50 protein-coding genes and 7 tRNA genes (1 of these 57 only partly in view) are annotated in these 49,667 nt (G+C 60.4%); 21 read left to right on the forward strand and 36 right to left on the reverse strand.

All coding sequences use genetic code 11. The features are described 5' to 3' along the window. Positions 1 to 371, reverse strand: partial view of a TAXI family TRAP transporter solute-binding subunit gene (locus tag M2367_RS12990; RefSeq protein ID WP_259236909.1) — the start only. It extends 571 nt beyond the left edge of the window; 371 of the gene's 942 nt are visible here — the first part of the coding sequence; the start codon lies at positions 369 to 371; the stop codon falls past the left edge of the window. Beyond that, on the reverse strand, positions 368 to 1,669 hold the full coding sequence (locus tag M2367_RS12995) for a LapD/MoxY N-terminal periplasmic domain-containing protein (RefSeq protein ID WP_259236910.1): 1,302 nt from the start codon (positions 1,667 to 1,669) through the stop codon (positions 368 to 370). Before M2367_RS12995 ends, M2367_RS12990 begins: the two co-directional genes overlap by 4 nt. 259 nt (positions 1,670 to 1,928) lie before the next feature. On the opposite strand from M2367_RS12995, the gene mepM reads away from it, so the two are divergent. Then, positions 1,929 to 3,266, forward strand: a complete 1,338-nt coding sequence (mepM, locus tag M2367_RS13000; protein ID WP_042041653.1) for a murein DD-endopeptidase MepM — start codon at positions 1,929 to 1,931, stop codon at positions 3,264 to 3,266. Positions 3,267 to 3,360: 94 nt separating this feature from the next. Here the strand turns inward: mepM and M2367_RS13005 are convergent, their stop codons facing one another. Then, positions 3,361 to 4,305, reverse strand: coding sequence for a D-2-hydroxyacid dehydrogenase (locus tag M2367_RS13005; protein WP_259236911.1), 945 nt, complete (start codon positions 4,303 to 4,305; stop codon positions 3,361 to 3,363). Between the two features lie 161 nt (positions 4,306 to 4,466). On the opposite strand from M2367_RS13005, the gene M2367_RS13010 reads away from it, so the two are divergent. Continuing rightward, the gene (locus M2367_RS13010; RefSeq protein WP_042041651.1) at positions 4,467 to 5,048 is read left to right on the forward strand and encodes a YjaG family protein; all 582 of its coding nucleotides are present in this window, start codon (positions 4,467 to 4,469) and stop codon (positions 5,046 to 5,048) included. Between the two features lie 58 nt (positions 5,049 to 5,106). Here M2367_RS13010 and M2367_RS13015 read toward each other — a convergent pair whose 3' ends face one another. Next, positions 5,107 to 5,577, reverse strand: a complete 471-nt coding sequence (locus tag M2367_RS13015; protein ID WP_259236912.1) for a MarR family winged helix-turn-helix transcriptional regulator — start codon at positions 5,575 to 5,577, stop codon at positions 5,107 to 5,109. Between the two features lie 161 nt (positions 5,578 to 5,738). Between M2367_RS13015 and M2367_RS13020 the strand changes: the two genes are divergently transcribed. Together M2367_RS13020 and M2367_RS13025 are read left to right on the forward strand one after the other, a co-directional pair. Further along, positions 5,739 to 6,266 carry a hypothetical protein gene (locus tag M2367_RS13020; protein ID WP_042041649.1) on the forward strand — a complete coding sequence of 176 codons (528 nt, stop codon included), beginning with the start codon at positions 5,739 to 5,741 and terminating at the stop codon, positions 6,264 to 6,266. 9 nt (positions 6,267 to 6,275) lie between these two features. Beyond that, positions 6,276 to 7,877, forward strand: a complete 1,602-nt coding sequence (locus M2367_RS13025) for a BCCT family transporter (protein ID WP_224432010.1) — start codon at positions 6,276 to 6,278, stop codon at positions 7,875 to 7,877. A 102-nt stretch (positions 7,878 to 7,979) separates the two neighbouring features. Here M2367_RS13025 and mutS read toward each other — a convergent pair whose 3' ends face one another. Continuing rightward, positions 7,980 to 10,562, reverse strand: a complete 2,583-nt coding sequence (gene mutS, locus M2367_RS13030; RefSeq protein WP_259236913.1) for a DNA mismatch repair protein MutS — start codon at positions 10,560 to 10,562, stop codon at positions 7,980 to 7,982. A gap of 172 nt (positions 10,563 to 10,734) precedes the next feature. Between mutS and M2367_RS13035 the strand changes: the two genes are divergently transcribed. The 12 genes from M2367_RS13035 to M2367_RS13090 all read left to right on the forward strand — a co-directional run bounded on the left by M2367_RS13035 (position 10,735) and on the right by M2367_RS13090 (position 18,451). Then, positions 10,735 to 11,226: a CinA family protein gene (locus M2367_RS13035; protein WP_224432012.1), complete on the forward strand. Its 492-nt coding sequence runs from the start codon at positions 10,735 to 10,737 to the stop codon at positions 11,224 to 11,226. A 76-nt stretch (positions 11,227 to 11,302) separates the two neighbouring features. After that, positions 11,303 to 12,367 carry a recombinase RecA gene (recA, locus tag M2367_RS13040; protein ID WP_042041645.1) on the forward strand — a complete coding sequence of 355 codons (1,065 nt, stop codon included), beginning with the start codon at positions 11,303 to 11,305 and terminating at the stop codon, positions 12,365 to 12,367. Positions 12,368 to 12,416: 49 nt separating this feature from the next. Then, complete coding sequence (locus tag M2367_RS13045; RefSeq protein WP_396021378.1) at positions 12,417 to 12,914, forward strand: regulatory protein RecX; 498 nt, start codon at positions 12,417 to 12,419, stop codon at positions 12,912 to 12,914. A 487-nt stretch (positions 12,915 to 13,401) separates the two neighbouring features. After that, positions 13,402 to 16,026, forward strand: a complete 2,625-nt coding sequence (alaS, locus tag M2367_RS13050) for an alanine--tRNA ligase (protein ID WP_259236914.1) — start codon at positions 13,402 to 13,404, stop codon at positions 16,024 to 16,026. A gap of 17 nt (positions 16,027 to 16,043) precedes the next feature. Continuing rightward, the gene (locus M2367_RS13055) at positions 16,044 to 17,300 is read left to right on the forward strand and encodes an aspartate kinase (protein ID WP_042041641.1); all 1,257 of its coding nucleotides are present in this window, start codon (positions 16,044 to 16,046) and stop codon (positions 17,298 to 17,300) included. Positions 17,301 to 17,384: 84 nt separating this feature from the next. Next, positions 17,385 to 17,573: a carbon storage regulator CsrA gene (csrA, locus tag M2367_RS13060; protein WP_005315760.1), complete on the forward strand. Its 189-nt coding sequence runs from the start codon at positions 17,385 to 17,387 to the stop codon at positions 17,571 to 17,573. A 213-nt stretch (positions 17,574 to 17,786) separates the two neighbouring features. Beyond that, positions 17,787 to 17,879, forward strand: a tRNA-Ser gene (locus M2367_RS13065). A 3-nt stretch (positions 17,880 to 17,882) separates the two neighbouring features. Beyond that, positions 17,883 to 17,959: transfer RNA gene (locus M2367_RS13070), tRNA-Arg, on the forward strand. A 101-nt stretch (positions 17,960 to 18,060) separates the two neighbouring features. After that, positions 18,061 to 18,137 (forward strand) — tRNA-Arg (locus M2367_RS13075). Positions 18,138 to 18,163: 26 nt separating this feature from the next. Continuing rightward, positions 18,164 to 18,240: transfer RNA gene (locus M2367_RS13080), tRNA-Arg, on the forward strand. A gap of 28 nt (positions 18,241 to 18,268) precedes the next feature. After that, positions 18,269 to 18,345: transfer RNA gene (locus tag M2367_RS13085), tRNA-Arg, on the forward strand. A gap of 29 nt (positions 18,346 to 18,374) precedes the next feature. After that, positions 18,375 to 18,451: transfer RNA gene (locus tag M2367_RS13090), tRNA-Arg, on the forward strand. Between the two features lie 514 nt (positions 18,452 to 18,965). On the opposite strand, the gene pbpG is transcribed toward M2367_RS13090, so the two are convergent. The 6 genes from pbpG to pepA form a co-directional block, all read right to left on the reverse strand. Next, positions 18,966 to 19,781 (reverse strand): D-alanyl-D-alanine endopeptidase, encoded by an 816-nt coding sequence (pbpG, locus tag M2367_RS13095; RefSeq protein ID WP_404972876.1) that lies wholly within the window; start codon positions 19,779 to 19,781, stop codon positions 18,966 to 18,968. A gap of 143 nt (positions 19,782 to 19,924) precedes the next feature. After that, positions 19,925 to 20,596 (reverse strand): DedA family protein, encoded by a 672-nt coding sequence (locus tag M2367_RS13100; RefSeq protein ID WP_042041933.1) that lies wholly within the window; start codon positions 20,594 to 20,596, stop codon positions 19,925 to 19,927. A gap of 8 nt (positions 20,597 to 20,604) precedes the next feature. Next, positions 20,605 to 21,906, reverse strand: a complete 1,302-nt coding sequence (locus M2367_RS13105; RefSeq protein WP_042041638.1) for a hemolysin family protein — start codon at positions 21,904 to 21,906, stop codon at positions 20,605 to 20,607. A 151-nt stretch (positions 21,907 to 22,057) separates the two neighbouring features. Beyond that, positions 22,058 to 24,910: a valine--tRNA ligase gene (locus M2367_RS13110; RefSeq protein ID WP_259236916.1), complete on the reverse strand. Its 2,853-nt coding sequence runs from the start codon at positions 24,908 to 24,910 to the stop codon at positions 22,058 to 22,060. A 47-nt stretch (positions 24,911 to 24,957) separates the two neighbouring features. Then, complete coding sequence (locus M2367_RS13115) at positions 24,958 to 25,413, reverse strand: DNA polymerase III subunit chi (RefSeq protein ID WP_259236917.1); 456 nt, start codon at positions 25,411 to 25,413, stop codon at positions 24,958 to 24,960. A gap of 178 nt (positions 25,414 to 25,591) precedes the next feature. After that, positions 25,592 to 27,100, reverse strand: a complete 1,509-nt coding sequence (pepA, locus tag M2367_RS13120) for a leucyl aminopeptidase (protein WP_042041634.1) — start codon at positions 27,098 to 27,100, stop codon at positions 25,592 to 25,594. Positions 27,101 to 27,271: 171 nt separating this feature from the next. On the opposite strand from pepA, the gene lptF reads away from it, so the two are divergent. Together lptF and lptG are read left to right on the forward strand one after the other, a co-directional pair. Continuing rightward, complete coding sequence (lptF, locus tag M2367_RS13125; RefSeq protein WP_042041633.1) at positions 27,272 to 28,384, forward strand: LPS export ABC transporter permease LptF; 1,113 nt, start codon at positions 27,272 to 27,274, stop codon at positions 28,382 to 28,384. A gap of 138 nt (positions 28,385 to 28,522) precedes the next feature. Further along, complete coding sequence (gene lptG / locus M2367_RS13130) at positions 28,523 to 29,593, forward strand: LPS export ABC transporter permease LptG (RefSeq protein ID WP_042041632.1); 1,071 nt, start codon at positions 28,523 to 28,525, stop codon at positions 29,591 to 29,593. A gap of 69 nt (positions 29,594 to 29,662) precedes the next feature. On the opposite strand, the gene M2367_RS13135 is transcribed toward lptG, so the two are convergent. Continuing rightward, positions 29,663 to 30,184 (reverse strand): RDD family protein, encoded by a 522-nt coding sequence (locus tag M2367_RS13135; RefSeq protein WP_042041631.1) that lies wholly within the window; start codon positions 30,182 to 30,184, stop codon positions 29,663 to 29,665. A 144-nt stretch (positions 30,185 to 30,328) separates the two neighbouring features. On the opposite strand from M2367_RS13135, the gene M2367_RS13140 reads away from it, so the two are divergent. From M2367_RS13140 to M2367_RS13150, 3 genes are all read left to right on the forward strand, one after another. Further along, positions 30,329 to 30,413 (forward strand) — tRNA-Leu (locus M2367_RS13140). A gap of 676 nt (positions 30,414 to 31,089) precedes the next feature. After that, positions 31,090 to 32,193, forward strand: coding sequence for a DUF3289 family protein (locus M2367_RS13145; RefSeq protein WP_259236918.1), 1,104 nt, complete (start codon positions 31,090 to 31,092; stop codon positions 32,191 to 32,193). After that, entirely contained in the window at positions 32,190 to 32,681 is a 492-nt protein-coding gene (locus M2367_RS13150; protein WP_259236919.1) for a hypothetical protein, read from the forward strand. The genes M2367_RS13145 and M2367_RS13150 overlap by 4 nt, the downstream gene beginning before the upstream one ends. A gap of 173 nt (positions 32,682 to 32,854) precedes the next feature. Here M2367_RS13150 and M2367_RS13155 read toward each other — a convergent pair whose 3' ends face one another. The 24 genes from M2367_RS13155 to M2367_RS13270 form a co-directional block, all read right to left on the reverse strand. Continuing rightward, the gene (locus M2367_RS13155) at positions 32,855 to 34,468 is read right to left on the reverse strand and encodes a hypothetical protein (RefSeq protein ID WP_259236920.1); all 1,614 of its coding nucleotides are present in this window, start codon (positions 34,466 to 34,468) and stop codon (positions 32,855 to 32,857) included. Beyond that, positions 34,465 to 35,019, reverse strand: a complete 555-nt coding sequence (locus M2367_RS13160) for a hypothetical protein (RefSeq protein ID WP_259236249.1) — start codon at positions 35,017 to 35,019, stop codon at positions 34,465 to 34,467. The genes M2367_RS13155 and M2367_RS13160 overlap by 4 nt, the downstream gene beginning before the upstream one ends. Beyond that, entirely contained in the window at positions 35,016 to 35,897 is an 882-nt protein-coding gene (locus M2367_RS13165) for a hypothetical protein (protein ID WP_259236921.1), read from the reverse strand. Before M2367_RS13165 ends, M2367_RS13160 begins: the two co-directional genes overlap by 4 nt. Beyond that, a complete protein-coding gene (locus M2367_RS13170; protein ID WP_259236922.1) occupies positions 35,894 to 36,325 on the reverse strand; it encodes a tail fiber assembly protein in 432 nt (143 codons plus the stop codon). The genes M2367_RS13165 and M2367_RS13170 overlap by 4 nt, the downstream gene beginning before the upstream one ends. After that, positions 36,322 to 38,037 (reverse strand): phage tail protein, encoded by a 1,716-nt coding sequence (locus tag M2367_RS13175; RefSeq protein ID WP_259236923.1) that lies wholly within the window; start codon positions 38,035 to 38,037, stop codon positions 36,322 to 36,324. The genes M2367_RS13170 and M2367_RS13175 overlap by 4 nt, the downstream gene beginning before the upstream one ends. Further along, positions 38,034 to 38,636, reverse strand: coding sequence for a phage tail protein (locus tag M2367_RS13180; RefSeq protein ID WP_259236924.1), 603 nt, complete (start codon positions 38,634 to 38,636; stop codon positions 38,034 to 38,036). Before M2367_RS13180 ends, M2367_RS13175 begins: the two co-directional genes overlap by 4 nt. Beyond that, complete coding sequence (locus M2367_RS13185; protein WP_259236925.1) at positions 38,629 to 39,816, reverse strand: baseplate J/gp47 family protein; 1,188 nt, start codon at positions 39,814 to 39,816, stop codon at positions 38,629 to 38,631. The genes M2367_RS13180 and M2367_RS13185 overlap by 8 nt, the downstream gene beginning before the upstream one ends. Further along, positions 39,813 to 40,136 carry a DUF2590 family protein gene (locus M2367_RS13190; protein WP_259236926.1) on the reverse strand — a complete coding sequence of 108 codons (324 nt, stop codon included), beginning with the start codon at positions 40,134 to 40,136 and terminating at the stop codon, positions 39,813 to 39,815. The genes M2367_RS13185 and M2367_RS13190 overlap by 4 nt, the downstream gene beginning before the upstream one ends. After that, positions 40,133 to 41,947, reverse strand: a complete 1,815-nt coding sequence (locus M2367_RS13195) for a phage tail tape measure protein (protein ID WP_259236927.1) — start codon at positions 41,945 to 41,947, stop codon at positions 40,133 to 40,135. Before M2367_RS13195 ends, M2367_RS13190 begins: the two co-directional genes overlap by 4 nt. Before the next feature lie 8 nt (positions 41,948 to 41,955). Next, on the reverse strand, positions 41,956 to 42,099 hold the full coding sequence (locus M2367_RS13200; RefSeq protein ID WP_259236241.1) for a DUF6890 family protein: 144 nt from the start codon (positions 42,097 to 42,099) through the stop codon (positions 41,956 to 41,958). A 41-nt stretch (positions 42,100 to 42,140) separates the two neighbouring features. Then, on the reverse strand, positions 42,141 to 42,401 hold the full coding sequence (locus tag M2367_RS13205; protein ID WP_259236240.1) for a putative phage tail assembly chaperone: 261 nt from the start codon (positions 42,399 to 42,401) through the stop codon (positions 42,141 to 42,143). Next, complete coding sequence (gene lysC, locus M2367_RS13210; protein WP_259236928.1) at positions 42,398 to 42,640, reverse strand: Rz1-like lysis system protein LysC; 243 nt, start codon at positions 42,638 to 42,640, stop codon at positions 42,398 to 42,400. Before lysC ends, M2367_RS13205 begins: the two co-directional genes overlap by 4 nt. Next, on the reverse strand, positions 42,525 to 42,956 hold the full coding sequence (locus M2367_RS13215; protein WP_259236929.1) for a hypothetical protein: 432 nt from the start codon (positions 42,954 to 42,956) through the stop codon (positions 42,525 to 42,527). Before M2367_RS13215 ends, lysC begins: the two co-directional genes overlap by 116 nt. Continuing rightward, on the reverse strand, positions 42,953 to 43,414 hold the full coding sequence (locus tag M2367_RS13220) for a glycoside hydrolase family 104 protein (protein ID WP_259236930.1): 462 nt from the start codon (positions 43,412 to 43,414) through the stop codon (positions 42,953 to 42,955). Before M2367_RS13220 ends, M2367_RS13215 begins: the two co-directional genes overlap by 4 nt. Further along, complete coding sequence (locus tag M2367_RS13225; protein ID WP_259236931.1) at positions 43,402 to 44,487, reverse strand: site-specific DNA-methyltransferase; 1,086 nt, start codon at positions 44,485 to 44,487, stop codon at positions 43,402 to 43,404. Before M2367_RS13225 ends, M2367_RS13220 begins: the two co-directional genes overlap by 13 nt. A gap of 9 nt (positions 44,488 to 44,496) precedes the next feature. Beyond that, positions 44,497 to 44,814, reverse strand: coding sequence for a phage holin, lambda family (locus M2367_RS13230; protein ID WP_259236932.1), 318 nt, complete (start codon positions 44,812 to 44,814; stop codon positions 44,497 to 44,499). Positions 44,815 to 44,828: 14 nt separating this feature from the next. Then, positions 44,829 to 45,038 (reverse strand): TraR/DksA family transcriptional regulator, encoded by a 210-nt coding sequence (locus tag M2367_RS13235; protein WP_042042808.1) that lies wholly within the window; start codon positions 45,036 to 45,038, stop codon positions 44,829 to 44,831. Positions 45,039 to 45,043: 5 nt separating this feature from the next. Continuing rightward, the gene (locus M2367_RS13240; RefSeq protein WP_259236933.1) at positions 45,044 to 45,499 is read right to left on the reverse strand and encodes a DUF2597 family protein; all 456 of its coding nucleotides are present in this window, start codon (positions 45,497 to 45,499) and stop codon (positions 45,044 to 45,046) included. 3 nt (positions 45,500 to 45,502) lie between these two features. Then, positions 45,503 to 46,624, reverse strand: a complete 1,122-nt coding sequence (locus tag M2367_RS13245) for a DUF2586 domain-containing protein (protein ID WP_259236934.1) — start codon at positions 46,622 to 46,624, stop codon at positions 45,503 to 45,505. A 4-nt stretch (positions 46,625 to 46,628) separates the two neighbouring features. Next, positions 46,629 to 47,315: a phage virion morphogenesis protein gene (locus M2367_RS13250; RefSeq protein ID WP_259236935.1), complete on the reverse strand. Its 687-nt coding sequence runs from the start codon at positions 47,313 to 47,315 to the stop codon at positions 46,629 to 46,631. 2 nt (positions 47,316 to 47,317) lie between these two features. Then, positions 47,318 to 47,824, reverse strand: coding sequence for a phage tail protein (locus M2367_RS13255; protein ID WP_259236946.1), 507 nt, complete (start codon positions 47,822 to 47,824; stop codon positions 47,318 to 47,320). Between the two features lie 20 nt (positions 47,825 to 47,844). Next, entirely contained in the window at positions 47,845 to 48,318 is a 474-nt protein-coding gene (locus tag M2367_RS13260; RefSeq protein WP_259236936.1) for a head completion/stabilization protein, read from the reverse strand. 125 nt (positions 48,319 to 48,443) lie between these two features. Next, positions 48,444 to 49,169 (reverse strand): terminase endonuclease subunit, encoded by a 726-nt coding sequence (locus M2367_RS13265; protein WP_259236937.1) that lies wholly within the window; start codon positions 49,167 to 49,169, stop codon positions 48,444 to 48,446. A 3-nt stretch (positions 49,170 to 49,172) separates the two neighbouring features. Beyond that, on the reverse strand, positions 49,173 to 49,667 hold a 495-nt coding region (locus M2367_RS13270; protein WP_259236938.1), incomplete at its 5' end, for a P2 family phage major capsid protein.

Here is a 49,667-nt window from a genome sequence, read left to right on the forward strand (position 1 = left end):
AGTCGAGTGATGTCGCCATCGGCCCGAACCACCAGGGTGAAGGGCTCGGCGTGAGTGGCGAACAGGGTTCGCAAGTGAGCTTGAGGAGCCCCTTCAAAGGCGCCGACTCCTTTGCTGGCCTGAAATAGCCAGTCTGACTGGACTATGGCGTAGTCACTCTCTCCTTCTTTCAACTGCTTCAGGTTTTCCAGGGATCCCGCTGTTGCCTTGGGTCGGCAGCTGAGGCTCTCATCCTGCTCATGGGCCAGGCGGCAGAACTCCTTGGCCATCTGGTAATAGATGCCTTGTTCGGATCCTGTTCCTATCTCGATGTGGGTGGCTGCCTGCAGGGATGGCACCAGTAGCAGGGGGAGCAGGGGCAGGATTTTCATGATGATGCTCCCGTGGCGTAGCCATCGATACCCCAGGCCCGCAATATGCTGATGTCAGTGATGGAGCTGGCCTCTGCCAGCAAGGTATAGCCGGATCCATGGAGGCTCTGGCTGACCAGATTCCAGTAGAGGGGAGAGTTGGTGACAGCAAGGCTGATGAACGCGGGATAGACAGGGTCGAGCTGGTTCAGCACCTCGTTGTTGATGGGAATGCCGCTAAAGGCCAACTCCAGTCCCGTGCCTTCCAGTGCCATGAAGGTGGTTAGGGCACTGGCTGGCAGGGTGGTTATATCCCAACGCCAGTCGATGAATCTCCCCTTGGGCGCCTTGATGAGTTCGTTCTGCAATTGGGGCCATTGAGGATGGCTGAGCAGACTGAGCGGCAGGGAGAGCCCTTCACATTCCTGACCTAGCCAGTAAGTGATGGCTTGCTGCAACTTGATGAGAGGCGTCTCGCCAGAGAATGGCTGGCGGGGCGACAAGCGCCGATAGAGCAGTATGTCCCCTTGGGTGGAGTAAAAATGCTGTTGTTGCCACTCCTCATCCACAGGGTGAAGGTTGAGCAGGGGAAGATGACTGCTTGCCTCCTGCTGCTTGCCTAGCTGGGTGATCTTGAGCCGCTGTTGCAGCATGTCCCGTTTGCGCTCCGAGACGAGCTGGTTGACCGAGCTGGCCACATCCTTGAGCTCCTTGAGCCAAGGGATGGGCAACTCAGCGCCATATTGACGCTTGCGGATCAGGCTCAGCTGCTGATTGATCTCGGTGAGTGGGCGCAACAGACGCTTGCAGATCCAGGGAATGAGCAGGCTGAAGACGATCAGGCCGCCCAGCAGCGCCAGGCCAGTGCGGCTGACGGCATTCCACAGGTGTTGGTAGGCGTAGCCACTGTGTCCCTCCAGCGTCAGTGTCCCCAGCATGCGCCAGCCGTCGGTCAACTCCTGTTCGACCTTGACCGGCGGCATGGCGATGAGACTGGGCAACCAGGCCGGGATATTCTGCTGGGTACTGGTAAAGACCTTGTGGAACAGCATCTGGCCATCCGGGTCGACTAGGGTGATGGCACTGACGAAGCCACCGTCAAACATGGCATTGACGATGGTTTCAGCCAATACCTTGTCTTCATTGAGCAAGGTACCCTGCAACACCAGACCGAGAGCTGTGATGGCCGTTTCAAGATTGGCCGACATCTGGTCGAGGATGGATTGGCGGACCGTGGTGATTTCGAGCATGAACAGTAGAGCGGCGCCAATCAGAAACAGGACGAGGATGATCCTGTTTAACAATTTCGCTAACGACATATCCACTCCCTGGAAAAAGTTGCGCAACATGGCCCTTGGCGGGTCGATCAGGATCTGATCTGGTTCTTAAAAGTAGGAAAAAATGGGAGAAAAGTGATGATATTTTCTGCCAAAAACCACAGGTTATGAATAAAATGTGTTTTTGGTGCGTCTTGCAGTGAACTTTTCACGAAATCATGGGTCGAATGTGCAGCTTTATGCGAATTTATAACAACGACACGACCCAATAACACTCTCAGAACTAATGACAGGATAGCGGATGAAACGTCTTCGTCCCTTGGTAGCCAGTGCTGCCAACTGGGAACCACCGGTTCCCCGCAAACATTTTTATGCCATGTTGCTGCTGACGGGATTGACCCTGTCGGCAGTGGCCATACTGCCTGCGCCAGGGGATATTCTGGAGCGCCCACTGCGCCTGGAACTGCCCATTTCGGCTCATGGCACCGCCACCAATGAAGACAACACCGAATTTAACGCCATCCCGGATCATGAGCTGATCGATCCCGTGGCTCCCGAGGATGATATTCCCGCCGATACTGGCCCCGAGTGGCAAGACTACCGGGTACGCAATGGTGAGAACCTCACCACCATCTTCAACACCCTTGGCCTGTCGACCACCACTCTGTACAAGGTGCTGGATGCAGACAGCAAGAACAATCTGGCCCGCCTCAAGCCAGGGCAGACCATAGAGCTGCTGATCGATCAGGACAACATACTGCAAGAGATGAAGATCCGGCTCAATATCAAGCAGTCTCTTGAGCTCAAGCGGGTCGATGACAACTACAGTGCCAACATGGTCACCGAGGCCGTGGAGTGGCAGAAGCAGAACTTCAATGGCGTCATCAATGGCAGTTTCTACGTCAGCGCCCGTAATGCCGGCGTCCCGGCCAGCCACATCAAGAAGATTGCCAACTTGTTTCAGTGGCGCCTCAATTTTGCCAGCGATCTGAAGAAGGGTGACAAGTTCAAGGTGTTGATGCAGCAGGAGACGGTGCAGGGCAAGAATACCGGCAACAGCCAGCTGCTCGGGGTCGAAGTACTCAGCAATGGCAAGAGTTTCTCGGCTTGGCTGGCGGAAGATGGCAACTATTACGATGCCCAGGGACAGAGCCTGGAGCGCGGTTTCCGCCGCTATCCAACCCACAGCCGCTATCGCATCAGCTCTACCTTCAACCCGGCCCGCCGCCATCCCATCACTGGCATGGTGCGGCCTCATGAAGGTACGGATTTTGCCGTACCGGTCGGCACGGCCGTGTTGGCAACCGGGGATGGCGTGGTCGTCAAGGCGACCCGTCACCCCTTGGCTGGCACCTATGTGGTGATCAAGCATGGTCGCACCCTGAGCACCCGTTACCTGCACCTGAGCAAGCTGTTGGTCAAACCGGGTCAGCGGGTGAAGATGGGGGACAGGATAGCCCTGTCCGGCAACACAGGGCGATCCACGGGGGCGCATCTGCACTATGAGGTACGACTCAACAACCGCCCCGTTAACCCCATGACGGTCAAGTTGCCCATGTCCGAAGCCCTGAGCGGCAAGGCCAAGCGCCAGTTCCTGGCCAAGGTTCAGTCTTACAAGAAAGAGCTCTTGGTGAGCTGAGTTCCCGTGACGGCCAAGAACCCTCTGATTGCCATAAAAAAGAGCCCCTCGGGCTCTTTTTTATTGGCGGCTGTCCCGCCTTGGACTTGGGTGCTCAGTAGCCCTTGTCGAAGTCGATGCGACCATCCAGAGGCTGGCCATCGATGAAGCGGATATAGTTGCGCACGAAAATCTGGGCCACGTCTTTGGGAAAGCTGTAGGCGCTGTTATGGGGGGTGATGATGAGGTTGGGGGTCGACCAGAGCGTGCTGTCGGCGGGCAAGGGTTCTTGCTCGAAGACATCCAGTACTGCCTGGGCAAGCTGGCCGCTCGCCAGGGCAGCGAGCAGATCCTGAGTGTGAATAGCGCTGCCACGACCGACATTGAACAGTATGGCGCCGGGCTTGCAGTGTTCGAAGCGCTCCCGGGTGAACAGATGGTGCGTCTCGCGGGTCGCTGGCAACACGCTCACTATCACATCGCTCTGGCCCAGTACTCGATTGAGGGCGGCCAGCTGGTACACCTCATCAAAGCCCGCCCGTTCATGACCACTGCGACTGACACCTAGCACCCGCATGCCGAAATGCTTGCCGGTCTGTGCGATATGCTGGCCTATGCTGCCGGTACCAAGCACCAGCAGTGTCCTGCCCTTGAGTCCCTGATAGGGGTGGCTCTGCCAATGCTGCTGCGCCTGTTGCTCTTGGTAGCAGGGCAGATGACGAGTCAGGCTGAGCAGGTGGCCGAACACATATTCACTCATCAGGGGGCCGAAGATGCCGCGCACGTTGGTGAGCTGATAATCGTGACGGCAATCGTTGCCCAGCAGTACATCAACGCCTGCGTAGCTCGATTGTACCCAGCTCAGCTTGTGTGCCAGGGCCAGCAAGGGTTTGGCACGAGCAGGCTCGGCGAGCAGGATGTGAGCCTCGCCGATGAGGGGCTCTGCCTCACTTGGGCTGTCGGCTCGCAGGATGCGAAGATGCGGCAGGCGAGCGGCCTGCAACAGGCGCTGGTAGTGGGCATTGTCCTGACTGAGCAGCAGCAGGGTACGTTGGCTCATTGGCGAATTCCTCATAAGACGCGCGGCGAGGGAGGGGAGGCCGCTCTCTTCATCTTACCCGACTTGCCAGGGCAACAACGTCGACCAGCTCGCTTTTTCGTTTTCGCCGCGTCCCCCCGTGGGCTACAATCTGCCCCACATTTTATGAAGGATCTCCTGCCGTGTTTGGTGACAAGTTTTATAAGCGACTGGCCGAGTTACAACCTTGGCAGCAAACCGTCTATACCCTGGCCCTGGCCGAGCGTATGTATCCGAACTATGCCCTGTTCGCCCAGGCCTCGGGCTTTGGTGATGCCAAGGCCTATCGCCATGCCCTGGATCAGATGTGGAGCTACCTCACGGTCAAGAGCTCCCGGGTCAACTTGGGGGCTATTCTGGAGGCGTTTGAGGTCTATATCCCCGAGCCAGGCAAATTCGAATCCTACGGCGCCTATCCGGCACTGGATGCCTGCGTGGCCTTGGGCTGTGCCTATAACTCGGTGATCTGCCGGGTGGGCGAAGAGGCCATGGATGCCAGTCACGCCTCGGTCGGGACGGTAGCCGGTTTCATCGAGCTGCTGGAAGAGCGGGATCTCACCGAAGAAGAGCTCTACGAGCATGAATACATGGAGGCGGAACTGGAGTTCCAGGTCGAGTTGCTCAAGCGAGTCGCTCACGAGCGTGACAGTGACCGGATCCTCGCCATCAAAGCCTTTGCGGCCCAGGACGGCGTCTCCAATATCGGTATCTCGCTGGAAGAGTAAGACGATAGTGTGATGAGATTGAAAAAAGCCCCATCGGGGCTTTTTTCATATGCGCCGTTCAGTCGGTGAGGGAATTCACGCTCAGCACGGGGGCGGCATCTATGCCGCTGGCATTCATCATGTGGGAGATGCGTTGCAGGGAAGAGAGCAACAGGGTCTGCTCCCACACTTCCAGCGCCTGAAAGCGCTGAATAAAGTGGACTTGCAGGGGGGTCGGAGCCTGAGCCAGCAGCAGTTGACCCTGTTCGGTCAGGGTGGCATGTACCTTGCGCTTATCGGTCTGACTGCGAATTCTCTGCACCAGACCGCGGCTTTCCAGCCTGTCCATGATGGTGGTGGCGGTCGCCTGACTCATATTGGTGTGGTTGGCCAGCTGGCGCATCGAGATCTGCCCCAACTCATTTATTCCTTTGAGCAGCAATAATTGTGGTGCCGTTAGACCCGCCTCCTTGATCAACCGCTTCGAGTGCATATCGATGGCTCGAATGATTTGGCGCAGCGCGACCAAGACTTCATCATGTTTTTCCATGGTATCAGACCACTAAAGAGGCGTTGTTGGGAGCGGATTCTCGAACTAATCAATGCTTGGGTCAAGTGGCCTATGAATGACTTAGTTTCAGCTCAAAGCATTTTTATGGTATTTTATGCGGCCTTTACCAAATTTAAACCCGATATTTGAGGAACAAGATGATGACAAACGATCTGGACATCAAGTCTCTGGTTAGCGAGTTAACCGTGGTGCGTGTGCGCTATGAGTTGCCCGACACCTCTGCGTTCATTCGCTATCAACCCCGTTACGATGAGGATCCTAACACCCTCAAAGTACACCACTATGATGGTGAGCTCCCTCTCTCCTGTACCAACACCGGCCGCTTCACCCTCAAGGAGCTGGTCAACGAGATGCGGTATGCCTATGTGCTGGTGCATCTGTTCCCCAATGAGAGCGCCATGAACTTCTACCTCTCCGGTCTGGACAACGGTCTGGCCCAGCTCGAGTTCATTGGCGGTAGCTATGACTTCAACCGCCTCTGGATCAGTAGCGGTATCTCCAACATCGGTATCCCCATGGCGATCTTCCTTGGCAAACGCCATGCGGTAAATGGTCAGCCTTCGGTCAGTCTGGTCGATCATCGTGACGACAGTGCCGGCAAGCTGGTCTATCGGGCCATCGGCGGCGCCGGTGACCATGTCGGTGAAGATTTTTACAATCAGGACTAAGGAGGGTCAATGAGAGCGACCAAAGGGATATTCAAAGGCCTTAATTCAACCATGGCGACCACGGCCCTGACCGTGATCACCCTCTTCCTGCTATTCGGGGTCTTCGATCCGGACACGGCGGCATCCTGGTTCAGTGGCGCCAAAGACACCATCATCGCCAGCTTCAAGTGGTATTACATCCTGGTGGTGGCGCTCTTCCTGTTCTTTGCCATCTATCTGATGTTCAGCCGCTTTGGCAGCATCCGCCTGGGGGATGATGATCAGGAGCCCGAGTATGGCTACTTCGCCTGGTTCTCCATGCTGTTCAGTGCCGGCATGGGGATAGGGCTGGTGTTCTGGAGCATCGCCGAGCCGATGTTCCACCTGCAGGCCAACCCTTTCATCGAAAAGGGCATGACCCCCGAGGCGGCGCAGATTGCCATGCGGGTTACTTTCTATCATTGGGGTCTGCACCCCTGGGCCATCTACGCGATCGTCGGTCTCTCCCTGGCGTTTTTCAGCTACAGACGCAAGCTGCCCCTGGCCATTCGTTCCGTGCTCTACCCGATCCTGGGTGACAGGATATATGGCTTCTGGGGTCATGCCGCCGATGTGCTGGCGGTGTTCGGCACAGTGTTCGGGGTCGCGACCTCCCTCGGTCTGGGGGTTGCCCAGATGAACACGGGTCTCAATCAGCTCGTTGGGATGGACGTCTCCCAGACCAATCAGCTGTGGCTCATTGCGGGTATCACCCTCATCGCTACCCTGTCGGCAGTCTCGGGGGTGGGGCGTGGGGTCAAGATACTGTCTGAGCTCAACGTCTGGCTCAGCATCCTGATCTTGCTGGTGTTTGTCGTGATGGGGCCGACCACCTACATCCTCAACTCCTATGTGCAGAACATCGGTGACTATCTGCAAAACCTCATCAAGTTGAGTTTCTGGACCAATACCGAGGCGAACGGCACCTCTGCCTGGCAATCCTCCTGGACCGCCTTCTACTGGGGCTGGTGGATAGCCTGGGCCCCCTTTGTTGGCATGTTTATCGCCCGCATCTCCAAGGGGCGTACCATACGTGAGTTCATCCTGGGCGTGCTGCTGGTGCCCTCCCTGCTAGGCATGTTCTGGCTGACGGTGTTTGGCGGTACCGCCATTCATCTGGAGTTGTTCGGTGCGGGCGGTGTGGCCGAGGCCGTCAACCAGGATGTGACCCAGGCCCTCTACAAGACGGTAGACATGCTGGATTGGGGCACTGTGGGCCTGATTGCCAAGGGGATCCTGACCCTGCTGATCTGTACCTACTTCATCACCTCCTGTGACTCGGGCACCCTGGTGATCACGACCTTGCTCTCCATTGGTGAGAGCGAGCCGCCGATACGTCACCGCGCCGTCTGGGGCATAGGTCAGGGGCTGGTCGCGGCCATCTTGCTGATGTCGGGAGGATTGGCTGCCTTGCAGGCCGCCAGCATCATCGCCGCCTTGCCCTTCTCGGTGATCATGCTGGCCATGTGCTACTCGCTGATCCTCGGTCTCAAGCAAGAGAGCCAGCGGCAGGTCGAGTACCGCCAGAACCTGAAGCGACACGATGGCTCTAGCTATATGAGCCTGAAAGAGCGTATAGGCCCGGGCACCTGATGAAGCCCTGATGCCTGTGAATGCAGGCATCTCATCCAAAAAAGGGGAACCCGACGGGTTCCCCTTTTGTTTGCGCATGCGCCGCCCGGCGCAACGCGGCTGTCAGAGCAGTTGCTTGAGGCGATAGATCAGCTCCAGGGCCTGGCGGGGGGAGAGGTCATCCGGGCGTATCTGTGCCAGTTCCTCCACGGCCGGGTGAGGCTGTGGCAAGGGCTGTGGTGGAGGGAGGCTGCCCGCTTCGCCCGTCACCAGCGGAGTGCCACGTTCCAGCTCGGCCAGCTTGTGGCGCGCCTGATGGATCACCGACTTGGGCACCCCGGCCAGGGCTGCGACTTGCAGGCCGTAAGAGCGACTGGCTGCGCCCTCTTGCACCGCATGCATGAAGGCGATGGTGTCGCCGTGCTCCACCGCATCCAGATGGACGTTGGCAAGGTTTGGCAGCAGCTCGGGCAGCTTGGTCAGCTCGAAGTAGTGGGTGGCAAACAGGGTGTAGGCCCCTATCTTGCTGGCCAGCTGTTCGGCACAAGCCCAGGCCAGGGAGAGACCATCATAGGTGCTGGTACCGCGACCTATCTCGTCCATCAGCACCAGACTCTGGGCCGTGGCGTTGTTGAGGATATTGGCGGTCTCGGTCATCTCCACCATGAAGGTGGAGCGACCCGAGGCAAGATCGTCCGAGGCGCCGATGCGGGTGAAGATGCGATCGATGGGACCGATGCGGGCGCTGTCGGCCGGCACATAAGCGCCAATGTGCGCCAGCAGCACGATGAGGGCGGTCTGGCGCATATAGGTAGACTTACCCCCCATGTTGGGGCCCGTGATGATCAACATCTGTCGGCCCTGTTTCAGGCTGACCGGATTGGCGATGAAGGGATCCTTCATGACCTGCTCCACCACGGGGTGGCGGCCGCCCTCGATCAGGATCTGATCCTCGTCGGTCAGGGTCGGACACTGATAATTGAGGGTCTCGGCTCGCTCCGCCAGGTTGGCCAGTACGTCCAGCTCGGCCAGGGCGGCGGCAGACTCTTGCAGCTCGGCGAGATGGGGCAGCAGGGTGTCGAGCAGCTCTTCATAGAGCCGTTTTTCCAGGGCCAGAGCGCGACTCTGGGCGGTCAGGATCTGATCTTCGTATTTTTTGAGCTCATCGATGATGTATCGCTCATTGTTTTTCAGAGTCTGACGGCGGATGTAGTGGGCGGGCACCAGGTGGCTGTTGGCCCGGCTCACCTCGATGAAGAAGCCATGCACCCTGTTGTAGCCCACCTTGAGGGTGTTGATGCCCGTCTCCTGCTTCTCCCGCTCCTCGATGCGCCCCAGTACGGCGGTGGCCCCATCGGCCAGATCGCGGATCTCGTCGAGCTCGCTGTTGAAGCCCTCGCGGATGACGCCGCCATCGCGGATCAGCACAGGCGGGGTCTCCATGATGGCCCGCTCCAGCAGATCCAGCAGCTCCGGGAAGCAGGCGGCGCGATCCCGCAGTCGCTGCACCGCTTCGTGCTGGCTGCCTGCCAGCAAGGCTTGCAGGTGTGGCAGCTGGGTGAACGCCTGGCGCAGACGGGTCAGATCCCGAGGGCGTGCGGAGCGCAGGGCGAGGCGGGCCAATACCCGCTCCATGTCGCCAACCTGGCGCAGCAGGGCACCCAGCTCGTCATAGAGGTTTGCTTCTATCAGCTCGGATATGGTGCTCTGGCGGCCGCGCAGCAGCACCCGATCGCGGATCGGCTGATGCAACCAGCGCTTGAGCAAACGGCTGCCCATGGGGGTCTGGGCGCGATCCAGCACTTCGCTCAGGGTATTTTCGTAGCCGCCGGCCAGATTCTGGGTCAACTCCAGGTTGCGGCGGGTCGCGGCATCCATGATGACGGCGTGATCCGGTTGCTCAAGCCTGACTCCGCGAATATGAGGCAGGGCGGTGCGCTGGGTGTCTTTCACGTACTGCATCAGGCAGCCGGCGGCGCACAGGGCGACCTCACTCTTGTCGACCCCAAAGCCCACCAGATCCTGGGTGCCAAATTGCTGGCACAGCAATTTGCGGGCCGTGCCCAGTTCAAACTCCCACTCGGGGCGACGGCGCAGGCCGCGGCGTCCCGCTATGTGGTGCATGAACGCGAAAGATTCCGGATGGAGCAACTCGGCCGGGTTGGTGCGTTGCAACTCGGCCAGCAGGGTCTCTTCCTTGTCGAACTGATTGATGAAGAAGCGGCCCGAGCTGATATCCAGGGTGCCAAAACCGAACTGACGACCATCGTGATAGAGGGCGGCGATCAGGTTGTCCTGGCGCTCGTTGAGCAGCGCCTCGTCGGAGACGGTGCCCGGGGTAACGATGCGGATCACCTTGCGCTCGACCGGCCCCTTGCTGGTGGCCGGATCCCCCACCTGTTCGCAGATGGCCGCCGACTCGCCGAGTTGCACCAGCTTGGCCAGATAGCCTTCGATGGCGTGATAGGGCACCCCTGCCATGGGAATGGGAGTACCGGCGGATTGACCACGCTTGGTCAGGGAGATGTCGAGCAACTGCGCAGCCCGGCGGGCATCGTCATAGAAGAGCTCATAGAAGTCGCCCATCCGGTAGAACAGCAGTATCTCAGGGTTCTCGGCCTTGAGGCCCAGGTACTGCTGCATCATGGGCGTATGTTGGCTAAGGGCTGCGTTGGGAGCCCCTGTTTGGGCGGATAATGCGTTCATGTTCGATCCCGGATGGTGGCCGAGTGGCCTGTGCAGATACGGCTATTATGGGGGGCCATTCTACACAGAAGGCGGGGATGGGGGGAACCCAACCTGATGGTGCCCAAGGCTGACTCTGTTGCGATAGCCCGGGCCGGGATAGCATAATGCAGGCTCGATAACGGGAGGTGCCATGACCCTTGATAGAGAGATTGTTTGCCTTGCCGAGGAGCTGGGCCCGGCCCTCATCGGCCGTGGCTGGCTGGCTGCCACCGCAGAATCGTGCACCGGGGGCGGGGTTGCCTATGCCATCACCGAGATAGCGGGCAGCTCGGCCTGGTTCGATCGCAGCTTCGTCACCTACACCAATGAGGCCAAACAGCAGATGCTGGGGGTCAGTGTCGACAGCCTGGTGCGTCACGGCGCCGTCAGTGAGGCCGTGGTACTGGAAATGGCCAGGGGCGCCCTGGCGCGATCCGACGCCCGCATCAGCGTCGCCATCAGCGGCATCGCGGGGCCGGGCGGGGGGTCTGAGGATAAACCGGTCGGCACCGTCTGGTTTGCCTGGGCCGAGCAGGGAGGGCGTCAGCGCTCGCTGCTTGCCCGTTTCGAAGGGGATCGCCATCAGGTGCGACAACAGGCGATCAGACAAGCCCTGTCCGGTCTCTTGGCCCTGCTCAAGTAAAAGGGGTTGATACTGTATGAATAGACAGTATACTTAGCCCAACTTCACCTTATCACGATTTCCAGCGGAGATTGGCATGGATCAGAACAAGCAGAAGGCACTGGCGGCAGCGCTGGGTCAGATTGAGAAACAGTTTGGTAAAGGCTCCATCATGCGTCTGGGCGACAGCAAGACCATGGACATTGAAGCCATCTCTACCGGCTCCCTCTCCCTGGACGTGGCGCTCGGCATCGGCGGTCTGCCCTGCGGTCGTGTGGTCGAGATTTATGGCCCGGAATCATCGGGCAAGACGACCCTGACGCTGCAAGTCATTGCCGAGGCCCAGAAGAAGGGCAAGACCTGTGCCTTCGTCGATGCCGAGCATGCGTTGGATCCCATCTATGCCGCCAAGCTGGGCGTCAACGTCGATGACCTGCTGATCTCCCAGCCGGATACCGGCGAACAGGCGCTGGAAATCTGTGACATGCTGGTGCGTTCCAACGCGGTCGACGTCATCATCGTCGACTCCGTTGCCGCCTTGACGCCCAAGGCTGAAATCGAAGGCGAGATGGGGGATTCCCACGTCGGCCTGCAGGCTCGCTTGATGTCCCAGGCGCTGCGCAAGCTGACTGCCAACATCAAGAATGCCAACTGCCTGTGTATCTTCATCAACCAGATCCGCATGAAGATCGGCGTCATGTTCGGCAGCCCCGAGACCACCACTGGTGGTAACGCCCTCAAATTCTACGCCTCAGTACGCCTGGATATCCGCCGGATCGGCGCCATCAAGGAAGGGGACGAGGTGGTCGGTAACGAGACCCGCGTCAAGGTCGTCAAGAACAAGGTGGCCCCGCCCTTCAAACAGGCCGAGTTCCAGATCTTCTACGGCGTGGGCATCTCGAAAGAGGGCGAGCTGGTGGACTTGGGCGTCAAGCACAAGCTGATCGACAAGGCCGGTGCCTGGTATAGCTACAATGGCGAGAAGATAGGCCAGGGCAAGGCCAACGTCATGAAGCTGTTTGCCGAGAACAAGACGATGGCTGCCGAAATCGAAGCCAGACTGCGTGAGCTGCTGCTGGCCAAGGACGGGGGGCCAAACGAGAAGGCTCCAGTGGCCGCTCTCGACGAGCTTGAGCCCGAAGACGAACAAGAATTTGAGTAACAGACAGGCCGGGCTAACCCCCGGCCTTGTTTTTATGGGCGAGGGAGCCATGACGGAACAGCCTGAGTTGTCATTTGAAGAAACATTCGCCGCCGCCCGCGCCTACGCCATGCGCAGTCTGGGCAGGCGGGAGAGTGCCGAGTCCGAGCTGCTGATGCGTCTGCGCAAGCGGGGCTATGACGAGACGGTGAGTCAGGCCGTGCTCGATTATTGCCGCGATCACCAGTGGGTATCCGATGAGCGTTATGGCGCCATGGCGGTGCGGGCCGGAGCGGCCAAGGGGCATGGTCCCACCAAGATCCGCTTCGATCTGCGCCGCAAGGGGCTCAGTGATACCGAGTTGGAGCTGGCGTTTGATCAACCCGAACTGGACTGGTTCGAGCTGGCCCTTGCCCTGTTGCAGCGCCGCACCGATGCTGCTGTTCTCAAGGAGTTCAAGGTGCGGATGAAGTGGCTCAAGTACCTGCTGGGACGAGGTTTCAATCAGGATCAGGCCCGTTATGCGCTGGATACTCTGCTGGCCGAGAGCGAGGCGGACGACGACTGAATGGCAATCGTGATGGCTTGCTCAGGCCGGGAGTTGCGCTTTCCCTCGTCATGTTAAGTCAATCCCTTCTTGGTGTGAGGCTCATGCCTCTTGTTCCCATGCCGCCATGCGCCCTTCCCTGATCTGCCGCCGGCCACCCCTGCTGCTCTCTCTTTGGCGTTTTGTCTTTGACGTTTTGGCCGTGACATCTTGGTTACGGCTTCCTGGCCAACCTTCTAGGCTATGGCGTCGTGACGCTGTCCGCTGGTGATCGTCATGGGCCTGTCTTGCCGCTTTTGGGGAGTCTGCGCTGCATGTTCGGGTTTCTCGTCAGCCTGGATCTGAGCCCAGCCAGCCGCTTTTTTAGGGCGTTATGCCTTGCATGTCGCCTGGGGTCTCTTTTCACCGGCTTTTTCGGGGCCGAGGGGCCTGTGGGTTTTACTTTGCCCCGTAGAAAACTTACATTAAGGCGATTAAAAGTCCGTATCTGAATCAAGCAGGATTTTCCATGTATATGTCCACATCAGAGATCCGCAACGCGTTTCTCGAGTACTTCCGCTCCCAGGGGCACCAGGTGGTGTCGTCCAGCTCACTGGTTCCGCACAACGATCCAACCTTGCTGTTCACCAATGCAGGGATGAATCAGTTCAAGGATGTCTTCCTCGGTGCCGACAAGCGCGCCTACAACCGGGCGACCAGCTCCCAGCGCTGTGTACGTGCGGGCGGCAAGCACAATGATCTGGAAAACGTGGGTTATACCGCGCGTCACCACACCTTCTTCGAGATGCTGGGTAACTTCAGTTTCGGCGATTACTTCAAGCAGGATGCTATCCGCTTCGCCTGGGAGTTCCTGACTGGCACCCTGAAGCTGCCCAAAGAGCGCCTGCTGGTCACCGTCTATGAGACCGATGACGAAGCTTTCGACATCTGGGCCAAGGAGATTGGCGTGCCGACCGATCGCATCGTGCGCATCGGTGACAACAAGGGCGCAGCCTTTGCCTCCGATAACTTCTGGCAGATGGGTGATACGGGCCCTTGCGGTCCCTGCACCGAGATCTTCTACGACCATGGCGATCATATCTGGGGCGGCCCTCCCGGCTCACCGGAAGAAGATGGCGATCGCTTCATCGAGATCTGGAACGTGGTCTTCATGCAGTTCAACCGCCAGGTCGATGGCACCATGGAACCGCTGCCGCGTCCCTCCGTGGACACCGGCATGGGGCTGGAGCGTATCGCTGCCATCATGCAGGGCGTGCACTCCAACTATGAGATCGACATCTTCCAGGCACTGATCAAGAAGGCGGCCGAGATAGTGGGCACCGAGGATCTGAGCAATCAGTCCCTGCGCGTCATCGCCGACCACATCCGCTCCTGCGCCTTCCTGATTGGCGACGGTATCATGCCCTCCAACGAGGGGCGTGGCTATGTACTGCGCCGCATCATCCGTCGCGCCGTGCGCCATGGCCGCAAGCTGGGTGCCACCGATGTCTTCTTCTACAAGCTGGCCGCCGAGCTGGCCGTGCAGATGAAAGACGTGGCCACCGAGTTGAGCGCTCAGCTCTCCCTGGTCGAGCGGGTACTGCGCATCGAAGAGGAGCAGTTTGTCCGCACCCTGGACAGGGGCTTGTTGCTGCTCGAAGATGTGCTGGCCAACCTGGGGGATGCCAAAGTGATCCCGGGTGACGTGGTGTTCAAGCTGTATGACACCTATGGCTTCCCGGCGGATTTGACCGCCGATGTGGTGCGTGAGCGCGAGATCGGTATCGATGAAGAGGGTTTCCACACCGAGATGGCGAAGCAGCGTGCTCGCGCCAAAGAGGCCTCCAGCTTCGGTGTCAATTACAACGATGTGCTCAAGCTCGACTTCGAGACCCCCTTCACCGGTTACCAGGCCCTGACCGAGCAGACCAAGGTGCTGGCCATCTACAAAGATGGCGTCCAGGTGAGTGGCCTCATCGCGGGTGAAGAGGCGGTTGTGGTACTCGAGAAGACACCCTTCTACGCCGAGTCCGGCGGTCAGGTGGGCGATACCGGCATCATCAAGGTGGATGACGGTATCTTCGCGGTGACAGACACTCGCAAGGCGGGTAAAGCCATTATCCATACCGGCTATCTGGAGCTGGGTACCCTGGAAGAGGGTGCCGCCGTGGTGGCAGAAGTCGATGAAGAACGCCGTCAGGCCGTGGCGCTGAACCACTCGGTGACCCACTTGCTCCATGCGGCCCTGCGTCAGGCATTGGGGGATCATGTGACCCAGAAGGGATCCCTGGTCGGTGCCGAGCGGATGCGTTTTGACTTCTCCCACTTCGAAGGCTTGACCATGGCGACCATTCGTCGCATCGAGGAGCTGGTCAACGCCCAGATCCGCGCCAACCATGACATCGCTACCCAGGTGATGGATCTGGAGGCGGCCAAAGCCGCTGGTGCCATGGCACTGTTTGGCGAGAAATACGAAGATGACGTGCGGGTAGTGCGCATGGGCGATTACTCCACCGAGCTGTGTGGTGGTACCCATGCCAGGCGTACCGGCGACATCGGTTTCTTCAAGATCATCGCCGAGAGCGGCATAGCGGCGGGTATCCGCCGTATCGAAGCCGTGACCGGCAAGAGTGCCATCGATTTCATGCACCAGTTGGCCGAGCAGATTGAAGAAGCGGCTGCGCTGATCAAAGGCGATCAGTTCTCCCTGGGTAGCAAGGTGCGTCAACTGCTGGACAAGTCCAAGATGATGGAGCGCGAGCTGGAGCAGCTCAAGGCCAAGCTGGCAGCCCAGGCGGGCAGTGACCTGCTGAGCCAGGTCATCGAGATCAAGGGTCAGAAGGTGCTGGTAGCCGCACTGGATGACGTGGATCCCAAGTCCCTGCGCGGCATGCTGGACGAGCTGAAGAATCGGATGAAGTCCGGCGTCGTGCTGCTGGCCACCAGTGATGAAGGCAAGGTCAACCTGATCGCTGGCGTTACGTCGGATCTGACTGGCAAGGTCAAGGCGGGTGAGCTGGTCAATCTGGTTGCCCAGCAAGTCGGCGGCAAGGGGGGCGGTCGTCCTGACATGGCGCAGGCGGGCGGCACTCAACCGGAGGCCGTGCCGGCGGCACTGCAATCCGTTCACTCCTGGCTGGAAGAGCGCCTCTAATTAGGGCGAGGTGATCTGTGGCACTCTATGTACAGAAGTTCGGTGGCACCTCGGTTGGCACCCTGGAGCGGATCGAAGCGGTCGCTGAGCGGGTCGCTCATACCAGACTGCAGGGGCATGATGTGGTGGTGGTGGTCTCCGCCATGTCGGGGGAGACCAACCGTTTGCTGGGCATGGCCCAGCAGCTGGATCCTGACGCCAATCGGCGCGAGATGGATGTGCTGGTCTCCACCGGCGAGCAGGTCACCATTGCCCTGCTTGCCATCGCGCTGAACCGCCGTGGCTGCCAGACCGTCTCCATGACCGGGGATCAGGTGCGCATCCACACCGATTCGGCCTATGGCAAGGCCAGGATCACCCACATAGATACCGCATCGCTGCAAGGCGAGCTGGCCAGTGGCAAGGTGGTGGTGGTGGCAGGCTTCCAGGGACGTGATGAGCACAATGCCATCACGACCCTGGGCCGGGGTGGTTCCGACACCACAGCGGTGGCGATTGCGGCGGCCCTCAAGGCCGATGAGTGTCATATCTTCACCGATGTGGACGGTGTCTATACCACGGATCCGCGCATCGAACCCAAGGCACGGCGCCTCTCGACCATCACCTTCGAGGAGATGCTGGAGATGGCGAGCCTGGGGGCCAAGGTGCTGCAGATCCGTTCGGTGGAGTTTGCAGGAAAGTACCGGGTACCATTACGGGTGCTGTCGAGCTTTATCGATGGCGAGGGAACCTTAATCACATATGGAGGTGAGAGGATGGAAGCTCCCCTGGTATCGGGCATTGCGTTCAACCGCAATGAGGCCAGTCTGACCATTTTGGGGGTGCCGGACAGGCCCACCGTTGCGGCTCAGATCCTCGGCCCCATCAGCGATGCCAATATCGACGTGGACATGATTGTTCAGAATACGTTGGGGGATGGCACTGCAGACTTTACCTTCACGGTGAATCGCGATGACTATCGCCGTGCCCGTGCTCTGCTTGAGCTGACGGCCAGCGAGCTTGGTGCCGCCTGTGTTCAGGGCAATGGTGAGATAGCCAAGGTCTCTATTGTCGGGGTGGGGATGTGGAATCATCCCGGCGTGGCCCGCACCATGTTCAAGGTATTGGGTGAGGAGGGGATCAACATGCAGTTGATTTCAACCTCAGAGATCAAGATTTCCGTGGTGATTGACGAGAAGTATCTGGAGCTGGCAGTACGCTCCCTGCATGGGGCCTTCGGGCTGGATCAGGAGCCGAGTGAACAGCCTCTGGGTAACAATCCCGGATTGATTTAGTTTCAACCATTTACCATATCGGTATCTTTGTAAGATAATGTCGATTATCGATACAAATACAAAACAGAATACAGGAGCAAGCGAATGCTTATTTTGACTCGTCGTGTAGGGGAAACCCTGATGATAGGTGATGAAGTGACAGTGACCGTACTGGGCGTGAAAGGCAACCAGGTCCGTATCGGCGTCAACGCACCGAAAGAAGTCTCTGTACACCGCGAAGAGATCTACATGCGGATACAGGCCGAGAAAGTACCGGGCCAACCCAACTTCTAAGCCGCTTTTCATAGCAGCATCAAGGCGACACCTCAGTGTCGCCTTTTGTTTTTCTGGGGGGCTCAACCTGCCCGTCAGGGGCGTAAACAGTGGGATAAGTATCGATTTTGTTTGAATATTCCGCTCTTTGACCAAATGCTGAGCGAACAGGCTTTTTTCTCCAAAAAAGTGTTTGACTAAAAATCCCTGTGAAGTATTATCAGCCCCGCAAACGGAGAGGTGGCCGAGAGGCTGAAGGCGCTCCCCTGCTAAGGGAGTATGCGGCTTATACCCGCATCGGGGGTTCGAATCCCCCCTTCTCCGCCATTTGCGCCCGTAGCTCAGCTGGATAGAGTACCTGGCTACGAACCAGGTGGTCGGAGGTTCGAATCCTCCCGGGCGCACCATATTAAGACTCAAGCAAGAGTCATGTGTTGACCATCAGCAAGTCGACACTTTAGAAAAGGCTTACTGATAAGTAAGCTTTTTTTATCGCTTTAAAAACAGGGCGCCCGTAGCTCAGCTGGATAGAGTACCTGGCTACGAACCAGGTGGTCGGAGGTTCGAATCCTCCCGGGCGCACCATTTAAAGCAACACCAAAAGTTTATGAGCGCCCGTAGCTCAGCTGGATAGAGTACCTGGCTACGAACCAGGTGGTCGGAGGTTCGAATCCTCCCGGGCGCACCATATTGAAAGCAGTACAAAAAGTTTGTGAGCGCCCGTAGCTCAGCTGGATAGAGTACCTGGCTACGAACCAGGTGGTCGGAGGTTCGAATCCTCCCGGGCGCACCATATTAAGAAGCAATGTCAAAAGTTGATGAGCGCCCGTAGCTCAGCTGGATAGAGTACCTGGCTACGAACCAGGTGGTCGGAGGTTCGAATCCTCCCGGGCGCACCATACAGACAGCCTCGACTCAGGTCGAGGCTGTTTTTTTATGGATCCTTTCCGGCCCGCTCCAATCCCTGCCACTCCCTTGGCCCTCGCTTGTCGCATACCGGGAAGAGAGGCTGACAACCCTGCTGCCCGCCAGCCCATCCTTCATCGCAACCCCCATCAGCGAGCCTTGTGGCTGTGGCGCTATCCAAGGGAGTGCTCCCCTTCCCAGAGCCCACGCAAGGCCATGGGCGGCGTTCTGCTGGCCCTGCCCCACTCTCCAGGCGTTCCCCCTTCATCTTGTTTGCAGGCATGGCTCAGCGACCCATTGCGCCTTGAGCCGGCCGGGAATAGTGCCCAGGCCTGCGCTCCCGGGGCTCTCTTCAGGCAAGGTGTGTGGCGGCAAGGGGAGGGGGGAGATCCGTGGCGGGTGGACCAGGGCAAGCATTGTGCTGACGCGGGAGCCGGCCAGGGCGGATAAGCAAAGAGGGATGCCGTGGCATCCCTCTTTGGGCGTGACTGAGGATGCGTCAGGTACTCAGGTTTTGAGCCACTTGCGGATGCGGTTGGCATCTCCTATGGGGGTGCGTTTGCCAAAGGAGTTGAGCAGGACAATGGCCAGCTCCTTGTTGTCCGGTTTGGCACGCATCAGCAGGCAGCGGCCCGCTTCATTGGTAAAGCCGGTCTTGGAGAGACGCACATCCCAATCCTGGTTCTTGACCAGGGGGTTGGTGTTGTTGAAGTGCAGGCTGTATCCGGGCACCGCGAAGCGCATCTCTTCATCGCTATCCTGGGTGAACTGGCGGATCAGCGGCTGGCGATAGGCGGCAGCGATCAGCTTGGCGAGATCCTGGGCGGTGGAGACATTGGCACTGGAGAGGCCGGTGGCATCATGGAAGCGGCTGTTGCGCATCCCCAACTGTTTGGCTTTGGTGTTCATGGCCCGCACGAAGGCGGCGCGCCCTCCCGGGTAATGGCGAGACAGCGCCGAGGCCATGCGGTTTTCCGAAGACATCAGTGCCAGATGCAAGGCATCGCGACGACTGATCTTGGTGCCCATGCGCACCCGGGAATAGGTGTGCTTGATGGCATCGCGATCGTTGCTGTTGACGGTGAGGGTCTGGTTGAGATCCTGCCTGGCATCGAGTACCACCAGCGCCGTCATCAGTTTGGTGAGGGAGGCGATGGGGCGGCGACTGGTCGCGTTCTTCTGATAGAGCGTCTTGCCGCTGCCAACCTCCATCACCAGGGCGCTGCTCGACTGCAATTGCAGTTTGGCAGGATTGGGCGCGGCCATGACCAGGGCGGGCAGCAAGAGGCTGGCCAATGTACTCAACAACGTCAAGGTGCGCATCTGACCCCTCATACGACTACTCCATCCAACTCCAGAAAAAGGCGGTAGATTCACGCATTTTTGCTGCGGCTTTACAAGGTCGCTGGTGGCTATTTTATTAATAATCGTGATTAAAAAAGGCCATGTTGCCATGGCCTCTTGCTTCAGGGTTTATTTTGCTCCGGCGTGGCCTTGCGCCGCACCAACCAGCGCCAGATCAGCGCCACCAGACCGGCAGCGAGCAGCACCAGCGGCAGGTAGAGAATGATGCTGAGGAACTGAGTCTCATACTGGGCTGCCAGCTTGGTATGACTCAGGTAGTAGCCCAGACTCACCAGCGGGCTGACCCAGAGGATGGAACTGACCAGATTGACGACCAGGAAGCGTCCCTGGGGGATCTCGGTCGCACCGACTATGTAGGGATAGACGGTGCGCACGAAGGCGATATAGCGCGCGGTGATCAGGGTCAGGATGCCGTACTTGTTGAGCAGGTAGAACACCTTCTCCTTGTGCTTGTCGTCCATGTGGGACATCAAACGGTGATAGGTCTGGGTGTGCCCGAGGAAGCGGCCCTGCATGTAGCCGAGCCAGGTACCGACGAAGGTCGCGACGATCAACAGGGGCACCACCCAGGGGGAGATCACCTCCTGATAGATGAGTACCCCGGTCAGGATGAGCAAGCTGTCACCGGGCAGAAAGGCGGTAGGAATGAAGCCGTTCTCCAGCACCAGGAAAGTCAGCAGCACGCAGCACACCATGAAGGCCATCCTGGGATCTGACAGGGTGGCGAGATCCTGGGTCATGAAGGCGTGCGCCAACTGGGAAAACTGCTCCATCATAATACCTACTCCACGGCCTCGGCCGACTGCTTGGTTGAGGTTGCCAACACTTTATCGATACGCAGACCATCCATGTCGACAATCTCCAGTTGCCACTGATCCAGGGAGACCAGATCTCCGGTCTGAGGCACTCGTCCCAGCAGCAGCATGATGAGGCCGCCCAGGGTGTGATAGTGGTGATCCTCTTCTTCCGGCAGGCGGTTGATCCCCAGGCAATCCTTGAGCTCTGGCAGAGGAATGAGGCCGTCGAGCAGCAGGCTGCCGTCGGCGCGCTGAAAAATCCAGTTGTCCTGCGCTTCACCCTGCTGGAAGTCCCCCGCCAGCGCCTCGAGCAGATCCTGCTGGGTCACCAGCCCCTGCAACTCACCATATTCGTCCACCACCAGCACCATGTGCTCGGCGTGACCACGGAAATGGTTGAGCAGCTCCAGGCCATTGAGGGTCTCAGGCAACAGGCTGCCATCCTGGGTGAGGGCCGCCAGATCGATGGTCTCGCCGCGCACATAGGCATGGAGCACCTTGTTGACGTTGAGGATGCCAACCAGGTTGGAGAGGCTGCCGTCACACACAGGGAAGAAGCTGTGGCCATACTCCACCATTCGCATCAGGTTGACCTCGGTGGGCAGGGCCAGATCCAGATAGCGGATGTCGCTGCGGGGCACCATGATGGACTCGAGACGGCGCTCATCAAGGCGAAACACATTGCGTAGCATGGTGCGCTCATGGGCCTCGATGACCCCGGTCTCGGAGCCCTCCTCCAACATGGCGTGGATCTCTTCCTGAGTGAGGTGACTGTTGTTCTCCTGGCTGACCCGCAGCAGTCGCAGACTGGCATGGGTCGAGGCGGAGAGCAGCCAGACGAAGGGGCGAGTCAGGGTCGCCAGCCACAGCATGGGGCGCGCCATCAGGCAGGCGATGCGCTCCGGGCTTATCTGGCCGAGTCGTTTGGGCACCAGCTCACCGATGACGATGGAGAGATAGGTGACGATGACCACCACCAGCACGGTGGCGAGCAGGCTGCTGCTGCTGGGGGTCAGGCCCCAGCCCTGCAGCCAGATGGCGAAGGGTTTGGCCAGCACGGATTCACCATAGATGCCGTTGAGCAGACCTATGCTGGTGATGCCAATCTGCACCGCAGAGAGGAAATGGGTAGGATCATCGGCCAGGCGCAGGGCGATGGCGGCAGAGTGGCTCCCCTCGGCGGCGAGCTTGGTGAGTCGCGCCTTGCGGGCCGTGACGATGGCGATTTCAGACATGGCGAAGAGGCCATTGAGCACAATCAATCCAATCAGGATCAACATTTCCATACGGTAAGCTAACTCCACATAATGAACACTGCGGCAGTGTAATGAATTTGGCGGGGATCCGCTTGTAAAAACGATGGCTGTGAGGCGCCCACAAAAAAGCCCCCTGCTGGCAGGGGGCTCAATATGGCGGTGCGAATGGTGAGGGCGCCGCTTACAGGGCGGCGATTTCCACCTGCTGGGCTTCCAGCTTGGTGAGCTGGAGACGGTAATCTTCCAGCTTCTCGCGCTCCTTGGCGATGACCGCATCCGGCGCCTTGGCCACGAAGGCCTCGTTGCCGAGCTTGCCTTCGATACGGCCGCACTCACCGACCAGACGGGCCACCTCTTTGGCCAGACGGGCCAGCTCGGCCTCCTTGTCGATGAGACCGGCCATGGGGATCATCAGCTCGGTGTTGCCAATCAGCTTCTTCACCGACAGCGGGGCGACATCATCCTCGCTCATCACGCGGATGGACTCCAGGCGGGCCAGGGACTTGAGGAAGGCCTCGTTGTCGGTGGCGCGCTGGCCATCCTTGCCATCGCACTTGAGCAGCACGTTCAAGGCAACGCTCGGCGCAACGTTCATCTCGGCGCGGATGTTGCGGATGCCGACGATGAACTCCTTCACCCACTCACTATCCGCCATGGCGGTTTCGTCTACCTTGGCGGCATCGAACTCCGGGAAGGCCTGCAGCATGATGGTGTCGGCGTGGACACCGGTCAGCGGCGCCACCGACTTCCAGATGGTCTCGGTGATGAACGGAATGATGGGGTGCGCCAGGCGCAGCAGGGTTTCCAGGACGTTGACGAGGGTGTGACGGGTGGCACGCTGCTCGGCCTCGGAACCCTTGCCCAGCACCGGCTTGGTCAGCTCCAGATACCAGTCGCAGAACTGGTTCCAGATAAACTCGTACAGGATGCCGGCGGCCATGTCGAAGCGGTAGGTATCCAGTGCGGTACGGAAGTCGCGGATGGCGACCTGCAGCTGGGACTGGATCCAGCGATCCGCCAGGCTGTACTGCATCTCGCCGCCAGCCAGACCGCAATCCTGCTGTTCGGTGTTCATCAGCACGTAGCGGGAGGCGTTCCACAGCTTGTTGCAGAAGTTGTTGTAGCCATCCAGGCGCTTCATGTCCCAGTTGATGTCACGACCGGTGGAGGCCAGCGCCGCCAGGGTGAAGCGCAGGGCGTCGGTGCCGTGGGCCTCGATCCCTTCCGGGAACTGCTTGGCGGTCCGCTTGCCGATCTTCTCGGCCATCTGCGGCTGCATCATGTTGCCGGTGCGCTTCTCCAGCAGATCCGGCAGCGAGATGCCGTCGATCATGTCGAGGGGATCGAGCACGTTGCCCTTGGACTTGGACATCTTCTGGCCCTCTTCATCCCGAATGAGGCCGGTGATGTAGACGGTTTTGAAGGGAACCTGCGGGGTGCCGTCCTCGTTCTTGATGAAGTGCATGGTCATCATGATCATCCGGGCTATCCAGAAGAAGATGATGTCGAAACCGCTCATCAGCACGTCGGTCGGGTGGAAGGTCTTGAGCGCCTCGGTGTTGTTCGGCCAGCCCAGGGTGGAGAAGGTCCACAGGGCGGAGCTGAACCAGGTGTCGAGCACGTCTTCGTCCTGACGCAGCACGGTCACGGACGGAATGTTGTGCTTGGCACGTACTTCCGCCTCGTCACGACCGACATAGACCTTGCCGGCCTCGTCATACCAGGCCGGGATGCGGTGACCCCACCACAGCTGACGGGAGACGCACCAGTCCTGAATGTCGCGCATCCAGGAGAAGTACATGTTCTCGTACTGCTTGGGCACGAACTGGATGCGGCCATCTTCCACCGCAGCGATGGCGTCTTTGGCCAACGGCGCGGTGCGCACATACCACTGGTCGGTCAGCATGGGCTCGATGGGTACGCCGCCGCGATCGCCATAGGGCTGTTGCAGCACGTGATCCTTGATCTCGCTCAGCAGACCCAGCTCGTCCAGCTTGGCCACAATCGCCTTGCGGGCGGCGAAACGCTCAAGGCCGGCGAATTCGCTCGGCAGAGCGGCGTCATAGGCGGTGCTGGGGTTGCCGTTGCAATCGACCACTTCGGCCTCGGCGCGCACAAAGGCGTCCAGGGTGAAGATGTTGATCATCGGCAGGTTGTGGCGCTTGCCCACTTCGTTGTCGTTGAAGTCGTGGGCCGGGGTGATCTTCACGCAGCCGGTGCCCTTCTCCATGTCGGCGTGTTCATCGGCGACGATGGGGATCAGACGGTTCACCAGCGGCAGCAGGATGTGTTGGCCGATCAGCGCTTTGTAGCGCTGGTCTTCCGGGTTCACGGCGACGGCGGTATCACCCAGCATGGTTTCCGGGCGAGTGGTGGCGACGATCAGGTGATCCTGGCCCTCGGCGGTTTTTGCACCGTTCGCCAGCGGGTAACGCAGGTGCCACATGTGGCCCTTGATCTCGCGGTTTTCCACTTCCAGATCGGAGATGGCGGTGTTGAGCTTGGGATCCCAGTTCACCAGGCGCTTGCCACGGTACATCAGACCATCTTCGTAGAGGCGCACGAACACTTCTTGTACGGCTTCGGAGAGACCCTCATCCATGGTGAAGCGCTCGCGCTCCCAATCCACGGAGTCGCCCAGGCGACGCATCTGGCGGGAGATGGTGCCGCCGGACTCTTCCTTCCACTGCCAGATCTTGTCGATGAAGGCTTCACGGCCGTAATCGTGGCGGGTCTTGCCCTCCTCGGCGGCGATCTTGCGCTCCACCACCATCTGGGTGGCGATGCCGGCGTGGTCACAACCCGCCTGCCACAGGGTGTTCTTGCCCTGCATGCGGTTGTAGCGGATCAGGGTGTCCATCAGGGTCTGCTGGAAGGCGTGGCCCATGTGCAGGCTGCCGGTGACGTTCGGCGGCGGGATCATGATACAGAAGGAGTCTTGGCTGGTGTCACCGTGGGGCTTGAAGTAACCCTGGGATTCCCAGTGCTGATAGAGCGCCTGTTCGATGGCATTGTGGTTAAAAGTCTTTTCCATGGTCTCGCCGTATGCTGATAGGTTCTGATGGATAAAAAAGGGGGCAGTCAGGGCTGCGCCGGATTGTGCGCTGCAAGTGCGGGCTGATCTCTCATCTCGAGTTGATGACCGGCCTGGCGGTACTCTTTGTAGCGCTCGCGGGCTTGCTGCTTCTGCGTGTCGTCAGTGGGGACAAAATCTACCACCTGAGGGAAGTTCCCTGCAAACAAAGGTGCCTCCCAGGCCAGATTGATGAGCCGGGCATAGCGTCGTTTGGGGGGCTGATGGCCTATTTCCACCGGGGCCTGACCCGCTTCACCTTGCAGCTGGTGGGGCACGAAGCGATCCGGCGGTAGTTGCCAGAGCAGCTCGTCGAGTCGTTCGGCCTGGGCCTGGCTCGCACAGTGCAGATAGAGGTGACCGCTGCTCCAGCCCTCGGCTGCCAGCTCGCAGGCGAGCCGTTCGCAGGCGCTGACGCCAGCTTCATCCGGTTCGCTCATCAGGTAGAAGGTCACTTGGCTCATCAGGTTGGGTCCCGTGTGGCGGTGACTGCGCTTGGCGCAAGCCAGGCTGCGCGCCGCAGATCTCTTGGCGGGTGCACATCGGCTGCGCATCCTGCCTGTTTTGTAATGAAACAAGGAAGAGGCGGGCCTCTTCCTTGTGAGTCAAGGGTAACAGGGGCCAACACGTGGCCGCCAGGGGTTACTCTTTTTCTTCGATGTCCACCCCGGCCCGGTTGAGCAGGAACTGGGTGAGCAGGGGCACCGGACGACCGGTGGCGCCCTTGTCCTTACCGCTCTTCCAGGCGGTACCAGCTATATCCAGGTGAGCCCAGTTGTACTTCTTGGTGAAACGCGACAAGAAGGCGGCAGCGGTGATGGTACCGGCCGGACGGCCGCCGATGTTGGCCATGTCGGCGAACGGGCTCTCCAGCTGTTCCTGGTACTCGTCGAACATCGGCAGGCGCCAGGCGCGATCGCCGGCCTGCTCCGAGGCGCCGAGCAGTTCATGGGCCAGCGGGTTGTGATTGGCCAGCAGACCCGAGGTGTGATGCCCCAGGGCGATGATGCAGGCACCGGTCAGGGTGGCGACATCGATCACAGTGTCTGGATCGAATCTGTCCACATAGGTCAGCGCATCGCACAATACCAGACGGCCCTCGGCATCGGTGTTGAGCACTTCGATGGTCTGGCCGGACATGGAGGTGAGGATGTCACCCGGGCGATAGGCATTGCCACCGGGCATGTTCTCGCAACCGGCGAGGACGCCGATGACGTTGATGGGCAGTTGCAACTCGGCCAGGGCATGCATGGTGCCGAGCACGGAGGCGGCGCCGCCCATGTCGTACTTCATCTCGTCCATGCCATCGGCCGGCTTGATGGAGATGCCGCCGGAGTCGAAGGTCAGCCCCTTGCCCACCAGCACTATGGGCTTGGCATCGGCGTTGCCCTTGTACTCGATGATGGCCATCATGGCTTCGTTTTCGGAGCCACGGGCCACCGCCAGGTAGGAGTTCATGCCAAGTTCGGCCATCTCCTGCTCGCCCACGACTTTGGTGGTGATGTTGTCATAGGCATCGGCGAGGCGACGGGCCTGGGAGGCGAGGTAGGCCGGATTGCAGACGTTGGGCGGCATGTTGGCCACATCGCGGCAGACCCGCACCCCTTTCGAGACGGCCAGACCGTGGGAGATAGCTTTCTCGCCTATGGTCAGTTCCCGACGCGTCGGCACGTTGAACACCAGCTTGCGCAGCGGGCGACGTGGCTCGGCTTTATTGGTCTTGAACTGATCGAAGCTGTAGAGGCCGGCCTTGGTGCTTTCCACCGCCTGGCGGACTTTCCAATAGGTGTCACGACCCTTGACGTGCAGCTCGGTCAGGAAGCAGACGGCTTCCATGGATCCGGTTTCGTTGAGGGTGGTGATGGTCTTGTTGATGATCTGTTTGTACTGGCGTTCATCGAGCTCCCGCTCCTTGCCACAGCCCACCAGCAGGACGCGCTCGCTCAGCACGCCCGGTACTTGATGCAGCAGCAGCATCTGGCCTGGTTTCCCTTCCAGGTCACCACGGCGCAGCAGCGAGCTCAGGTAGCCATCGCTGATCTTGTCCAGTTGTTCGGCCACCGGAGAGAGGCGGCGGGGTTCAAATACACCCACCACGACGCAGGCGCTGCGTTGCTTCTCAGGACTGCCACTCTTTACACTGAACTCCATGGAATCTCCTACATCCTAAAGACAAAAGGCACCTTTTATTGAATAATGCAGTGCTTGTTGGGTATCAGAGGCGGAGCGAACAGCCACAGGCTCCGCAGTTCAAACTGGTAAAAATCCAATATAGGGCCCTATTTTTCAGGCATTCGACTAAAAACACAAGTTTACTTGGGAATGACTGTGATCGTTTTCCGATATTTGTTCAGGGAAACCCTGAAAACCCAGCTGGCAGTATTGTTCGTGCTGCTGCTTATCTTTGTCAGCCAGCAATTTATCAAGATCATTGGCGATGCCGCCGATGGCGAGGTACCGACGCGCCTCATATCGACGTTGATGCTGCTCAACCTCCCCAATATGGCGCTGTTGATGCTGCCAATCAGTCTGTTTTTGGCCATCTTGTTTGCTCACGGCCGTCTCTATGCCGAAAGTGAGATGACGGTGATGCATGCGGTGGGGGTCAGCCCGCGCCGCGTCATGGTGACCACCATGATATTGGCTCTGCTGACCGCCCTGGTGGCGGGCTTCAACACCGGCTGGGTCGCGCCTCTCGCCAAGGAGCGCGAGTATCAGGTCATCGATGAATTCAAGGCCGATCCCGGTATCTCCTTCCTGCAGGCGGGCCGCTTCATGGAGCTCGATGGCGGCAAGTTGGTGGCCTATATCCAGGATCTCAATGACAAGGGCTCCGTGTTGCATAATATCTTCGTGTTGCAGCGGGCCCAGGGCACGACCCCCCCTTCGATAGTGATAGCGACGGAAGGGCAGGTGACGGTGGATGAGAACGGCCTGCAATGGCTGACCCTGAAGGATGGTTCCCGCTACGAGGGCAACTTCAATGGCAAACAGTTCCAGAACTCAGATTTTCGCGAGTACAGCCTGGTCATCCGTCAGCAGGAGGCCGAGCACTCCAACCGTAAATCGGCAGCCAAGCCAACCATGGAACTGTTCGGCACCCAGGATAACCAGCTGATGGCCGAGTTGCAGTGGCGTATTTCGCTGCCGCTATCCATCCCTGTGCTGACCTTCCTGGTGGTGCCCCTGGCCCGGGTCAATCCGCGCCAGGGTCGCTACGCCAAGTTGCTGCCAGCCATCTTGCTCTATCTATCCTACTTCCTGTTGCTGTCGGCGGCCCGCTCGGCCATCGACAGTGGTCGTCTCCCCCACTGGCCCGGCATGTTCTGGGTACCGATAGCCTATTTGCTGTTGATCGGGGTGCCGCTCAACTTGCAGGGCACCGCCTGGTGGAATGGGGTCAAAGGGCGACTCTTCAGCAGGGGGTCGGCGTGATGCGGTTACATAGGGATTTCCACTGATGTTTGGCGCGCTCGTTAGGCATGCCCATGGGGTCGCTTTTATGTCGAACCTCTTCTGTGCTCGATATTCCAGGCGAAAAAGCATGATGCTGCAATATAGGAACCTCTGCTGATGTTTGGCATTCTCGATAGATATATCGGTCGGGTCATTTTCATGTCGATCCTGCTGTGTGAGGTGACCCTGGTCGGCCTCTCTGCGCTCATCAAGTATGTGGAGCAGCTCAAGTCGGTCGGCGACGGCAACTATGACATGGTCAATGCCTTCTACTTCGTGATGCTCTCCATGCCCAAGGAGGCGGTACTCTTCTTCCCGCTGGCGGCGCTGCTGGGGGGCTTGATTGGTCTGGGTCAGCTGGCGAGCAGCTCCGAGTTGGTGGTGATGCAGGCCGCCGGTCGCTCCAAGCTCAGCATAGTGATTGCGGCGCTCAAGACGGCGATCCCACTGATGCTGGTGTTCAGTCTGGTGGGTGAATATGTGGCTCCCATCGCCAAGCGCACCGCCGATGACATCAAGGCCGGTGCCATGTCCGAGGGGCGGCTGACCGTATCAGCCTCTGGGGTCTGGGCGCGGGATGGCAATAACTTCGTCAGTATCAACGGAGTGCGCAACGATGGTGCCCTGACCGGCATCACCCTCTATCGCTTTACCCCGGATCGCAAGTTGATCGATGTGGTGCAGGCGCAGGAGGGGATGTTCGAGCAGCATCACTGGCTGCTGAAGTCTGTCCATGCGACCCGCTTCGACGATCCGACCCGGATCATCAGTGAGGTGCACCCCCAGATGACCTGGACGTCAGATCTGACCCCCAAGCAGCTCGGTGTGGTCAGCATCGATCCAGAGAACCTCTCCATCTCCGGTTTGCGGGACTATGTCGGTTATCTGGATGCCAACAAGCAGGATGCGGGGCGCTACAAGCTGGAGCTGTGGCGCAAGCTGCTGGCCCCCCTGTCAGTGGTCTCCATGATACTGCTCGCCTCCTCCTTCATCTTTGGGCCCTTGCGCTCGGTGAGCATGGGGGCGCGGATGTTGATGGGGATCATGACCGGCTTCGTGGTCTATGTGAGCGATCGGGTGTTTGGCCCGATCAGCCTGGTCTATGCGGTGCCGCCCATCATAGCGGCAGTGGCGCCCAGTCTGCTGTTTGGCGGCATCTCCCTCTATATACTGAGCCGCAGGCGCTAAGCGTCATCAGGCAAGCACCGCTGGAAACAAGAAAGGGCACCTGGGTGCCCTTTCTTCATCTGACCATTCCTATTTATTAAGCATGTTCAGGTTCTCTTGCTTGCTCAGTACTATCACTTCACACTCTGCCCAGATGTCTTGGAATGCCTTGGGGCGATGGCGGTCAAACAGACACATCAGATTGCCCAGGCCAAAGGCGGCGGTGGCCAGCCGAATGATGGCCTGGGTGATGCGGATATTGCTGCCGTCCACATTCTGGATGCGCAACCGCCAGGCGCGCATGCCGATGGTCTGACCGGCCCGGGTCCAGAACCAGACATAGAAGCCACAGATCACCAGCGCCAGCCAGGCACTGTAGAGGGGGCTGGTGAGCAGCCAGCTGGCATCCTTGCCTTCGGGAAGGGTCGCCAGACCGGTCGCGAGCAGCAGTTGGGCGACCCCCATGCCGAGAAAGCCGGCGATCACCAGCAGCGAGATGACCACCAGGTAGTCATAGAGCAGGGCACCGAGGCGGCGCAACAACCCGGCGGAAGGGTGCGTATGCACAGGGGGCGTTGCCTGGGGGGGTTGGACTGTCTTGCGCTTGGCCATGGGGGACGTTTCCATTAAAAAGTTGAGGGCATTCTAAGTAACTGGGCGATCAACGGCAAGGCGTTGAATAAATGAGCAAACGAGAAGGGGGATACGAAAAACCCCTTGCATGCCGAAGCGCCATTCGTATAATCCCTCGCAGTTGCCCGGGTGGCGAAATCGGTAGACGCAGCGGATTCAAAATCCGCCGTTGCAAGACGTGTCGGTTCGAGTCCGACCCCGGGCACCATTAACTAATTCAATGACTTAAGGCCATCCAAGCGGATGGCCTTAAGTTTTTCTGAGCCCTCAACATGGCGATGTGTCCACATCGTGTCCACCTAGGTTTAGGTGATCGGGTGGTTGTCGTGTCCACTTCCACTAGGTCAGGACCAAGCGTGACCGGACACAGTTCACAGAAAACCTATTTTCCGTGGGGCAGTCCAGCCAGCGCACCCAGGCTGCAGCGCCCTTTCAACATTTCAGTTATCAAATCGGCCCTTATTGGACCTAACCGGCTGAAACAAAACGCCTTCTAGCCGTTCCCTCGCGGCAAACCGGATCCTTCCCAATCATTCAAACCCTCACGGAAAGTACGACCATCCCAATACATTCAACGAGTTACGTTTTCACCTTCGTTATCCAGAGCCCTTTCAAACAGTAAAACTCTGCAATTTCTTTCGATCCTTTCAGATCCTCACTAAGCCACAGATCCTTTATCTGGCGCGGCCTTGGCCTATGGTTTTGCGGTAATCCACTTTTGCAAAAATTTTTCTTGATGAACCCCGCAGGCGGGAGCGGATGAGCGCGGATTCTGTGGCGCAGGCGCGCCCGTGGCTGTATAGCATTAAGCGCTGCGGATTAGGTCATGGAGGGAGGGGCTCGTTTGTGGCAGACTAACCACGTGTTTCAAATGAGATCTTGCCGTGACTGTTAAACGCCTCGATGACCTTAAACCTGATGAGTTCTTGTTTATCCGTTCTGCATCTGCGGATGGACGTAGCGTGGTGCTAGCCGATAGCCCGGCAAGCTCCTGCTGCTCCCTTGCCCATGGTCAGCTTGAAGTGCAGGGGGATCGCAGCTTCAGTCAGAATGTGCGAACCGCCTATGAGCGGGCCAAGCTTAATGACAAGGTCGCCCAGGCTGGGGGTGGCAGCTTCGGTTCTGCGCCTGCGCCAGCCGAGCCGCCCTCAGAGTTGGCCCAGCAGATGAAGGCCGATACCACCAGTGCCACTGCGGTCAGGCTTCCCATTTTGGTTTACCAGTCTCCCAAGTTGCCGGGCAAGAATGCCGACGGTTCGACCGCCGCCGACATGGTATTTGGTGATATGACCGCCGAGCAGGTCCAGGCCATCCCCACAGTGTGGGACAGCCGTCTATTTGCCCTGCAGGACCTCGACAAGTCTCGGGCGAACTATCACTTTATGAACTTGCGAACCATGGCGACCACGTTGTTTTCTGCGGGGACTCTCCAGATGGTGATTCTTGCCATGATCCATAAGTTCGAGAAAAGTGAAGGAGGGGAGTTTAGCCACCCTGAGTTGGATAGAGCTGTGAGGGCACATCCTAATACTCAAGCATTTTCTGATCGGCTTATTGAAGGTGTGAAAGTGTCACTTAAATCGAGCGATGGCGAGCCGAACAAACTTGACCTGAAAAAATGGATGGAGGCCTACCAAGGTAGATTGTTCCCCCCATCGTTCCATACTTTTTCAGATAAATATCTGGGATGGGCGAGTGGGGGACTAACCATGGCGATCAACGATGTCTGGTCTGGCCGGGCCGAACTGGTGGAGTTCGAGCGAAGTGGTCGGTCTTACAAGGGCCGCTTGAAAGTGACCTTTACCGATAATTTCGGTTTGGACTTGCCGGATGTTGGCCCTGACCCCAGAACTGGGGAGATCAAGCCCTACAGCGGATTGGCAGGTTTTCGTTCCTGGTTTGTGTTGCAGCATCTGAACCGCTTTGCCTACAAGCCTTTCCTTACCGTGGTTGAACTTTACTACCCAATACAGGGAAAGCTCCCATGAAGGCTCTATGGTTTGTAGCTATCTCTATCCTCTTCCTTTCAGGTTGTGACGATCAACAGCCTCAGCTCTATAAATGGCCGACTGACTTTCATAATGAGTTTACGGGGCGTGATAATTATCAATTTGTAATGACGAATCCCCCTGAAGGGCAAAGGGCTTTGATCACGTTTCTCGCTGATTATTTTCAACAGCATCCGTTAGAGCCTGTCGAGTATGGTGCCATTATTTATCGGGAGAGCTCAGATACCCCAATCAATGGCGATGTGCCCAAGGCTGGGATATGGGATCAGACAATGCGAGGACCCAGTAAAGCAACAGTGGATATCGATGAATACGTGATTGCTAGCCTTCTGCGAGTGAAGTATGAAGGAAAGCCAGAAATTCTCCGTATTTTCCTGGAAGGTGAGTACCGTGGCGTTTGCAAACAGTCTGAGTTCAATATCATTGATGTGATCCCAGGACAGCCTTTGCCCGCAACCTGCAATTAAACGGCATGAGTTGCCGTGAGTCAGTAAAGCCTGATTCATAACGGCTCGGTGCTTCGGTATGATGCTGCGCTGCCTGATGCAATCCTTCCATGCGGCATTCCCTGGCCATGGGCAGGTGATGTCAGGCAGACAAAAGAGGGCCCCACATTGTGGGGCCCTCTTGCGTTGGTGGGTTACTCGATGATGGGGGAGAGCTGGCTGGCCAGGTTGCCCGCTTGTTGGCTCTGGCTGCTGAGGGCGTTGCCCTGGTTGGGGTTGGGCCCGCTGCCGTGGGTGTGGCTGGCCGTGGTGGCTGCCAGCTGCTCCACCACGTTCATCAGCTGGAGCAGCAGCTGGAAGATGTTGGTGCCCTCTGTCCCCATCCAAGAACGCGGCGCCTCCAGGTGTTGCAGCTCACCGGCGACGGCCCGACGCAGTTGTCCCACCACCTCGACCAGGTCTCCTGCAGTGGTCTGGCTCATGTTGCCCAGGCTTCCCAGGAGCAGATCATCCCCCGCCAGCAGCTCGATGGCCCCCAGCGCCTCGACTCGCTTCATGGCGCCCACCTCTTCGATGCTGTGTTGCGCCACCTGCAGCTGATGCTGGCCATGTTCCCCCAGGTAGTCATCACTTTGGTGGTGCATCTCCATGGCATGGTCATACATGCGCCGGTCGGTGTGACGGCTCAGGTTGCCCACGGTATCGGTGCGGCTAAACACCTCGGCCCGCTGCTGCAGCAGCTGCTCGCCCGGGGCGATATCGGGCAGTGGCCAGCCGCTGCCAAGCACGGTGCGAATAAAGGGGCGGTCGGCGCGGCCAAAGGCAAAGCCCAGCTCGACCAGGCTCCCCTCGATGGGGAACTGCAGCAGGCCCTGCTCAGGCCCGCCGAACATCACCGGCAGCGGCACGGCGCGATAGAGCGGGGTGGCTTCATCCGGCTGGCCATCTTCCCCAAGCAGTTGCACGTCCACAGCAAAGCGCGGTCGGAATGGGTCATTGAGCTGGCCAGCGGCGGCCTGGTCGCTGATGGCTTCGACCCGCCCGAACTTGGGCAGGTGCATCTGGTCGGCCAGCTCGGGGAACTCTCCCTCGACCTTGCGCCGCTCTGCTGACTTGATGACCTTACCCGGGGTGGCCGTGGTCAGGCTCATCTCATCGCCCTTGAGGCGCACCCGGGTGACGCGTTGGCCATTGATGATGGCGCCGGGGCGCACGGCGGGGATCGGGGCCAGGGTCAGGATGTTGCCCGCCTGCTTGGCCGAGAGGGCGGGGTCTAGCGTCACCTCGCGCCCGGGCCAGCGGCTGTGGCCATGGCTGCCGACGAACACGGCACCATCAGGTTGTTGATACCAGCAAAAGTCGGCAATGGCGAAGGCGCGCCCCGCATTATCGAGCAGCTGGTAGCCGGTTCCGGCGCTGGTGAAGTTCGGGATCGGTCGGTCTGTGTAGTCGGCCCCGTCGGGTAGCAAGAAGGTGAGGCCGCACTGGTCTGTCAGCCAGGCCAGCAAGCCGCGCAGGGTGGCATGCTGCTGGCTGACCGGAAAGCGGCAGCCCAATATCCCGGCCAGCTCCCGGCATAACAGCTTGTTGCTGCCATTGGTGGCGGGTTGCACGTCGTAGACATAGCCGCTGAACCAGCGGCGCAGTTCGTTGTTGTAACCGGTGTCCAGGGTCAGGGTCTGCCCCTTGCTGGCTGCCCCCTCAATGGTCAGGGCGGCGCGCCCGCCCGCGCTGAGATCCAGCACGATGTCATGCTCGACCAGGTGCATGGGCTGTCCGCCCAGGGTCAGTTGGGTGTTGAGTTTCATGCCAGTGCGTCATCCGCTTTTTTGAGGTACTGCTCGAAGGGGGTGAGTTCGTATTCATCGGCCTTGTCCCCCTGGGTGGGCGAAGGGGCCTTGGCTTGGGTGGTTTGCTCTGTGGCCTGGCTCACCTGGGCCACCGCCTTGGGCAGACGCTGCTCGCGCTTCTCCGGTACCGAGTTGTGGTCGCTCAAGGTGAAACTCACCTGCCAGGCCAGCAGGCCCTCTTGCTCGCTGGCGGTGATGCGACCGGTGAACTTGGCCTGGCGTATCTTGACCGACTTGGCGAGTAGCGAGCCCACCCGAAAGATGTGGCGTTTGCCGCCATCATCTTTCATGTCGGCCAGCTCGAACAGGCGGGCCAGCTTGTCCCCGTCTTTGTAGGGGATGAGACCGGAGACATCCAACTCCTTGGCTTTGGTGCCCTGCTCGGCCTTGCTGGTCGAGCTGGTTTGGCCCGATTGGTCTTTGTCCTGGAACTGCATGGAGAGCGAGATCCGCATCGATGACATTGCAATGGGTTCGCCGTCCAGGGTCAGCATGGCGCTGATGGTCATGGGGTCAACTCCTGCCAAAAGGTCAGTGGGGAAGGGGAGAGCAGCAGGGTGGCGACGCTCATGCTCATGCTGTGATCCGGGGGTGTGCTCTGGCCAAGTTGCGCGGCCAGGCTGGCGACATCCCCCTGGCCTTGCCAGCGGTAGAGCTGACCCGAGAGCGTGGCCAGGGTATCCAGCGCGCTGGCCAGTTCGCTCAGGCGAGCTGCGCGGCGACTCGCCAGCCCCTGCAGCTTGGCGATGGGGCTCTGGTTATCCCGGGCCAGACTCTCTAGCTGGGCAAGCTCACTGCCCAGGTCGAGGTGAGCCGGGCGCAGCGGCGCCCAGACCAGCGGCTCATCGGCATGCCAGCGCGGTACCTTGGCCGCCGTGGGCTTGGCCATGATGTCGTTATTGGCTTCCAGGCGACGCAGGGCCGCGCACCACTGCGGCAGTGGCAACAAGGCGCACAGAGGGGCCAGTTTGGCCGCAAGGTCGGCGGCGCTGTTACCTGTCACCAACCAGGCGAGGGCATGGAGCTGACCGGAGGGCAGCAAGGGGTCGGCACCATCTTGCAGCTTGTCAGCCAACGCCTTGACCGCATTGGGGGCGGCCAGACTGGCCTGTTTATCCTGCATCTGGCCGACGCCGTGCAAAAAGGGGGTCACCGCCAGGGCGCGACCGGTGACCAGCAGATGGTCGAGCTGGGCGCGAAGTCCTGAAAGGGCTGCGGCCTCACCACTGAGCGGGTGGGGGCGATACTGGGCGCGGCTGGCGATGGCCTGCAGGCGCCCCATGGCCGCGTCCGCCAAGGTGGGGACTTGGGTCAGCACGGCGCGGGCCTGATGGTGCAAGCTGGCCCCGCTGGGGGGCCACTGCAGGTCGCTTTGTTGCCAACTCATGCTGGCAGCTCCGGCCAATCCACCGTCGTGGGCCAGCCAGGTGTTTCAGGCAGGCGCGAAAGCGTCACCCGGTACAGTCGCAAGGCGGTGAGCCGCGAGGTTTCCGCCGGGGTCAATATGCCCAGTAGCTCGGCATCTGCAAGGGGGGCGATGGCATCGCCAGCCAGTTGCAGGCGGCGCGCCAATTCGCGCTGTTGCTCCTCTTCGGTCGGGATGGGCGTTGGCGGCGCCTGATAGGGAGCCACCTCGCCATATTCACCAAAGCGCGCCCGCACAAACAGCTCGACGCCATAGGGCTCCGGGTCGCTTTGGGTGGCGGCGAAGGGCACCGGCTCGGCCTGATTGGCAAACTGGACGGTCAGATTGATGGCGGTGTATTCCGGGTCGGCCCACTCGGGGGCGGTAACGTGAAGAATGTCGTCTGTCATTTTGTGCGGATCCACAGTGAGGTGTTTTGGTCGTTATTGCCGCCGCCCTTGATGGCGCCAACCAGCTTCCAAGTACCCGGCAGGGCGGCGCCGATGCCCGGGCCGCCATCTTCCGAGTTGGCTGCGCGCAAGGAGCTGCCCGCAATGGCGTAGCCTGGGCCCTTGTTCCCGCCGGTTGATACGATGCAGGTGGCAAAACAGTAAGTCCCCACCTGCCCCCAGCCGCTGCCCACGATGTCGGCATTGCCCTGAGACGCCGGGTGGGTGTGACCAGAGGGGGGCATGGTGCCGGGCTTGCCGGACACTTCCCCCCAGCTTGGCCAGCGGCTGGCGTATGCGGGGATCCCGCTTATCTGTCCCCAGGGGTGGGAGTGGGATGCGGCCGCGGCACCCAGTTCGGCCAAGCTGGGTTTATCATTGGTGTGATACAGCCGCACATTGGTCGAGGGGGAGGTGGTATCGGTGCCATTGGCCTTGTACCCGTACCACAGCTGATGAATAGCACTGGTTGAGCTGAACAGGGTGTGTCGATACTTGCTTCCGCCGTTGTGTCCCCAGCTGATCCAGTTCAAAAACTGCGTGCTGCCAGAGCCCTTGGGCGCTTGCGCCGAGCCTGTCATGAACTTGTCAGATTGAACGTTCCAGTCGAGGTTCTTGAGATCGAGAGAGTCGTGGCTGTGTCCCTCGCTGGCCAAGGCCGGTTTGTCTGTCACCTCGCCCCAGTTCGGCCAGCGGGTTGCCTGGGTGGGCACATTGTCCAGCTCGCTCCAGGGGTGGCGATGGCTGCCCGCTTTGATCTCCACCGCGATATTGACGCCTTGGGCGTCTTCCAGGATGCCTTTGCCGCTGACATCCCCGGACAGCTCGATGGTGCGCTTGCGGCGCAGGTCGGTCACGCTGCCGTCGCTGTTGATGATGGCCACCTTGGCCAGATGGTGACGATAGCCGTTGCCGTCGGTGTAATCGGCCTTGTCGGCCACGCTCAAGGTCAGCGTGAAGTGGTTCAGCCAGGCATCGAGCAAAGAGTCCGCCCGGTAGATGTCGAGCCAGAGCCCCACCGGCTTGGCCCCCGGGGCAATCTTCTGCACCTCATCGAGTTGGGCGCGCAGGCCGCCGACATAGGCGACCCCGGGCTGCACCTTGTAGACGCCAGCCTCATTCACCAGCTTGAAGCCGTCGCCATAGAAGGTGGCGGGCCCGAAGAACTGCAACGCCTGCAGGCGCAGGTCGTCATCCATGCCGCGCAGGCGGGCGGAATAGTCAATCTGCCAGGTGCTGGCGTCCACATTCGTGACCGTGGCTTCACTGGCTCGGTCGTACTCCATCAGCATCGATTTCACCAGGCTGTTGCCCACCTGGCCGCTCAGGGGATCGGTCTTGAGTTTGGTCTCGCTGCCCTTGTGCACAATCATGGCCACCATGCCGGTCGCCTTGTTGATGAGGTACATGGCATTGAACTCGAAATCGCCCAGGGTGGTGTCCATCACGATGGTGTAGGCCACCGCGTCGTTGTTGATGCGCCCGCGCTGATCCACGTGATGGCGGTGCACGATTTGCCCTGCCGGTGGCAGAGCGCCATCGGGGTTGATGGGCGCATCGGGGTCTAGCCCGGGGATGTTGGCCAGCACGAACTCATCGAGCACCACCGGGGCTTGGGTGGCGAGACAGGTTTGCCAGTAGCTGGCGAAGGCGTTGGTAATGATCTGACTCATGGGTTCCTCTTGAGTGATGCGCCGAACACCTGCTGGCTCATGGTGATGCGGCCATGATGGATGGTCGCGCTGACCGGATAGACCACCTGGAAGCGGTAGCGGCGGCAGGTGCGGCCATAGTGTTGAATGAGGGTGCTCATCAGCGCCTGATTGCTGGCCATGGCGCTGTCAGTCACCTCGATGGTGATGACGTCCCAGGGTTGGCCCGCCTGGCGCTCGTGGATATCGCACCAGCCGATGCCAAGCCGCTCGAAAATCCGCTTGAAGCCCGCCACCTCGCCCGCGTCCCTCGCGTTGACAAAGGCGAACTGGACGCGCTTGCGAAACAGCGACAGCGGCTCGCCATCAAAGCGGCCGATGTCCCGCTCCCAGGCGAGCAGGGCCAGCAGGGACTCCGAGCAGGTCAGCGGGTCTTGTTGGGCCAGTGGCAGCAAGAGCAACCCCTTGAGTCGTTGCCAGAAGGCGTTGATGCCCTTGGCCAGAAAGCCCGGTTCGGCGTGAGCGGCACTGATGGTGATGCCATCTTCCCACCAGGGGGCGCTGGCATCGGCCAGCACGGGGGCTTGCAGGTCATGGCTAAGCGGTGTCGGTTTAGTCATGGAGGGTGACCTCAAGCTGATTCAGGCGTGGGATGGCCAGGGCGGAGACGATATCTTCCTCGGCAAAGCGCAGGCTCTTGAGCTGCGGGAACTGGCTGTGCAATTCGCGGCCCAACTGGGAGAGGGAGAAGCGCGACTGGGGCCAGGTGCGGGTGACGCTGGGGAAATCCGCAGACTGACGAAAGGCCGCCTTCACCAGGTTCTCGGCGCCTGCCTTGAGCGCAGTTCGCTGCGCCTCGCTGAGGTTGGCTTGTGGCCACAGCTCCAGGGTGAGGTCGTGCTGGGTTTCGGGGATGCTCATCACGAACAGGTCATCCCCATGGCCATGGTTGCCCTGGCGGCCCACGTAGTCGTTGAGCTGGGCGGTGAGGCTGGCCGGGGTCGGCCCCACTTCCAGCAGGATATAGGCGTTGGCGGTGCCGGGGCCCCGGGGGGCGTCATGCTCGAAGAAGATGTGATCGGCGCGAATGCCCGCCACGCTCGCCAGCATCGAGCGGTAAATCGCATCGATGTGATAGCGGCCCACTGCCGAGAACTGGTTCTGGATGCGCAGCCCCAGGGCATCGTTGCTCTCGGCGTCGCTGCCCTGGGTGGTGATCCACTCCTTGTCGTCGTTGCGCGCCGACAAAATGCCGGTCACCGCCTCGCTGAGCAGGTTGTAATAGCCAGGGGCCAAATTCCAGGCCGCGCCTGCCTGTTCGGCTTCGCACACCACCTTGGCCACCGCTTCACCGGCCGGACTGACCACGGTTTGCAGGGGCTTTAGGCGGTAGATGGTGCCGTTGATGCGCTCGGTGCTTATCCAGATATCGGCCGGGATGGTGACGGCATCCTGGGGGCTGGCCTTGACGAAGTTGACCAGGCCCCGGGTCTTTTGGGCTGCCTTGCGGGTGAGATCCACATCCCAGGCCTTGAGGTCGAGATAGGTATCGGTGGCGGTGGCCGCGAACGTATTGGGCAGCACATGACCGGCCAGCAGTTCGCGGATAAGCCAGAGCGCCGGGGTGATGACCACACCGCGCACCAGCCGCCAAAACGGGCTCACGTCCGAGTCGTTGGTGATGAGGGAGCCAGCGGCCTCCACCTCTTTTTTTAGCTCAGCCTCCATCGCCTCGGAGGTAGTCGGCACACCGGTTTCGGTTAACAGGGCCATAAAATCTACGGTCGGGCGCAGGTTCACAGGGTTACCTCCAGGGGGCCAAATTCGTAAGTGGTGGCGGTGACCAGCACCCGGTCGGCGGCCTCTTCATTGATGAAGATGGTGCCGGGCACCAGCCGCTCGTCACGTTCAACCAGCAGCTCAATCTCGGTCAGCACATCGGCGCGCAGAGTCGGGCTGCGCTCGCCGATGAGCTTGCGGGCCAGCCCCGACTCCATGATGCGGTGCTTGATGTCCTGGCCGATGCTGTGCCTGTTCTGGGTGTAACGGGGCTGGCCACCGGCATCGAGCAGCCAGGCGCCATCGTTGACCAGGATGTCGATGTATTTGGGCTCGCTCACTTGGTCTCCAGCCAGGCGTTCTCAGCCATCATTTCCGGGGTCATGGGGTTTTGGTTGTGCATATGTACCTCGCCGATATGCAGTGCCTTGGCGGGTTTCTGGTTGGCGGTGGTCGCCGCCGCGTTGGCCTGGATCAACTGTTGGCCAAGGCCCCCTTGGGGGATGGGGCTCTCGGGGCCCTGACGATAGTTGGCCAGCGGCCCGTTGATGCGCTGCTGTACCTGAGCCACCCCCTGCAGGGGGATCTGCAACTGGCTCGGGGAGGGCAGGGCCAGCTCGGGCATGTTGCCCATCTCGATGTCGATGCCCGGGATCATGTTGAGTTTGTCGACCAGCCAGTCGATGGACTGACCCAGCCACTTGAATACCCCCCAATCGCCCAGGGTCTTCTTCAAGTCGTCCCAGTAGTAGATGACCGCCGCGACGGCCCCAATCAGCAGCACGATACCGGCGACGATGAGGCCGATTGGGTTGGCATACATGGCGATGTTGACCGCGAGCAGGATGGCCCTAAAGCTCACCAATCCGGCCTTAAGCAGGTTGAGGGGGGCCATGACCAGCGTCCAGGCAATGCCAAGCCCGGTGGTGGCCAGACTGGCCAGCCCGGCAACCAGCATCCAGGCGCCGGTCACCATGCCGAGCCCCACGATAGCGAGCAGGGCATAGCTCACCACCTTGGTCAGGTTGGGAAAAAGGTGAGTCCAGCGCAGCACCACGGCGGCGCCATCGGCAAAGACCGCGACCACCGTATTGATGGCTGGCAGCACGACACCGAAGGCGGCGGCCCGAATGGCAAACCAGGCTGACTCAACCCGCTGCCATTGGTCGGTCATCGAGGCCGCCATCTGCTCGGCCTTGCCCATGCCATGGGTGTTGGCCAGGGCGTTGATGTTGGTGGCCAGCCCCTTGGTGTTGCTCATCAGGAGCTTCACCATGGCCACCGCCTCATCGGAGCCGAACGCCTTCTTAAGCTCATCCCCTTCGGCCACGCTCAGGGTCTCGCCATAGCGCACCTTGAGTTTGTCGAGGATGTTGAGCACCGGCAGCATGTTGCCCGCCGAGTCGGTGAACTGCAGGCCGAGCGCCTTCTGGGCATTGCCCACCCCGGCCAGAAACGACTTGAACTTGGTGCCCGCTTCGCTGCCCCCCATGGTGGCCTGCAGCTGGCCGAGCACCGCGAACTGCTCATTCATGGACACCCCCGCCGAGGTGGCATTGGCCCCGATGCCCTTGAAGGCATCGCTCATGCCCTGGCCGGTGGTCTTGAACATCTGCACCGCAAGCGCGGTCTTGCCTGCCACATCCTCGACCCAGTTAGCCTTGCCCATGGCATTGGCCTGCTGCTCAAAGATGCCGTACATGGTGCCCATGTAGTTGGTGATGGTGCCGGTATCGGCCTTGGTGGCGGCGGCCAGCACCCCGGACGCCCGGGCAAAGGCGGGTAGCTCGTTACCGGTGAGCCCGGCGATGGCGGACTGGATATCGTAAGAGGCCTGGACAAACTCGGTGGCCGATTTCCCGTATTCCACCGAGAACTTGAGCGCCTCTCGCCCCAGTGCCCCCAATCCCTCTTTTTGCACCCCAAGCGATGCCACTTCCCCGAGCGCCCTGTCCATCTCGATGGCGGGGCCCAGGGCTGCCTGGATAGCCATGCCACCGGCGGCCACAGTGGTGGCGCCCATGGCCATGTTGCCCCAGCCCCGACGCCCGGCCTTGCTGACCTGGTCAATCTGGGCATTGATGCCCGCCAGCGGTTTGGTGACTTGATCCACCAAGGCCACCTGCATCATCAGCTTTTCCATCCAGGCCATAGGGTCTCTTATCCGTTAAATGCGTGGGCTATCCCCTCGGCAACGGCGAGGGCAAGGGTCTTGCGGTGGTGTTTATCAAACCAGATGGCGCGGGCCAGACTATCGAGGTCGTCCTCTTCATGGGGCAGGTAGTGGCGCCGCAGTGCCAGCACCTGCTCCAGTTGATTGCGCTCGATGGCCTCGGCGCGCCCGATCAGTTTTTTATGGTGATGTCCAGGGTCGGCGCGAACTGCTCGTTGACGGCGCCAGCCAGTTGCATGGCCGCGCCGGGACGGGCCAACAGCTCATCAAGGGCCGCTTTGCTCTCACCACAGGCAATCTTGCGCAGGTAGTTGTGGGACGGGGCCACCTTGTCGCCCGGCATCAGGTCGTTGATGTAGCTGTTGTAGGCCACCATGGTGGGTTCAAAGCTGATGTCGGACCCGGCTACGGTCAGGGTGATGGTCTTGCTCATGGTTGGTTTTCCTCTTGAGTAATCCAGTGATTCAGGGTGGTTATCTGTTGTTGGCAGCGGCGCAGCGCGCCCTGCAGAGTGGGGATGAAGGCCACGGCCTCGCCCCAGGTTGTGCCATTAAATTCAGGCTCCGGGCAGCGGGGCACCAGCCCCGGTGGCGGCAGCAGCCTGACCAGCTCGGTTTTCACCAGGGGCGGCTGGCTTGAGCAGGCGCAGAGCGCCAGCAGGCAGAGGCTCACGGCTGCAGTCCGGACGACCAACTGGCGGCGTGGCCAGGACGTGTTGCAGTTCATCGGCAATGCTCCTTCGTTGCTGGTCGATCTTGGCCAGCGCGTCGTTTTGCTGGTCAAGCAGTTGGCGCAGTCCCTTCTCGCGCAGCGGGATAGCCGCCAATGCCTTGGCTTGCTGCTCGCTGATTACTTGCAGGGCGTTGATGGTGTTGTTGGCGGTGGCCAGCTCTTGAGTCCGGATGCTGAGTCGCTGGCCCTGGACAAACAGGGTGGTGCCAATCATGAGCCCGAGGAGGGTCGGCAGCAGCCGGAGGACGGTGCTCATGCCAGCACCCCGCCAAACTCGGTGAACTTGGCCAACAGGGTTTCCAGCGGGTGCTCCGGCTGGCCGTAGCCTGCCCCGGGCAGGCTGGCCCAGATGTTGTTGCACTTACGCATGGCCTCATCGATGCGGCCCGCCTCTATGTCGGCCAAGGCCCGGCGCTCGCGGATAAGCTGGATGGCCCACTTGTCCTGGGAGAGGGGGCCAAAGTCCGGCAGGCCAAGCGCCGCCTGGTAGTGGCGCCAGTGACGGGACAGGAACTGATAGCGCCCGGCGGCGGTGCTTCTGAGGCTCGGATTGACCTGCACCAGTACGTCGGGGTGCTCGCGATAGTCACCGAAGAAACCCGCCGGATTGACCAGCTTGTTATAGCCATCATCGCCCCGCCCCTTGGTGCCCTCAGAGAAGGCCAGCAGGTCGAGGAAGGCCGCCAGGTTGGCGCTGGTGTTTAGTCGTGGCATGACGGTGCTTCCTGGTGGATAAGGGTTTGAAATTCCCGGCAGGTTTGAGCGAAACGAGGAGGCTCCAGCTCCACGCCGATGAAGCGGCGGCCCAGCCGCCAGGCGGCTTTCCCTGTGGCGCCAGATCCCATGAAGAAGTCACCCACCACATCCCCCGGTCGGCTGCTGGTACGCACGATGTGCTCCATCATGGCGGCGGGCTTTTCGCACGGGTGTTTCCCCGGGTAGGCTTGCACCGAGGGGTAAGTCCACACGTCGGTAAACGGCACCTCTTTGGTGACGCTGAACGGGCGGCGCAGTTGCTCATACTCGGCCTTGAGTTGGTCATAACTGGCGGTCAGGGTTTGATAGGTGCGATGCAGCCCCTGGTAGGCCTCTTTGAGCTCATGGTGGGGCAGGCAGAGGGTGCGGGCTTTGTCTGCGAACAAGACCTGCAGGCGCGCATATTGCGCTTCGCTTGGCAGGCTCCACTGACTGCGACCAAACCAGTGGCCCGCCATCTGGCACCCCAGGGCCTGGTCAATGTCCTTGTTAGTGATGCCACAGGCGGCTTTTGCTTGCTGGAAGTAGTCGATCAGCGGCTGCATCACCTGCCCGCGCAGGGCCTGACAGGCTTGGCGATAACCACTGGCTTGCGCTGTCCCATGGGCATCTAACTGCTCGGCAAAGATGATGCGTTCACTGGCGGGCCAGAAGTTGCGCAAAGCCGATTTGTCGGCCCGGTTCCACACGCCGGAGGGTTTGGCCCAGACGATGTGGCTCAGCACCTTGAAGTGCTTGCGCACTAGCAGCTCAATGTCGGCATTGAGGCTGGGACTGCAAAACAGGTAGAGCGATCCGCTTGGTTTGAGGATGCGGGCAAACTCAATCACGCACGCTTCTAGCCAGTCCAGGTAGGCAGACACGTTGGGCCATTGATTATCCCAGTCCAGATCTTTAACCCGGTAATAAGGGGGATCGACGGCCACCAGATCCAGGCTATGGGACGGCAGTGTTTTGAGGTATGCCAGCGAGTCTGCGTTGACTAGCTTGAGCAGCTCATTGATTTTGTGGATATGTATTTGATCAGTCATCACGTCTGTTCACTCCTTTGGTAATTTGGTGTTGAGCCAGCGTTCGGCCATGCCACGAATGGTCTCAACACCGATAAGGCCTACCATGCCGCCGACAAATCCGGCCGCTTCCCCTGGGATCCCGAACCAGCCAAAGGCACTGATAAACGCCAAGGTGATCGCACCACACAGGACGGACTCCAGGAGCCTGCGGCGACCACTCCCACCGCCATAGGTGATGCGCAGCCAAGCCGTTAATACGGCCAAGGCAGTGCCATAGACGGTGGGGAGGTTGTCCATCAGCCAGACCAACAGCAGGGTCCAGAGAGTGGGGTCTTTATGAGGCATGGTGTTCATGTCCGTTAACGGCTCAAGCGTTCGAGCCGGGTTTTGCAGGGGACGCACAGGCGCACCCCCGGTACGGTTTGGCGGCGCGCGGCGGGGATAGGGTCGTCGCACTCCTCGCACTCAAACAGGCTCGGGCCCAGGGCGCGGCTCTTGCCCACCTGGTTGGCCAGTTGAATGGCCAGCATGCGCGCGGCGTGGCGGGTGGCGCGGTCGATATCATCCATGGCGGTTACCCCAGCAGGTGGCGGGTGTCGTCCTTGGAGAGGTACGGCACGCCATTGATGTGGACAAAGTCGGGGGAGGTGACAAAGCCTTTGACCTTGTGCACCCCCTTGCTGCCGCCCTTGGGGTCGATGTCGAGCAGGTCGGAGATGACCAGCTTGACGGCGAAGGCTTCGACTTTGAGTTGCTCACCCCCGGTGTCGGCGTAGAACAGCACATCGTCCGGCTCCAGGCCGCGCCAGCTACCGGCGCGCTTGGCGGCGTCACTGAGCTGGGAGAAGTTCTTGGTATCGAGTTCGAACTCCAGCTCGGCGGAGACGTCGCCGTCCAGGTAGCCATCGGGCACGCCCCGGGTCTGGGCCACGGCGCTGTTGTCGGTGATGGTCAGGCTGGCCTTGTCGATGTGCACCATGGCCCCCATCAGGGTGGTGTCGAAGTTGATACCGGAAATGCGGCGGCTCATGGGTTAGCCCTCCTCGTTGAGGCTCAAATCGAGCATGATGTTGACGGTGATCCCCTTGGGGCAGTCCAGGGTGCGCACCACCACGAACACCGAGACCAGGTTCTTGGATATCCACTGGATGCTGATGTCGCCATCCTGGGGGGAGGCGATGTCGCCCGGGAACGGCTGACCGTTGATGGTGGTGGCGCGGGCCATCTCGCGCAGGTCTTTGCCAAAGTAGGTGATGGCGGCGGCGGTGCTGCCGGGGGTGGAGTTGAAGGTGCGATCCCCGATGCGGGCAATGGCGCGGATGCGCATCCGGCGCGCCACCTTGTAGGCCACCCGCAGGTTTTCGATCACCTGGTAGTCGCCACCCTCGGCATCGAGCTGGCGCCCGTCAGCCCAATAGAAACCGTCGTAATCCGGGTACCACATCGGCACCGAGTAACGGTTCGCTTCCAGGGTCTGCAGGGTAGCCAGCGGCAGCGGGATCCCGTCCTTGTCCAGTGGCTTACTGCCCACACCCACCAGGGCACCGGTTTTGACCCGGCAAGGGGAGTCGGCGATGCTCACCGCCCGGTTGCACAGGCGACCGGCATAGACCCCCAACAGGTTTGGCCAGAGCATAGGCACCAGCGCAACCCCATCGGCGGCGATGCCATCTTGCAGGGCTGCCAGCTTGGCTTCGTAATCGCTCCAGGTATCGCCACCCTCGGCGTCCGAATTGATGCCAGGCACCCCGAGCAGGATGAACTGCCAGCGTCCCCACTTGGCGATCAGCTCCTGATTGAGCGCCTGGGCGGCGGTGATGAGGTCGGGCGTGATCTCCTGGCCCAGGATCACCATCCCCTCGAAGGATTGGGTCTGCTGGGCAGCGCGGGCTGCCGCTATCCAGTCCATGTCGGTCGGCAAGACAAAGGCGGCGGCGCTCCAGTTCTGACCGGCGTTGTCCCGGGCAGCCAGCAAGTTGGTTTTCAGCTCGCTGTCGGCCTGGCCCAAGAGGGCATCGAAGTCGCTCTGGGTGTTGACCGAGAGCAGCTTGCCGGTGTTGCTCGGCGCACTGCCGATAAACAGCAGGTGGCGCTCGACGGCGGTGACCGACCCCTGTCGTTGGTTCAAGTTGTTGATCTGCACATAAGGCCACATGGCGCTATTTCCCCTTCATATCGTGTTTATTGACGTCCCAGCCGTAGTCGATGCTTTGCAGGGCGCGGGCAAAGGCTTGCTGCCGTTGCTGGGCATTGGCGCCCAAAAATGGTCTGGCGGGGAGGTGGATCTCCCAGCTGGTTTTCACCGGCTCGTCCTTGAGCTTCTTGATGAGCAATCCCGCCTGGGCGAAGTTGAGATTGCCGGTTATCCAGGCCAGGGATGCCGAGCGGTATGTGCGCTTACGTTTGCCCGGACGCTTGAAGCCCAGCTCTCGCAGCTTGCGGGCCTGAGCTTTGCTGGCGCCTTTGTCCGCAAGCCCACGACTGGGCGCGATACGCTGGCGACTGGCGGCGTTGACCCGATAGGTGTGCCCCTTCTGGTGGGTACCGGCTATCACCCCGGCATGGGCGCTCATGCTGCCTTTCTTGAAACCCAGCTCGGCCACATCCTGGCGAGGGGCGCGGATCTGCAGCAGCTTGGGCAAGCCACGCAACATCTTGCGTTTGCCACGCTTGCGCGGTGCCCACGGATTGCCGTTGGGGTCTTGCTGGCTGCGCACGCTACGGGCGGCGAGCTTCTTCATCTCGTTGGCCGCTCGCCACACCAGGCGCTGCCGTTTCTTGAGGGGCAGGGCCAACAGGTTGAGCTGCTCTTTGTTGTGATGGGCGTCCAGGGTGATGGTGATCATGGTTAGCCCCGGATCCTGTGCGAGCCGGTCCCCGCGACGTTCATGTCAATCTGCTCGGCCACCCAGATGGCATAGGGCGCCACTTGCCAGTGCTTGCCAAGCCAGTGGATGGGGCCATCTGCCTGCTCAATCAGGCGCAGCGGTTCGGCGAAAGCGAGCTGGATCTCAAGGTCGGCGGTCTGTTCATCATTCGGGGTGACCGCGTATTCGGGGTCGGGCAGCTCAAAATCCTCTCGGTAGTCGTCATGTTCCTGCACCCAGGCGGCCACCACGGCCAACAAGATGGCCGGGTCGAGATCCCGAAAGGGCAGTTGCTCGACGGTGAACACGGCCTGGTAGGTGAGCCAGCCGACGTTGCTGCCGGTGGGCCCCATGTTCTTGGGTTCGAGCTTGATGGTGCCGTTCTCCATCCAACTATCGAGGCGCTTGTGGCACTTAGGCGGCAGTACCCGCAGCAGCTCGGTGTGGAGCGCCTGCAGGAAGTAGCCCTGGGCTTGCTGCTCGTTCATGCCTGCCTGCTGCTCTTGGCTCATATCAGCGAGACTCCCGCCCGGTGCTTGCCCTTGATGCTGCGCACCAGCTGCTGGCTCTCGGCCAGTAGCTGGGCGCGCGGGTCTGGGGATCGCTCCACCAGGTTGTTGGCACTGGCTCGCTCGGTGACGCTGGCGAACTCCGGCAACAGGGCTGCCTTGGCGCGGGCAAACACGGCGGCCAGGTACTGCTCGGTCAGGGCATTACTGCCGGTGTGGGCACCACCTTCCAGGCTGGGCCCGGGGACGTCTACGGCTGTGGTAAAGCCCTTGCCCTGCAGAGCGGCCTGATGGCTCGCAAGCTGCAGGTTGATTTCAGACACGGCGGCCAGCAAGGCTGCGCCAGTGGTCTGCATGTCCAAGTCGGCAGGCAGGGCACGGCGGCGCTCAAAATCAGCCACGGCCACATCCGGCCAGAAACCATCGTTGCGGATGGTGGCGGCGCTGTAGTCGACGTTCTTGCCTGCAAACATGGCTTGCCTCGCTGGTTGAATGGGGCACCCCTGAAGCCACGCAATTGCCGATGGGTTAGCCAGAGGCTGCTCATGGCATTCGCGCCGGGGTGCGGTGGCGCGGAGAGTCGGTTCGTTCCGGCGGTTTATGCCGGGTTAAGCGCCCGCAGGCGCATGGCAATCTTTTGGCGCAAGGTGCCGACCCCCACCTTGCGGTGCAGTGCATCGGCCTGGGCCAGCCAGTGATCGGCTTGCTCCAGGGTGGCGCTGTCGCCCACGGCACTGGGGCGGGGCTGGCCGTCGTGGTCACGCAGCAGCAGACAACCGGCGGCCTTGAACCACTTGGCGGTGAGTTGCTCGTTGAGGCGCCAGTCACTCCGTACCTTGTCGAATACCCGGGAGAACCAGGGCTCGACGGCATGGCCTTCGGCGGCTTGTTTCTCGGCCCACTCCAGCACGGTGTCGGCCACAAAGTGGGCCCAGTCGCGCTTGATGTTGTTGGGGGTACGCTGGCCCTGGGCAATGGCGAGATCTGCCCAGGCAATGCCTGAATCAAAATCGCCCACATCAAAGGCCCAGATGATGAGCCGCTGGAACAGCTCGTTCTGATAGGGCTGACCGGACTCAGCGACAGCGGCCAGATAGCGCACCACATAGGGGCGATACTTGGGCATCAGCTCATCGCGTTTCATGTTCACCCGGTCAGCGATGCGGGCCAGCTTGCGCAGGCGACCGATGTCTTGCTCCAGCGCAATCAGCTGCAGGTGCAGGCTGTCAGCCACCGCGCCGGTGGCGATGCCGGAGCGGGCGGCTTGCACCACTCCCTGCATGGCCAGCTGGCGCTGCTTGTGACGTTGACCGGGTGATCCCATGGCTTAGTAGGCCTGATGTGCGGCGGCGGCCGCTTCTGCTGCAGCAACGACGGCGGGATCTGCTCCAACCTCGATATCTGCCTCTTCAAAGCCGCCATAGGCCAGGTGCTCGCCCAGGGCATAACCCTCCATGCGCCAGTACTGGTTATCGAAGCACTTGTGATCCTGGTTATCGTCGGCCTTGCGCTTGCGGGTACCGCGCTGGGTGTAGATGTGCAGGTTATCCAGGGTGGTGACCACCATCCGCTTGCCCGGGAAGAAGGGCGGGATGTAGGCACGGCGCCCGGCGATGGACTCGGCCAGCTTCTGGGCGGCGATCTGCTCGCTCGGCTTGGTGGCTTCGCTGTAGAGCTTGGCCTGGGCGGCGGCAATCAAGTCGGTGCCGACCAGCACCACCAGACGTGGGTCTTGGCGGAACAGCGGGTCGATGGTGGTGTTGATAAGATCAGATGCCATCTCGTCCAGGGTTTTGTAATCGCCCTGGCCGTCCGGGTCGAA

Source organism: Aeromonas sp. BIGb0445, from assembly GCF_024809075.1.
Taxonomy (GTDB): domain Bacteria; phylum Pseudomonadota; class Gammaproteobacteria; order Enterobacterales; family Aeromonadaceae; genus Aeromonas; species Aeromonas rivuli.

What these genes read in the sequence shown, in the direction of transcription:
- M2367_RS12995 (WP_259236910.1), bottom strand. Translation starts at nt 1,669, where the DNA reads ATGTCGTTAGCGAAATTGTTAAACAGGATCATCCTCGTCCTGTTTCTG.
- mepM (WP_042041653.1), top strand. Translation starts at nt 1,929, where the DNA reads ATGAAACGTCTTCGTCCCTTGGTAGCCAGTGCTGCCAACTGGGAACCA.
- M2367_RS13005 (WP_259236911.1), bottom strand. Translation starts at nt 4,305, where the DNA reads ATGAGCCAACGTACCCTGCTGCTGCTCAGTCAGGACAATGCCCACTAC.
- M2367_RS13015 (WP_259236912.1), bottom strand. Translation starts at nt 5,577, where the DNA reads ATGGAAAAACATGATGAAGTCTTGGTCGCGCTGCGCCAAATCATTCGA.
- M2367_RS13020 (WP_042041649.1), top strand. Translation starts at nt 5,739, where the DNA reads ATGACAAACGATCTGGACATCAAGTCTCTGGTTAGCGAGTTAACCGTG.
- M2367_RS13025 (WP_224432010.1), top strand. Translation starts at nt 6,276, where the DNA reads ATGAGAGCGACCAAAGGGATATTCAAAGGCCTTAATTCAACCATGGCG.
- mutS (WP_259236913.1), bottom strand. Translation starts at nt 10,562, where the DNA reads ATGAACGCATTATCCGCCCAAACAGGGGCTCCCAACGCAGCCCTTAGC.
- M2367_RS13035 (WP_224432012.1), top strand. Translation starts at nt 10,735, where the DNA reads ATGACCCTTGATAGAGAGATTGTTTGCCTTGCCGAGGAGCTGGGCCCG.
- recA (WP_042041645.1), top strand. Translation starts at nt 11,303, where the DNA reads ATGGATCAGAACAAGCAGAAGGCACTGGCGGCAGCGCTGGGTCAGATT.
- M2367_RS13045 (WP_396021378.1), top strand. Translation starts at nt 12,417, where the DNA reads ATGACGGAACAGCCTGAGTTGTCATTTGAAGAAACATTCGCCGCCGCC.
- alaS (WP_259236914.1), top strand. Translation starts at nt 13,402, where the DNA reads ATGTATATGTCCACATCAGAGATCCGCAACGCGTTTCTCGAGTACTTC.
- csrA (WP_005315760.1), top strand. Translation starts at nt 17,385, where the DNA reads ATGCTTATTTTGACTCGTCGTGTAGGGGAAACCCTGATGATAGGTGAT.
- pbpG (WP_404972876.1), bottom strand. Translation starts at nt 19,781, where the DNA reads ATGCGCACCTTGACGTTGTTGAGTACATTGGCCAGCCTCTTGCTGCCC.
- M2367_RS13100 (WP_042041933.1), bottom strand. Translation starts at nt 20,596, where the DNA reads ATGGAGCAGTTTTCCCAGTTGGCGCACGCCTTCATGACCCAGGATCTC.
- M2367_RS13105 (WP_042041638.1), bottom strand. Translation starts at nt 21,906, where the DNA reads ATGGAAATGTTGATCCTGATTGGATTGATTGTGCTCAATGGCCTCTTC.
- M2367_RS13110 (WP_259236916.1), bottom strand. Translation starts at nt 24,910, where the DNA reads ATGGAAAAGACTTTTAACCACAATGCCATCGAACAGGCGCTCTATCAG.
- M2367_RS13115 (WP_259236917.1), bottom strand. Translation starts at nt 25,413, where the DNA reads ATGAGCCAAGTGACCTTCTACCTGATGAGCGAACCGGATGAAGCTGGC.
- pepA (WP_042041634.1), bottom strand. Translation starts at nt 27,100, where the DNA reads ATGGAGTTCAGTGTAAAGAGTGGCAGTCCTGAGAAGCAACGCAGCGCC.
- lptF (WP_042041633.1), top strand. Translation starts at nt 27,272, where the DNA reads ATGACTGTGATCGTTTTCCGATATTTGTTCAGGGAAACCCTGAAAACC.
- lptG (WP_042041632.1), top strand. Translation starts at nt 28,523, where the DNA reads ATGTTTGGCATTCTCGATAGATATATCGGTCGGGTCATTTTCATGTCG.
- M2367_RS13135 (WP_042041631.1), bottom strand. Translation starts at nt 30,184, where the DNA reads ATGGCCAAGCGCAAGACAGTCCAACCCCCCCAGGCAACGCCCCCTGTG.
- M2367_RS13150 (WP_259236919.1), top strand. Translation starts at nt 32,190, where the DNA reads ATGAAGGCTCTATGGTTTGTAGCTATCTCTATCCTCTTCCTTTCAGGT.
- M2367_RS13155 (WP_259236920.1), bottom strand. Translation starts at nt 34,468, where the DNA reads ATGAAACTCAACACCCAACTGACCCTGGGCGGACAGCCCATGCACCTG.
- M2367_RS13160 (WP_259236249.1), bottom strand. Translation starts at nt 35,019, where the DNA reads ATGACCATCAGCGCCATGCTGACCCTGGACGGCGAACCCATTGCAATG.
- M2367_RS13165 (WP_259236921.1), bottom strand. Translation starts at nt 35,897, where the DNA reads ATGAGTTGGCAACAAAGCGACCTGCAGTGGCCCCCCAGCGGGGCCAGC.
- M2367_RS13170 (WP_259236922.1), bottom strand. Translation starts at nt 36,325, where the DNA reads ATGACAGACGACATTCTTCACGTTACCGCCCCCGAGTGGGCCGACCCG.
- M2367_RS13175 (WP_259236923.1), bottom strand. Translation starts at nt 38,037, where the DNA reads ATGAGTCAGATCATTACCAACGCCTTCGCCAGCTACTGGCAAACCTGT.
- M2367_RS13180 (WP_259236924.1), bottom strand. Translation starts at nt 38,636, where the DNA reads ATGACTAAACCGACACCGCTTAGCCATGACCTGCAAGCCCCCGTGCTG.
- M2367_RS13195 (WP_259236927.1), bottom strand. Translation starts at nt 41,947, where the DNA reads ATGGCCTGGATGGAAAAGCTGATGATGCAGGTGGCCTTGGTGGATCAA.
- M2367_RS13205 (WP_259236240.1), bottom strand. Translation starts at nt 42,401, where the DNA reads ATGAGCAAGACCATCACCCTGACCGTAGCCGGGTCCGACATCAGCTTT.
- M2367_RS13215 (WP_259236929.1), bottom strand. Translation starts at nt 42,956, where the DNA reads ATGAGCACCGTCCTCCGGCTGCTGCCGACCCTCCTCGGGCTCATGATT.
- M2367_RS13220 (WP_259236930.1), bottom strand. Translation starts at nt 43,414, where the DNA reads ATGCCACGACTAAACACCAGCGCCAACCTGGCGGCCTTCCTCGACCTG.
- M2367_RS13225 (WP_259236931.1), bottom strand. Translation starts at nt 44,487, where the DNA reads ATGACTGATCAAATACATATCCACAAAATCAATGAGCTGCTCAAGCTA.
- M2367_RS13230 (WP_259236932.1), bottom strand. Translation starts at nt 44,814, where the DNA reads ATGCCTCATAAAGACCCCACTCTCTGGACCCTGCTGTTGGTCTGGCTG.
- M2367_RS13235 (WP_042042808.1), bottom strand. Translation starts at nt 45,038, where the DNA reads ATGGATGATATCGACCGCGCCACCCGCCACGCCGCGCGCATGCTGGCC.
- M2367_RS13240 (WP_259236933.1), bottom strand. Translation starts at nt 45,499, where the DNA reads ATGAGCCGCCGCATTTCCGGTATCAACTTCGACACCACCCTGATGGGG.
- M2367_RS13245 (WP_259236934.1), bottom strand. Translation starts at nt 46,624, where the DNA reads ATGTGGCCTTATGTGCAGATCAACAACTTGAACCAACGACAGGGGTCG.
- M2367_RS13250 (WP_259236935.1), bottom strand. Translation starts at nt 47,315, where the DNA reads ATGATCACCATCACCCTGGACGCCCATCACAACAAAGAGCAGCTCAAC.
- M2367_RS13255 (WP_259236946.1), bottom strand. Translation starts at nt 47,824, where the DNA reads ATGAACGAGCAGCAAGCCCAGGGCTACTTCCTGCAGGCGCTCCACACC.
- M2367_RS13260 (WP_259236936.1), bottom strand. Translation starts at nt 48,318, where the DNA reads ATGTTTGCAGGCAAGAACGTCGACTACAGCGCCGCCACCATCCGCAAC.
- M2367_RS13265 (WP_259236937.1), bottom strand. Translation starts at nt 49,169, where the DNA reads ATGGGATCACCCGGTCAACGTCACAAGCAGCGCCAGCTGGCCATGCAG.